Here is a 57,671-nt window from a genome sequence, read left to right on the forward strand (position 1 = left end):
TCACAAAGGTAGAAAAAATGAAAATGCACTCAAATATAATGATGAAACTATAAATAAAATTATGTGTGATTATTACGATTTTTCTGAAGAATTTTTTCCTAAAAAAGCAACTATTAACACCGCTCCTTTTTGACTTTATTATTATGAAAAAGTAAAACAAAGTTTTAATATTAGTTATTCACAAGCTTTTAGAAGAGTTAAAAAGCAAGGTTTCATTAACATCCAAATGACAAGAAAAGGTAAAAGAGAATCTAGAAAAATTAGAAGATTGCTTGAACAAGAAATTGGTGAAAAAACTTCACTTTTCACAAGAATTGGTTCTTTAGAAATAGATGAACGTGAGAAGAAAAGAAAAAGCGTTTATCAAGCTAAAAATATACATTTAAAATTTGGTGAAAATGTTGAATTAGATGCTTGTCAAGAAATATTTTTCGGGGATAAAAAAGTTTTCATTTACCACGCAATTGATTCAGCTACAGGTAAATTACTTGAACTTCAATGTGAAGAGCAAGAAACAAATGTGGGATACCAAAAGCTAATTGATAAACTCTTTAAAAAATATGGATTTCCTTCAAATATAACAACAGATCGTAGAAGAACTTTTTGAGGTTCGGAAAAAACATACACAATGTTTGAAGAGGCTTTAATCGATAGAGGAATTACTTTATTTGTGTCGTCTAACCCTAAAGATAAGCCAAATGTGGAAAGATCTTTTGCTAGTGCTCAAAATTATTACCCTTATTTATTTAAAAATAAAGGTATTGATTCTATTGAAAAGTTAAATAAAAGAAGCGAAGAAATTATTGATGAATATAATAGACATTTTCAAAAAACAGAAGGTAATAAAGAAAGCAAATTTATCAAAAACGATCCTAGTTCAAATATTTACGATTTTTCTTTAAGAATTAGAAGAAGAGTAAATAATGGAGTCGTTATGTATAAAAATAAAATGCTCGCCCCTTACGACGAACATAATAAAAGATTAATGTTTTTTTCACAAAGCGGAAAAGATATTAATTTATGTTTAGATGTAAACCAAAACTTATATTTCGAAATCAATAATAAGAAATATATTGCAAAAGTAGTTGAAGAATCTGAATTGAATGAAACCGAAATTTATGCTTTAGCTAAAGGGTTAGATATTTCTATCCCACAAGTACATGTGATTGCAAAGGCAATTGTAAATTCTAGAAAATTCACTTTAGCACAGTCACAATTAAGACATTTTCCCGACGAAATTCTCAAAAATGAAAATGCACAAAAGATAATCAAAATACTTGAAAGAAGTGAAGAAATTTTGTTAAAACTTTATAACTTACTTGAAAAAGATATAGAGTGAAAAGATAAAGTTGCATTTATTGACAACTAATATCACAAAACATATTTTATAATCAACAATTTCTTTATGAATTTTGAAGTTCTTTTGCTTCTTTTCTGCGAAAGAAAAGAAGGCCCGTGCGGCAGCACAAATATTGAATTTGTAAAACCAAAAACTAACATACACAATTAATTGATTTTGTTAATTCAATACTTGAATTTTATTTCAATAATTAATATCAAAACTGCTTGTGTTGAATTCTTAAGAATTCAATATAATTATATTAAAAGAAACAAACAAGAGTGACAATTCGTTTAATAATTTACACCCGTGTGTATCGCATTTTTTTAAATTTTTTTATAGGAAATTTTTTGATTAAATAAACTACTTTTTTACATATTGTTTTTTGCTTTATTAAAACTTTGAATATAAAAGGTTGATATCAAGTGAAAAAATTGTATTTAGAAGGATTTAAAAATTGAGAAAAAAAGTAAAAAGTGCATTTTTTGCTCTTTTTTAGGGTAAAATTGTAATTATTGCAAAAATAAAGGAGTTTTAATATGTACGATTTAATTGTTATTGGTTGAGGTAAAGCAGGTAAAACACTAGCTAATAAGTTAGGTTCTCAAGGTCAAAAAATTGCCCTAATTGAAAAAGATCCTAAAATGTATGGAGGAACCTGCATTAATGTAGGTTGCTTGCCAACTAAATCATTAGTTCATGATGCAAAATTAGTTTCTCAAATGCGCAGTCTTGGAATTGAAAATAATTATGAAGTTAATAATGCTTTTTTCAAAAAAGCAATGGAGCATAAACAAAACCTTGTTAAAAAATTAAACAAAGTTAATTTTGACATTTTAGAAAACAACCCTAATGTTGATTTATATCTTGGAGACGCTTCTTTTGAAAGTGAAAATAGCATAAAAGTTACAAAATATGATTATCAAGAAATTATTTTAGAAGCTAAAAAAATCTTAATTAACACCGGAGCTATTCCAAATAAATTATCAATTGAAGGTTCTGATTCTAAAAACATCTTAACTAGCGAGCAACTTTTAGAACTTCAAGAATTACCAAAAGACATTTTGGTAATTGGAGCTGGTTTTATTGGGCTTGAATTTGCTTCAATTTTTAATCACTTTGGATCAAATGTTCAAATTTTTCAAAAAGGAAATATCTTTCTTCCTTCAGAAGATCAAAGTGATGCAGACGCTATTAAAGATAGCTTAATCAAAAGGGGAATTAAGATTGATTTTGATATTGATTTAATTAAATTTGTTGATTTAAGAAATAATAAAACTAAGGTAGTTTATAGTCAAAATGATCAAATCAAAGAAGCTGTTTTTGACAAAATCTTGGTAGCTATTGGTCGCAGACCAAACACTGATGGACTTAATTTAGAAAAAGCTAATATTAAAGTAAATGAAAGAGGAATTATTATTAGTAACAAGTTACTCCAAACCACAAATGAAAATGTTTATGTGGCTGGCGATGTTAAAGGTGGCTACCAATTTACTTACATTTCACTTGATGATTCACGGATTATTTATCCGCAACTTGCTAATTTAGAAGCGTCTTACACTAAAGATGATCGTAAATATGTTCCTTTTGCTTCGTTTATTGATCCAACATACGCTAGAGCTGGATTAAATGAAAAGGAAGCAAAAGAAAAAGGAATTGAATTTACAGTTAAATACTTGCCATCACTTAAAATACCAAAAGCACACGTTATTAGAGAAACTGAGGGGTACTACAAAGTGCTTATTGACAAAGAAGGCTATATTATAGGTGCAATTGTCTTTAATTATGAAGCTCATGAAATTATCAACTTGCTTTCAGTAGCAATCAAATACAAAATTAAAGCTAGTGATTTAAAAGATTTCATTTATGTGCATCCAAACTTTACAGAAGCGCTTAATGATGTTTTAGCTTAATTGAATTTAAAAATTGTAGGAACTAAACCTACAATTTTTAAATTCTAATTTTGGACTTATAAGTGCAAATTACCTTGGAAATTGGTTCACAAAATCTTGATAAATATTCTCAAAATCTTTGTTATAAAGTTTTGTATCTTTTAGGTGAGAACCTCAAAAGAATAAATATGAGTACATTTTTGCTTTTTCTTGATCATCTCCAAAAAGTCTTTTTAGATTGGCGCTTGATATTCTAATTTTGCCTCCTCCGCCTTTTACTTTCTCAAAGTATGGAATTACCATTCATTGATATTTATTTGCCATGAGATAAAATTTTCCACGGTAAAATGAAAATCCTTTGTTACTTAAATCTTCATCATTTCCTATGTATTCTTTATCAAAAGATAATTCATATCTAGTAAATTTTAAGTTTTTAGTTCATGCTTCAATTCTTTTCATTTTAAATAAATTCTTAAATAATCAAATTGAAAAAACTGCAAAAGCTATAATTGAAATCAGGAGAAAAACATCAAAGAACTCATAGTATACAAAAACGACTTGAAGCTCTTCTTGAGGATATTTTTTTAAAATAGCAAAGTGAATAGTTGTTAAACAAATAATGTTTACAAATTGAATTATATTTAATATCAAGAGCATTTTATTTATAGAGCTAATCTCTTTTTTTAGATCATCAATTGCGTCTTTAAATAAATAATTAATTGCTCTGTTAAATTTTTGTTCATTAATTCACTTTATCCTTTTGTAAATAGGATTTAAAGTGAATTGGAAAAATGATTTTCTTTGAAATTTTCCCGAGTAAAGTCATGTTCATGAACAACAGAGTATACCTGTAATAACTAATAATGTCATCATTGCATAAAAGTTCATAAATCTTCTTTCTTGAGTAAAAATAAAATTTAATATTTTATATTTTGTCTTTCTAATTCACTTGCAAATGTATTTACAAATTGTTGATAAACGTGCTCATAATTATTATTTTTTACTCCATCTATATCTAAATGAATACCTCAAACTGCAAAATATGTTAGTCACAAATTAGTGAATTTATCGCCATAAAAACCTTCGGAAAAATCTTTTATATCAACTTTAATTGGTTTAAAGTAAAATCTTGACATATACGGCTTTCACTTAAATTCAATAAAGTCATCAGTGAAAAAATCGGTTGTTTCTTTATATTGCTTATCAAAAAATAAACCATCATTAGAAAATTCTAATGTGTTTAAAAATTTATCCACATTTTCAATTTTTCTTTTTCGAGTTCAAAATACAAGATAACATAAAGGAAAAAGAACAAAATGGAAAAACAAAATCATTCCAAATAATATCCCATTTAATAATAGTTGCTCACTAAAAAACTCTATTTTAGTAAAAGATAAAATAAAAATTATGGTAACAAATATGACCCAAAATCAACTTAATAAAAATGATGAGTAAATGATTTTGTTTTGCCTTAATAAGTTAAATCTAATTAAATTTCAAGCTTTCATAAATATAAAGTTTGCTTTGTAACTTGTATTGTTATTTGCTAATAAAATAATTTTTTTATAAATGACATTAAATATAGTCATGAAAGGTAATGTTTTGTCCATTCTCAATCTAAAGGAAAAGATGAGCAATTTATAAGAAATTATTGATAATAAAAAATATAAAAGTACAGTTATGTTCATGCTATGTTCTGCTTTTTGTTCCTTTCTTAATTTTGCTCATATTTGTTAATAAAGTCTTGATATATATCTTGATAATTTTCTCTAAAGAAACTTGTATCTGGTAAATGAATCCCTCACAAAATAAGGTATGAATACATTTTTGATCTTTCAAGATCATTATTTAAAAGTTTAATCATGTTAGGAATTGATATTTTAATTTTTTTCTTTTTAGAACTGTTTTCAACCAATAGTCAATTATGTGCTGCAAAAGGAAAATAAATTTTCTTATCAAATAAAACATAGTCTTTTGCATCTCTATCTAAAAGTTGTACTTTATATTCCTTATCAAAGCACAAGGATGCTCCTGAAAATCTTTGTTTTTGAATGAACCGATTAATTTTTTTAATTGTATGTAAATTTTTAAATAAAAAAAAGATTACAATAATTAATTCTAAAAAATAACCAATTAAAAAAATAGAAAGGATGAAGTAAAAAGCTCACTTGAGAGTTGTGCCATCTTTTAAATAAACTGAAAATAGCGCAATTGAAACAGATGTGCAAACTATTGAAATAATTGAATTTACAATAAATATAATTAAAAGTTTGTTGAGTTTATTTGCTTCTTTATTTAAGTCTTCTCACCCATTTTTAAATAAAGTATTTATTTCTACTTTAATTTTCTTTAAGTCTAGTTCTTGCAACTTTTTATTAAGTTGAAAAAGAATTCATTGAAAATGCACGTTTTTTACATATTTAAATCAGAAAAGATTTTCTGCTGGAAATATTGATAATATATATAACAAAACCAAAGTAATTTGTAATTCAATACTCATATATACTCCTTTATGTTTTTGATAAATTAATTATATTGATAATTAATATTTCTATGAAATAAATAAATAATTAAATTAAAGCAGAACATCGATAATAAATGTTCTGCTTTAAAAATACTTTTAATGATTAAAAATAGGCTTATTGGTTTAAGCAAAACTCTACTAAAGTAGCAACTAATTCACCTTGTGGTTCGCCAGCTTTATCAGCAGTTCCGGCAACATCACAGTGAATAAAATCGATTCCATTAGTAAATTCTTTTAAAAACATTGCAGCTTGTGAACTATCTTGTTTAACACTTGAACTTCAAGAAGCTAAATCTGCAACTTTTGAACCTTTATTTCCTTTGTTAAAATCTTCATGTATTGGCATTCTTCACACTTTTTCTTGAGCTAATTTTGAAGCTGCTTCAAATTTTGAGTATTTAGTATCATTTTCAGTAAAAATACCTGAATAAGTGTTTCCAAGTGAAACTAAAATTGAAGCTGTTAAAGTTGCAACATCAACAATTGTTGAGGGTTTTAAAATCGAAGCTGCATAGTAAAGTCCATCAGCAAGCACCAATCTACCTTCAGCATCTGTATCAACAACTTCAACTCATTTTCCTGACATTGATTTATACACGTTTTCAGGAAGTGAAGCGTCATTATTAATTCTATTATCTGTAATGCACATAATTGCGCTTGCATTTACTTTTGCTTTTAAAAGAGCAAGTGATTTAACTGCATAAGCTGCAATTACAGATCCAGACATATCATATTTCATCCCTTCCATATGATACCCTTTAGTATTAACTCCACCAGTATCAAAAGTAATTCCTTTACCTACAATACTTACACTTTCGGTATTTTCAGGGTTTCCTTTATATTCAACAATAACCACTCTAGGTTCATGTGTTGATCCTTGGTTTACTGATAATAGTAAATTCATTCCTAAATCTTGAATTTCTTTTTTAGTTAAAGTAGTTACTTTAAGATTTTCAATTCCACTAAAATCTTCAGCAATTTTAGCTGCAAGCATTTCTGAGTTTAAGAAATTTTCAGGCATAATTTGTAAATTTCTTGTTTTGTTTACTTGCTCTGCAATAATTACGTATTTATTAGCTTGCTCAATTAAAGCTTCATATGAATCTCCAAGCACTAAATTTAAAGATTTTTCTTTTTGCTCTTCATCTTTTTTATTATCAAGTTCAATTGATTTTTTAAAAAGATTTGCCTTAGCAAAGTAGATTTTAGAAATTAAAGCTCTTAAGATCTCTTCTTGTTTAAAATGTTTCACAAATGAAGCAAAATCAAGGTCAAAATCATAATTTGTTTCACCAAATGTATCTTTAATTAACTGGTGAAGTTCAAAAAGAGATTGCTTGTCTTTTTCAGCAAAAAGATAAGCAAGATTATTAGCAAAATCAATTGTGATTTTTCCATGTTTTTTACCCACAAATGCAGGTAAATTTTCACCTTCAAAAGCTAAAAGCATTTTGATATTTTCTTTGTTAAATTCCTTTGTAATTTTTAACATATATTATTCCTTTTCTGATTGTAAAAATAAATCAATTATTTGTCCAGCACTTTTACGATATGCTCTAACAAGGCCGCCAGCTCCAAGTTTTATTCCACCAAAATACCGAACCACAATTACTAAAACATTAGAAATATTTTTAAATTGGAAAAGATCATAAATTGCTTTTCCTGCAGTTCCTTTGGGCTCACCATCATCATCATAACCAGCTTGGAATACACCTTCTAAATTAAGCAAATAAGCACTGCAAACATGTCGAGCTTTCTTGTGGTTTTTTCTAACCTTTTCAATGATTTGAGCAATTTCTGTTTTATCTTTTATTTTGAAAATATTGCCATAAAACTTAGATTTTTTCTCTTCGTATAGTGTTTCTAAATTCACACATTTATTATATTATAATTTCTTGTTTTATCACAAATTGTGATATTATATTACTGTATGGTAATATAAAAAGATAACAAGGGGAATTATGAAAAAAATAATTTTTAGTTTAGGTGTCTTAACTTCATTTACTAGTGTTGCTAGTGTTATTTCGTGTAACGATACAAATAAGCCAGTAAATGATCAACCTTTCACATACGTAGACAAACACGATATCAAGATTTCAAATTATTCAAAACTTAGCTCACTTCCGGAAACTAAAAGAAATTTAGTCAACAAAGTCAAAGAAACTTTTGAATCATATGCAAATTTCTTGAATGTTAATTTAGATAAAAATCAAGCAGATGTTCGCTTTGTTTCTTACAAAAAATATAAAAAATTAATTTGAAGTAGCCAAAATTCAGTAAGAGCTACTTTACTAAAAATAATTAACAAATTAAATCCACAAAATCCAGAGCAAGGTAAAGAGCTTTTAAAAGCAAAAATTGAACATTTTTATCAACATTTAAATTTATATGATGACATATTTTACTTAATTGAAGATTTTGACTCTGTTTTTTATGAAGATCTAGAAAATAAATATCAAAATCTTAACAAGTTAAAAAAATATTTAGAAGACACACTTGATAACAAAAGTCAAATTGAAAATCAATCTTCAGAAGTTTATTTAACTGCTGTTTTAGAACAAATAGAAAAAGAATTAAATAACAAATTTTTTGATAATCAAAAATTTAACAATGCAAGCGAAGAAACTCATGAACATAATGAAAATAATCATGACCATAATCACGATCATGTTCATGATGATGGAGGAAATGGCCACGGACACTCTCATGCATTAGCAAACTTAATGAATTTAGTAAATAATTTATTAAAACAATTTAGCGAAGCCAATATAGATCAAGAAAATAGTGATGAAAGCATTAAAGCAAAACTTACTCAGTTAGCAACAGAGCAAAACGTTGATTTAACAAATGAAATTAATGCTTTTATAAATGCTTTAAAACAATTTAAAGCGGAATATAACCAAAATAACATCAAAAATAACTACATTAATGCTTTAAAAAATGAAGTAGAAAATCTTAAAGCTAAAATTGATAGTGTTAAACAATTAATAAATGCATAGCTAAAACAAATACTCTTAAAAATGATAAAATAAACTGGGACACGAAAAGTGGACAAAAAAGTTTAATTTGGTAAAACACCTCAGCACTCTTGAGGTGTTTTTCAATTTAATACTGATTGAATTCTTTCATTGTTGTATCAAAATACAAAATCATCAATCAGTGATTTTAATTCATTAAAAGTTATTTTTGTAATGTCGATTAATTTTAAACATTCTGATTTTAAAATTGAAAAGAAATATTCTGCTTCTCTATTATCTAAAGAATTTCCAACTCTACCCATTGATACAACACCATTGTTTTTCTGAATTAAATCTACATAAGTTTTTGAAGAATATTGGAAACCATGATCAGAATGAGCTATTCATTTTTTGTCCATTTTGATTTTAGACATATGTTCAATTACTAGTTCTAAATCATTTCTTTTTGAAAGATTATAATTAACAACAAATTTGCTTTTGTGATCAATCGCAACAGATAAAAATACAAAATTGTTTAAGCAATCTTTTGGTGCAGAAATATAAGTAACATCAGTAGCAATTATTTGGTTTGTCTCTCCATGATAATCACGATTAACAAGATCTATAAATTTTACGTTTGTTTTCTTTTGTTCTCTGTCTCTTTTCTTTCTTCTGGTTAAACAAAATAAGTTTAATCTTCTCATTGCTCTACCAATAGTCCTATAATTTAGAGCTATTTGGAATTTTGTTCTAATATAGCTTTCCAATCTTTTTCTGCCAAACAAACCCTTATTTTTCTTAAATGACTCAATTATTAATTCATCATATTTAGTATTTACAGATTTTTTTCTCGCTTGCTGATCTTTATTTTTTAGATTGTGAATTGTTGACTTAGATTTATTAAAGCATAGACCCAATTTTCTTGTAGAAAGTGAAGATTTCTTGATTTTAGAAATATCAACTTCAATATTATTTCTATCAAAAGAGTCTTTATAAATTTCTAAAATCTCAATCAATTGTTCCTTAGGCATTTTTTCTCACTCCTTTTTTACAATTTCGATAGGAGTAATTTTTTGCTTCCTTGGTCTACCTGAACCTTTACCTTTTTTAGGTGATTTACCTGTTTGCGATTCTATATTTATCATTCCTAAATTATATCTGTTATACTTCAATACAAAATATTTTTTAGCATCATTGAATTTTCTATCAAAGAAACTAAAACCTCTAATTGAGTAATATTTAAGTTCAAAATCATTTTTCGATATCAAATTATTTTTGTAATCTTCATAACTACCGAATAGTTCTAATCATTCATGTGCCTTTAATTGTCTCATAATATCTCCTAAATATATAAAAACACGAAATATGGTTGTGTCCATATTTCGTGTCCTAGTTTAAAACATATTTTAGGAGTATTTTTTATATCCTGGAGTATTCAAATTTGACACTGTGTGGAGCGTCATCTTTCATATATCTTAGATATACGAATGAGTGAAAATATTAATTGTTTTTTTCTATACACTATATGATGCAATAGATGCTTTATGAACTACAATTAATTAAAAAGAAACAAAATATAGATATAACCATATTTTGTTTCTTAGTTTATAAGTTATTTTTTAACTCTTTTTTTCATTGATTTAACAATAAAGAAAGTTGCCATACCAAAAGTTACAATTCCGGCTAAAGCACCTAAAATACTTCATAAAATAACATTTGTTTTGTTTGTTTTAGGTTTTTTAGAATTAATTGAAACATCTTCTAATTCTTTTTCATTATTAGAATTATCGCTTTCTGTCACTGAACTTTCATCAGTTGTTGTATTTGAATTGGTTTGATCCCCTGTTTCAACTGGATTATTTGGTTGTGATTCAGATGTTGAAGAATCATTAACTTGATCTATCTTTCCATCAGGACTGGAATCTGTTCTAGAATCAGCAGTTTTTGGTGAACCCGTTTCTTCTTCTCTTGAAATATCACTATCTGATGGCTCTGTCGGTTCTTCAACATTAGTTCCTATATTTGTTTCGATTTCGCCTTCAGAGCTTTCCGATTCACGTACACTATCGTCAATTGTTGGTGGATTATTATTACTTTCTGCTTCAGATGTATCAGATTCTTTTGAAATCGCATTATTTTCTTCAGGACTTGAATCTGTTCTAGAATCATCAGTTTTTGGTGAACCCGTTTCTTCTTCTTCTCTTGAAACATCACTATCTGATGGTTCTTCAACATTAGTTCCTATATTTGTTTCGATTTCGCCTTCAGAGCTTTCCGATTCACGTACACTATCGTCAATTGTTGGTGGATTATTATTACTTTCTGCTTCAGATGTATCAGATTCTTTTGAAATCGCATTATTTTCTTCAGGACTTGAATCTGTTCTAGAATCATCAGTTTTTGGTGAACCCGTTTCTTCTTCTTCTCTTGAAACATCACTATCTGATGGTTCTTCAACATTAGTTCCTGCATTTGTTTCAATTTCACTTTCAGAACTTTCTGATTCACTTACACTATCATCAATTCTTGGCGGATTATTTTCTGCATCTGATTCGCTAGGATTATTATTTGTATTAGTTCCAGAACTTTCTTCTAATTCTTTATTTTCTTCATTAACTGCTGTGCCTTTATTTAATTCATTAATTGGCACTTCAAGAGTATGAGCTTTAATCCCAAATACAACATTATCATTTTTACTATTTACTCATTGATTATTATTTTTATAAAAGCTCAAAGTGTCTCTAGTTTCATCACTTGCCATCAAATCAACATTTTTTTGGCCTTTATTAGTGACATCAACTATGATTGAAAAATATTGGCTTTTATTTAAAATAATTTCTTTATTTAAATCAATTGTATAAAATCCTTTATCGCCAGAATTTGGAATTTCCACTTTTTGAGTTAATTTTAATTCACCATCTTCAGGATTAGACATTGAAGAATTTTTAACATAAATTTTGATTTTAGCAGTAATATTTGAGCCTCTAAGTGCAAAATTAATTGACTTTAATTTTTCTATAATTTCGTCATTTGCTTTTTTAACAGGAAAAATATTTGCCATTGTTCTTTCATTAGTACCAGGGAGTTCAAATAAAGAAAATGAATTTTTTGTATCATAATAGTAAGTATTTTGATATGCATTATTATCTTCTACTTCAACTGCCATTACTTCATGAAGTAAATCTAATGAATCGTATGAAAGCATAAAGTAGCCCTGACCATGCATTCTAGTTCCTCAACTATTTTTAATAATAAAGCCACCTGTTTGTTTCGGTGTTTCAGGTCCAAAATTAGATTTATAATAATCATCGTTTCAGCCCACAATAACTGAGGCATGATTTCCGATATATCTCTCTTTAGGTGATTTAGTTACAATAATTGAATTTGGTTCGTTGTATCAAACGGTTTCAGGATGAAAATTCATTCGATTAAAAGCATAAGCAACTCCTACAGAACCGTATTTGGCAATCGCTAATTTAATATCATTGATAGTATGATTAATTTTTACAGCATTTTTAATTTTGGCAATTGTAGGGTTATTAAAATTAGGAAACTCAGTTTGATTAGTTTGAGCAATTGGGGATGTATTTCTCATCAAACCATTAAATGCGTAAGATAAATGATTTCCTTCGCCTAAAAGTCCTTTTCATTCTTTAGCATCGAGATTTAAATTTAACTTATCTGCATTGTGATTTCAACTATTACTTATGTAATCAATTGCGTGTTCATCAATATCTAAAGAATTTTTAGTGTAATTCCCTATATTATTTTTTAAAATATTAGTTTCTAACATTGAAGCAATTGTATATGCTCAACAAAGGCCTTCATGACCTTGATTCTTAACACTAGTAACTAAATTGTATTCTCTTGCATCAAAAAAAGGCATTCTTGCAATTTCTTCTGGGCTTTTAGTTTGAAAAAGCTCTAATTTTGGTGCGTCAGAATTAGCTGATGTGGTTGTGCTTATCGCACTAAAAGGTATCAATAAACTTGGGCTAACTAATAAACTAGTTAATATTTTTTTATTTTTTAATTTCATATACTTATTTTAAATAAATATTAATATTTTTATAAAGTATTTTAATGAAAGTCAAATTGTTGAAACAAATATTGTTATTTTATAAGCTTTTAATTGTTAATTTATGATATTTAATTAATTGTTAGTATATCTAGATCTTTAGGAATTCTATTTATTGCATTTTGTAAAAATAAACTAAAACTTCCTTGTATAGCACAATTATCAATAAAATTATCAATATTTTTTAATTTGTTGATTAATTTATTTATTGTGTTTAATTTCATTAGGATATTTTAAACAATTATATTTGTTCAATTTCTTTTTAATGTTTTCAATTAAAAAATAATAAGAGAAATCATTTATTAAATATAAAAATATGTATATTGGTAAATAAAAAACAAAATACATAAAATCTCTATAAAAATGTAAATCAAAATACTCTTCGTAAGTCATTGGGTTTTCTTCGTGGAACGCATAAATTTTATAATCAGTTGTATTTACTATAGTTCTGAAAAAATAAGCAACAAAACAAATTAAAATCAAAAATAAAATAAAAAACGATGAATTTATTATTTGAGAAATGTTTTTTAATTTATAGGTTTTATATTTGTTTTCTAATTTTAATGGAATAAATCAATTAACTATTTGAATTAATAACAATGTTATCAGTATATAAATAGTGTAATAGTTTAATCCTTCTGTTAGTTCAAAATCAAGTCATGCATTACTTAAAAAAGTATAAGCTCCAAAAAAAGAAATAAGATATTTTAAAAATATATTTAAATATTTCATTAGTATTCACTCCAATTCGAATTTTCTGCAAACCAATCTTTTCGTTTTTTAAATTAAAAAAATAATTTTTACTATACATTATAATTATATTATTTTTATTTTAATAGGTTAGATTTATCAATCTATGTAATACAAAAAACTATTGGTTTTTATTTAAATTAAAATAAAAAATATATTGCACTTTTTCAAATATTGAGATTACAAAAAAACAAATACACCTCGTTTATAGGTATATTTGTTTTTACAACTAATTATTATTTTGTATTGATGTCTCAAATTCAACTTTTGCTGTATTTAAATTGTTTTTAGTTGATTCTAAAGTGCTTAAGCTTACATAATTATTAGCATAATTGTTTTGTGCAACAGATAAAATTTCTTTCAATTTATCTAATTTTTGATTAGCTTCTCTATTGTTTGTAGTATCTGGATTTGAATCGATTATTTGTTGAACTTCAGCAATGAGTTGGTTTAAATGGATTTTATTAGCTTGAATTCTTTGTTTATTATTATTTAAAATTTGTAATTGTTCTTGATAAACATGATCTAAATTTACTAATACATCTTCAAGCTCTGATAAATCTTGTGAATTATATTTTTCTTTGGTTTCTTCATTAGCATTATTTAAATCGGCTAAAGAATTTGCAACAATTAAATCTTTATCTTCAATTTCTTCAGGGATTGAATATTGGTTAACTAAATTAGTCACTGCTAAAATTTTGTCCTTTAAATTAACTAAGGAATTATATTGATCTTCATAAGTTGAAAAATGGGTTTTAATTTTAGTAATTAATTCTTTTAAATCTAGATCACTAATATTTTTAGTATTATCTAAAATCATTTTTTCATTATTTAATCAATTCAAAAAACTTTGATTTAAAGCTTTAATGCGGCTATCGCTTAAATCTTTATTTGCTGTTGATTTAGTTTTAATGTTTTCAATGAATTGATTTGCTTTGACCAATTTTTCATTTTGTTTTGTATTATCAATTTTATTTTTATTATTAGCAAGTAAATAGGTTAAAGTTCCAATTGTACTAATTCCCACAATAGTAGTAATTGCTCCTAAAGAAATTCATATTTTTTTATTTTTAGCCATTGTTGCTCCTTATTTAAGATACTAAAGCAATTAAATTTTATATGATTATTTTTAAAAACTAGGATACAAATTCTAGCGAAACTGGGAACTTAGGATATTTTAGGAGTATTTTTTATATCTTGGTAAAATTTAAAATGTAAAAATATGGGGTTATTTTATGAATAAAAACAAAGTTATTGAAAAAATTATTAATGAATCACTTGAAAAAATTATGTCTGATCGTTTCGGAAAATACTCTAAATACGTTATTCAACAAAGAGCGCTTCCTGATGTTAGAGATGGCCTTAAACCAGTTCAAAGAAGAATTTTATACTCAATGTTTGGGCTTGGTTTAGACTTTGATAAACCATATAAAAAATCAGCTCGTGTAGTTGGTGATGTTATTGGTAAATATCACCCGCATGGTGATTCATCAGTTTATGAAGCCATGGTTAATATGGCTCAATGATGAAAAAGTAATGTGCCACTTTTAGATATGCACGGAAATATCGGATCAATTGATGATGACCCTGCAGCTGCTATGCGTTATACCGAAGTTAGAATGTCAAAAATTACAAAGTACATTCTTAATGATATTAAGAAAAACACAGTAACTTTTGCTCCTAACTTTGACGATTCTGAAATTGAACCAACTGTTTTACCTTCGATTTTCCCTAACATTTTAATTAACGGAACTAAAGGGATTGCTATTGGTATGGCTACTGAAATGCCACCACATAACTTAGCTGAAATTATTGATGCAAGTATTTTTAGAATTAAAAATCCTAAGTCTAATTTAGAACAAATTCTTTCAATTGTAAAAGGTCCTGACTTTCCAACTGGTGGGGTTATCAAAGGAATTAAAGGAATTGTTGAAGCCTTTGACAAAGGGAGAAACGAAAAAGAAAAAATTCGTTTATTTGCTAAATATAGAATTTTTGAAGATAAAAATAACAAATATATAGAAATTACTGAAATTCCTTTTGGTGTAATTAAATCTAAGTTAGTTTATGAAATCGATATGTTAATTAACAAAAAAGATATTGATGGAATTGAAGAAATTAAGGATCAATCTGACCGTAATGGAATTAACATTTTAATTACTCTTTCAAAAGATGCTAATGAACAAAGTATTTTAAGTTACTTAATGCAAAAAACTCAGCTCCAAGTTACTTATTCATACAACAATGTTGTTATTGATCAAAATTCACCTAAAAACTATGGAATTTTGGGGTTATTAGACTCATATTTAGTTCATGTAAAAGAAATTAAAACTAAAACTTTAATTTACGATTTAGAGAAAAATAAACTTCGTTTAGAAATTGTTGATGGATTTATTAAAGTTAGCGAAATCACTGATGAAGTTATTGAAGTAATTAGAAATGCTGAAGGCTCAAAAGCTGGTGTTATTGAAGCTCTTATTCAAAACTTTGCCTTCACTAAAAACCAAGCCACAGCTATTGCGGAATTAAGACTTTACCGTCTTAGCAAAACAGATAAGCAAGCTTATTTAAATGAAAGAGAAGAACTTTTAAGTGCTATTTCTAGAATCGAGCTTCTTTTAAACAATGAAAAAGAATTTAACAAATTCATCATTGCTCAACTTAAAGAAATTAAAGATCAATTTGCAACTGAAAGAAAAACAATTATTGAAGAAGATGAATTTGACTTTAGCTACGAACAAACTGACTTAGTTAAAGAAGAACAGGTGCAAATTGGAATTTCTCGTTTTGGATACTTAAAGAGAATTTCACAAAAAGTAGCTGAATCTAACGCAATGCTAACTTATGCTCTTAAAGAAGAAGATTATCTTATTAGATACAACACTTTTAATACATTAAATAATTTATTAATTTTCACTAACCTTGGAAATTACGCAATTGTCCCAATTTTTAAAATTAGCGAATCAAAATGAAAAGATTTAGGGGTTCATTTATCTGAATTTGTCAATGTGCGTCCAGATGAAGAAATTGTTGCTCTTTATGAAGTAGATTCATGAGATAAAAACCTTTTTGTGGCGCTTGGAAGCCAAAAAGGAATGTTCAAAAAAGTTGCTTTAAAAGAATTTGAAGTTTCTAGAATTAACAAAAAATACACAGCTATGCCACTTGCTGATAATGATAAAATTGTTAATGCAACAATTAGTGATAACACTAAAGATATTGTAATTATTACTAATAGTGGATATGTAACTCGTTATTCAGAAAATGACATTGCGCAATATAGTCCTAAAGCTAAAGGAAATAAAGGTTTATACCTTTCGTTAAATGATCAAGTTGCTAACTTTGAAACTTTAAACCCAGATCAAAGTCTTGCAATGTTAAATAGTGATAGAATCTTTAAATCAATTCCGCTCACTAAAATTCCATATATCCCTAAAAACATTAAGGGAAAACAAATTTTTAAAGACTTTAAACTTAATGAAAAAACACTTCTTTGAGATTTAACTATTTATAATGATGTTTTAGATATTTTAGCTAAAGATGATGATCAAAAAAGTTATTTAGATAACTTAGACAATATTTATCAAAAACAAGATGGACACATTAAAGCTAACATTGATAACCTAATTATGGTTAAATTCAACAAAAATGCTAAACTTAATTTTGATCCAAGTCAAAAAACCAAGGTTGTTCAAAACATCAAAGAAGAAAAACAATCATATTCAATTTTAGAAAAAGAGCTTTTTGATCGCGAAAATAGCTTAGATGAACTTTTAAGTAGATTGGACAAAAATTTAGGTAAAAAATAATCACATTCGCTTGCTAATGCAAGCGTTTTTTCTTACTTGTTTTTTCTCTATCAAAGAATTTTTAAGTATAAAAAATGCTAATGCTCACTATTTATAGACTTATTAGTTCACTCCAGTATAATCTTCACCCAAAGATAAAGACACAACAAAAGCGCGCCTTATGTCAAGGCTTTTCTTGTGTCTTTGAAACATCAATGCAACCGATAATTGAGAAAATTGTTCTAAATATGCAAAAAAAATGAAATATGATTATGTCCATATTTCGTATCCTTGTTTAAAATTCAGGGTTTTTAATTTAAAGGTAACTCAATTTGCTTATTGAAGGTGTATATTTTGTCAGGTTCTTTTACGCTTGAACGAGCTTGTAATTCAAAAAGAACTTTTCATGCATTACCATTCTCATTTAGTTCGGAAGTGACAATTTTATTAATTTGAATATCATTAAAGAAAAAACGCTCTTTTTCCGCATTGCTTATTTTATGAACTTCAAAATCAGAAATTTCAAGCTTGTTTCTTGGTTTATTTACTGATTGCTCTTTAATTGTGATTGAAAGAGATTTGGTTGCAATATAATCTGTAATTAACTTTTTGTTATATTCTTCATAAAGATTTGTTCCAATGTTTATTGGAGCAGCCTGATTTTCAAGGAAAATTTCAAGAACATCCCCAGGAGCATTAAAACCGTTATCAATACCGCTAATTGCACTAGTCCTAAATGTTAATAATACTCATTTTTCGAATCTTAAAGGATTTTCATCTAAAACGTGATCAGTCGTTAATTCTTCAGAAGCGATTTGAGTTTCTAAAGCTCTAACAATTTGACCTTCTTTGATTAATCACACATCGTTTTTACCATTTTCAGGATTGACGAAGTTTATTTCTTTTCCTATATTTTTAGGATCAAGGTGTTCATTAATATATGAAGCACTGTAATTGTGTCCAGGGTGCCCTTTGTAATAAATATTATAATCTTGAGCATATTTAGAAGCTATATATTTAACTCTATCAATATCTGAATCATAACTTGTTCCAATTATAATTATTGAAGGTTTCTGGTTTTGCTGATAATCACCTTTTACTATATCCCTTTCTTTTTCTCAATCTAAACCAATAATTTTTCCTCAGTGTGTAAAAAGTCTTTTATTATTTCTGTCTCTGGTGCTAAAAATAAAATCTTTAATTTCTTTTGGAGAAAGATTTTCACCCGTAGCACCTTTTTCTTGTTCAAAAAATGGCTTGATATTTCTAATTTTTTTATTTGTTAAACTTTTAACTGCGTCATATTCAGAAAGATAACTAACTATATTTGGGTAAAAATTAGTTATTAAATATTGACTAATTCTATCAATATACTTTGGAGCATTTTTTAGAGGAAGTCCTGTTTGAGCGTCTAAATAAAGATCATAAACTAATGGCACATATCTTTGAGAGACTCATTGTCCTGTTGCAAGTGAATCTTCAATACCTACAATTGCAACGTTGTGATATTTATTCACTAAATTTGAATATTCCATTTCATTTCGAAAATGGTCTGAATTCATGAAAAAGTTAATTTTTTTATCAGGGTTTGCAGCTATTATTTTTTCAAAATATTTTATAGCTTCTAAATCAGAAATGGAACCTAAATCTTCAACAGTAGATTTGTTATATGAATTTTGAGCGCTTGATGGGTCTTGCTCAGTTGGTAATTTACGAACATTTTTAAGAAAATCTTCAAAAAATTCTTTATTTAATGGTTTTTGAAAAAGTAATTTTGAAGTATAAAGAAAATGAACTTCACTTTTTGAAAGCATTGCTAATCTGACCAAATTAAAAAAGGGCATAATTCCGTAAGTAGAAAAATATAAATTTATATCAGCTTTATCTTGAAGTTCTAAAATACTTGAATTTGATTTTAATTCATTATTTAGATCATAAGTAATTGTATTTAAAACTGGTGATGTTTTTTGAACTTTTCTTTGGTTAGATAATATAGCTAAGGTTGTTGTAGGAATAGCAATTACAGCAGCACTAGCAGCAGCTGTTAAAATAGCTAATTTTGTTGTTCTTTTCATAACTTAAATTATATTTAAAATAATAAAAGATAAAAAGAATTATAATATCACCATGAAACAGTTATATAAAATTTTTGATTCTAATTTATATAAAAAAAACTTTTTATTTTTTAATGTTATGCAAATAATTGATGTATTAGGATTAATTTTAATTGTATGTGGTGCTTTTTGCTCATTGCCTCTCCATAATATCCTATTACAATTTGACTTAGATATGCTCGGAAATTATACATTTATTGGCCCTATCATTTGGTTAGGAGTATCTTTGATTTTAGTAAAGATAATATTGCTTATTATTTTATTTTTTATTAATAAATCTGATAAATTAAGAAGTGTTTTGGCTATTTTATATAGCTTAATTCTTCCTTTTTGATTTCAAACTTTGGTTAAAAAACAATTAATTGTTAATTCAAAAACTAAAGAAGAACAAAAAGAGATATTTTCTAAACAACTTATTAATAATTTCTTTATTTTTATCTTTCTATTTGTTGTATTTGCTGTTTTAATCGCAACATATACACAGTTTTTTAGAATTTACTTTTATTATTCATATTACAAATTTTTATGAATGGATCTAATTTGTCTTAGTTCTATATCTCTTGTTGTGCTTAATTCAATTCTTTTAAATAGCTATATTAAACTTAAAAAGCTGTAATTAAGTTATAAAACCACATACAAAAAATATAATTTATTTGAGCGTAACTTCAAATACAACAAAACAAAAATACAAAAAAGTATACATATAACCTTGCATTTTCTTCTGTTTTCGAGTTCCTAGCTACAATTCAACTTACAATAAAAAACCACTAATAGGTCTTATTTATAGACATATTAGTGGTTTTAAATATTTTAATTTTCTTTAAGGAAAGTGTTCATATCTATTCAATCCTCTTTACTTGGAAAATAATCAATATTTACAAAGTAATCATAAACATCTTCCATATTTTTAATGTTGGTTTTATATGCTTCTTGTGGGTCTGAGTAATATTTATCTCGATAAATTAAGTTGAAAGTGTTGGAAATTGGGAAATTTCTAAAACTTACAAAAGTTTTGATTTTCTCTTTATCTCAATTTAAATTCGTATTAAGTAAGCTCATTGTGGTAAGAATTGTTGTTGTGGTTGCTTGAATTCCATGTAAAGTAGTTTTTGAATCTCTATTTTGATCAAATAAAATTGACTGATTAATTTTAATATTATTTAAATCATTTGAAAGCATAAGTTCTCAAGCAATATTTGGATTTAAAATAATAGCAATTTGATCTGTATCTTCGCCTAAAAGGAAACTGACATATTCTTTAGCAATTTCTTTATCGTAGCTTGCATGTAATTTAAAAAATCAGTTATATTTTGAAGGCGGATAAAGTTTTTTCATTTTAGCAAAATAATCTTGAATTTCTTTATAAGTACGTTTATTTTGATCAATTCTTCACTTACCATTTTTGTCTTTTTTAAAAAGTGAGGATCCCATAAAAATTAAATTCTTTTTATTTAGATCGTAATGCTCTCTTCCTTGCATTATAAAATCTAAGAAAGTTCCATTTGGCACTTTATTTACCTTTAAAAAGTCACTTACAAAATCATTGCCATTTGTAAATTCAACCATATTAGTAATTTCGTATGGGTTTAATGGATATTGTTCTATTTTGATCTTTGCTCAGCTTTTATTAATAGAATCCATTTCCTTGTTAAATTTATCAATATAACCTCTTTCTAGATTAAATATTTTTACTTTTTCGTCTAATTGCAAGAAATGATGATAATCAATTAGTATTTTGCTTAGATTTTTGTCATTTTGGAACCGATTTCATTTTGTTATTAGCTCTTTCTTGGTATAAAATTTACTTTGTTTTAACACCCACTTTTTATAGTCATCTAGAAAATAGACTTGTTGAGCATTTCCATCGCTTAAAAGAACTATTTTATTAGCATGTTTAAAAATTCAATTTTTGAACTTTTCATTTTCTAATGATATCAGACTTAGTGCAGGTAAATAGAAATCAAATTTGTTGATTCCTGCATCAAGATAAGGTTTTAGATATGTTTCAATCTCATTTACAGATTTGAAAAATGTATGATAAGAGTTATCAATGTTATTAATATATTTAGTGTTATCAATTGTTAAAACTCTTCCATCATTTATATTTCACTGATGATTTTTAAAATCATAAACAGACTTAAATTTAGATGTTAAATGCTCTAAATCAAATCTTTGAGTCCCGGGGCGACTAAGTGCATCAGAAGTTTTTCAAACCTCTGAATTTATAAAAAATAAAACATCATTGTATGGTGTATTTGCGCTACTATTTGCACTAAGCTGCCCAATTGATAGAAGCATACTCGAAAGATAAACCTGTGCTGCATGTCTTGTAATAAAAACACTTGGATATTCATTAGAAGCTGAGTCAATTATTTCATTGATAAACGGACGGAAAAAACTATCTTTTTTGATTAATTTAACACCTGTTTTTAAACCTTTTAGCTCCATTTGCTTGTTACGAAACTCGGTACTTAATTGATCAATTTTATTTTGGTTTTCAATAAAAATAGATTTTTTTGCTTTTAGATCTATTTTGTCATCATATAACACTTTTATTAAATTTTGTAAATTAACTTGCATTTGAATTATTTTTCGATTATTTATTTCAAGATTGTTTTGTAAAATAGCTATTTTTTCCAAATTTTGATTAGATTCTTTTTCTATAATAAGCATATTATTTCAAGAATTAATAATACTAGTTAGCTTATCAGTTTCATATTCTTGATCGGTGTAGCTTTTAGCAAGCATCTCAGCTGTTAATTCTTCTTCGCTTGCACAAGAACTTATTGCAAAAGTAGTTGTTACTAAAGAAGTTGGGATTAATGCTAAATTTCAAATTTTCTTTCTCATAAAATATCCTTAAAAATATGTATATAAATATTATAAATTCATTTAAAAATTAACTTTAAAATATATTGAAAACATCTTATTTTTAATTCAAAAATGTATAATTAAACCTATGGGAATTTATAAATTACATTCAAATTATGAGCCAAAAGGTGATCAACCAAAAGCTATTAAAGAAATAGTTGAAAACATTAAAGACGGAATTGATCAACAAGTGCTTTTAGGGGTTACAGGTAGTGGTAAAACTTTCACTATTGCCAATGTTATTAAAGAATTTGATAAGCCTGTGCTTATTCTTTCGCATAACAAAACTTTAGCTAGCCAGCTTTATAGCGAGCTTAAATCATTCTTTCCTGAAAATGCAGTTGAATATTACATTAGTTATTTTGATTACTATCGTCCTGAAGCTTATATGCCTACAACCGACACTTACATTGAAAAAGATTCAAAAACTAATGAACAAATTGAAATTTTAAGAATGAGTGCAATTAACTCACTTTTAACAAGAAAAGATACTATTGTAATTGCTAGTGTTAGTGCTATTTACGGGGCTTTAAATCCTGAAATTTATAAAGATAGTTTCTTTAGATTCTATACCAGCATGAAAATTTCAGTGAAAGAATTTACCAAAAGATTAATCCAAATCAAATATGATCGAAATGATGTAGATCAAGCACCTGGAGAATTTACTGTGAAAGGTGATAACATCATCATTAGACCTGCAGATAGCGAAGATAAAGCAATTCGGATTAGCTTTTTTGGTGATGAAGTTGATGAAATTGCCGAAGTTGATCCAGTAACTAAAAATGTTATTAAAAAAGTTAATATTTACAATTTATCACCTGGGGATGCTTATGCAACTGATAATTCAATTTTTGATATTGTAATACCAAAAATTGAAAAAGAGCTTGAAGATAGACTTAAAGAATTTAAAAATGAAGGTAAGGTTTTAGAACTTACCCGGCTAAATCAAAGAATTAAAAATGATATCGATGATATGAAAGAATTTGGAATGTGTAAGGGGATTGAGAATTACTCAATGTACCTTGACCAAAGAACCTTTGGTGAAAGACCTTATACCATTATGGATTATTTTCCGAAAGATTCACTGATGTTTATTGATGAATCGCATATGTTTGTTCCACAATTAAATGCAATGTACAAAGGTGATCGTTCACGTAAAGAATCACTTGTTGAATATGGATTTAGATTACCTAGTGCACTTGAAAATAGACCCTTACAATTTAATGAATGAGAAACTGAATTTAACTTCAAAAAAATTTTTATTTCAGCTACTCCTGGGGATTATGAACTAGATCAAACAAACGGACTTGTAACTCGTTTATATGTGCGTCCAACAGGTTTACTTGATCCAGAAATCATTATAAAACCTACCAAAAACCAAATTGAAGATATTTATGATACCATTATTACTCAGCGACAAACAGGTGAAAAAACTATTATTTTAACAACTACTAAAAGAATGGCTGAAGAATTATCTACTTACTTAATTGAAAGAGATATTAAGGCAGCTTATATCCATTCAGAGCATAACACTTTTGTTAGAAATGAAATTCTAAGAAAGCTTAGATCAGGAATTTATGAAGTTGTTATTGGAATTAACTTACTTAGAGAAGGGATTGACCTACCGGAAGTATCTAAAGTTATTGTTCTAGATGCTGATAAAGAAAGCTTTATGCGTAATGCACGCAGTTTAATTCAGATTACGGGGCGTGCAGCTAGAAATGCAAATGGTCAAGCTATTTTCTATGCTGATAGTATTTCAAAAAGCATGAAAATTTGCATCGATGATAACAAAGAAAAACGTGAATTACAAATTGCATACAATAAAAAACACGGAATTGTTCCAAAAACCATTATTAAACCTATTGCAGAGCCAATTCATGGTCATGACATTATGAATGCAGTTGAATTAATTCTTGATAAGCAAAAAAAATCTGGAGATTCACAAAAAATGAACAAAAAATCAAAAGATATGCTTATCCAAGAAATTAAAGATCAAATGAATGAAGCAGCTAAAGCTCTAGATTATGAAAGAGCAATTGAACTTAGAGACATTCTTTTAGAATTGCAAAAATAGCGCAAAAAACTTAAAGTTTATAGCTTTAAGTTTTTTTCAAGTTTCCCACTTAGTAGTATAAATTTATCAATTATTTAGATTTTTTGTTTCTCAAATTATTTATTTTGATTTTCTTTATTGCTTCCTTTGACACTTCAAAACTAAAGGTTTCAGAGAAAATTTTAGTTTGGTCACCAATTTTGCTTAAATAATTAGCGATCTCTATTACCTTTATTTCTTCAGTTGTATCAAATATAAATTTAAAATATACTTTTCTATTGTCAAATTCTTTACTAAAAATACGTAAAGCATCATAAATTGAACTAGTGAAATTTCTCATTGATATGAGAAATTCTTTATTTAATTCTTCTTTTTTAAAATCAATAATTTTAATAGTAATTAAAATATGATGATTTTTCTCTTTTGAGATAGCATATAAAATTTCTTCAATTATTTCTTTAGATTTTATAACATCTTCGTGAAAATTTAATTTGTCCTTGTATTGTATTTCACCACCAATTCCATATGATTGAATATCTTTTTTATTTAACAATATGAAAACTACAAGAACAATAAAAGATACAGATAATAAACCTAAAAGTGAAAATCCTATATAGATGAACACATTTCTTGATAACTCTTCATTTCAAATCCCTAAACCTTGGAACACATCAAAAAAGATGCTAGTAGAAACAAATAATAAAGCAAAAATTAAAGTACAAATATAAATGTATTTTTTAGTTTTTCTTACTTTCTTTATTTCTTTGTTCTTTTTAGTGTTTTCTGATTTTAAAGCTGTATAAACTTCTCCTAAAAGATCATTGTTATTTAAACAATGAATTGTTAGATCTGAATTTAATTGTTTTGATTCTAAATATTCTTTTATTTTTTGTTCTCAGTTTTTATCTCTATGTGAATCCTCGACTATATTTTTCACATATACTAAAGCACTTTCTAAATTTTCTCTCTTTTTAATGTTGTTCAATAACATTTTAAATTCTTCACTTTTATCAGGTTTTGTTTTACTAATGAGTTCTAAAATAACATCTCTAAGTTCAATTTTATAAGACTCGTTTAAAGAAAGCAAAATATCATAACCTGCATTTTCTTTGTTTTTATCTTGGATTTCTTTTCATTTTTTTAAATCATCACAATTAATGTCTTTTAAACCCACTTTTTCGTAATATTGTTCTAATTCTTCTTTTTTGTAAGGCGATTTAATATAACCATTTTTTGATAAATTTTCTTTTATGATGTTTTCAACCACATCTTTATATAAAGATTTATCTGCTTTTTGATCTTTTTGCTCTAATTTACCTTTTTCATGTCCATTATCATTTGAATAAGTTGATTCAGAACCAAAGAATTTATACTCTGTTTTTTCACTTAACAACTTATCAATTTCATTATCTTTTAAATCAAAATTACTTTTGAATTTATCAATATCACCTTTTTTTGTCTTAATATAAAGAAGAAAAAGATTGATTAAAAAGAAAAGAGTTTGATCAGATACATCTTTTGAATAAATATCTTTGTAATATTTTCTAGTTTTATTTATTGTTTCTTTTAATGAATATTCTTTTTCAGTAATTTTTTTGTTTTCAACACTCATAATTACCCTTTCTTTAAAAAAATATAGTAAAAACTAAGTCTTAAGACTTAATTTTTACTATATATTTGGTTACCTTTTCTACAACGTCATTAATCCCAGGACAATGTGTTTCATTTGGGAAAAATAAGGCAAATGTACCCGGTGTAAGTTCAATTTCCACATCTTTATTTGGTTCATTAAAGAACACAACATCATTTTCTTTGTTATATTCTGAAATAATAGTTGTAGTTTCAAGTTGTGTATGTGGGTTATATACAATTTTTTCAGGCTGAGCTCCATAAAGGTGAATATCAAAGTGATTGTGGTGAATTTCACAAATTGGATTAGCATATCTTCGAGCATCAAATGTACCTTTTTTGATAAGTACATTTTCATTAATTGTAGTTACTCCTTCAGGAATTTGTGTGTAATCATTTTCCATCAATCACTCAATTGAAGCATCTAAATCTTTGCTCATTCCTTTGTATTTTTTTAAATTTGTTAATTTATCAAAAATCATAATTATTCCTTAAATAGTTTGTTTGTTTTTTTATATTCAAATTCTTTAGCAGTTTCTTCTAATTTTTCGATGTAAAAAGCATCATCAAAATATTTAGCTGGTTGAGCATTTACTCATAAAATGACTAAATAATACACAAGGATTTTTTGTTGAATTAAGTATTCTTCTCAATATGAATCATACTCATTTAAAAAGACTTCCTCTTGTTCTTTAGTTAAATGAGCAGAGCAAATAAAGTAAGCAAGATCAAAGTGCTTATCACCCATTGTTGCATATTCTCAATCAACAAAATACAATTTATCGTTTTTATCAATTAAGAAGTTAAATGGAAAAAGATCATTATGAAGTGGTCTATTTTTTAGACTTTTAGCAAGAATGTTATTAATTCTTCTGAAATATTTATCAATTACTGGAATTTTTAAACCTTTTTCACGAATGATTTTTTGATAGTGTTTTACCCTTGCGGCTAAGTTATTTTTCGGAAATTCAAGTTTTGAATCATGCAAGGTTTTAAGATTTTTAGCGACTTGAATTAATAATTTATCATCTAAGATAACTTCCTTACTATCAATTCACTCTCAAGAGATGGTATTTTGATTATTTTCGATAAGTTTAGGCACAAAATCTAATTTAGATAAAAGTTCATAATTGATTTTGTGATTAAATCCATTGTATTTCTTCTCTTGCATAAAGACTTTATCATCTACTTTATACGATTGATTTGTATATCCTACTTCAATTTTTGTTTTCATAGACCTCCTCATTGTGACAAATTCATTAAGTTTAATAATTATATTAAAAACTTTATTTATATTGCAATTTCGGTTGTGGAAATTATTTTGGTATAAATTATGGAAATTATTCCATTTTTAGCTAAAAATATCCTATTAGTGACCACAATTAAGAAAAAAATAAGCAAATACTATACAATTATTAGAGTAAAAAAATTTTTCAATAAATAGATAGAAAGGAATTATATGAAAATTTTAGTTGTTGGCGCAAACCATGCAGGTACATCATTTTTAAGAACACTTAAGACATTAAATCCTAATGCATAAGTAGTTGCTTATGATAGAAATACAAACACTTCATTCTTAGGATGCGGAATTGCTTTATGAGTTGGTGGAGAATTTGAAAGTTCAGAAGGTCTTTTTTACTCATCTCCAGAAATTTTAGTAAAAGAATATGGTGTTAAATTAAAAACAAGTCATGAAGTTATTAAAATTGACAAAGATAAAAAAGAAGTTGTTGTTAAAAACTTAGAAACTGGTGAAGAATTTGTTGATAATTATGATAAATTAGTTTTTGCTGGTGGAACATGACCAATTGAACCACAAATCAAAGGAAAAGAATATAAAAACATTATGCTTTCAAAACTTTTCCAACACGCAGAAGAAATTGTTGAAAAAGCAAATGATAATAAAATTAAAGATGTTGTGGTTGTAGGAGCTGGATACATTGGGGTTGAGCTTGTTGAAGCTTTCCACTTAAAAGGTAAAAATGTAACTCTTATTGACTTACAAAACAGAGTTGTTCCAAACTACTTTGATTCAGAATTTACTGATGTAATGGAACAAAATATGGCTAAAGAAGGTATTAAATTACAACTTGGCGAAAAAGTTCAAGAATTTAAATCTAAAGACGGAGAGCACGTATCAAGTGTTGTTACAGATAAAGGTGAATACAAAGCTGATTTAGTGATTTTATGTATCGGATTTAAACCTAGAACAGATGCTCTTGAAGGTGTTGAAAAATTACCTAATGGTGCAATTAAAGTTGATCAGTTCCAACGTTCAATTAGCGATGAAAACATCTATGCCATCGGTGATTCAGCAGCATTAAAAAATGTTGTAACAAATGATTATTCACACGTAGCTTTAGCAACAAATGCTGTAAAAAGTGGTCTTGTAGCTGCTCTTCACTTAATTGGTCTTAATGTACCATTCCCAGGTGTTGCTGGAACAAATGCAATTAATGTTTTTGATTGCCACTATGCTTCAACTGGACTTACAAAAGAAGCTGCTCTTAAAGCTGGAATTGAAGCTGCAGAATCAGAATACTGAATCGACAATGATAAACCAGAATTTATGAGAGATCATGAAAAAGTTGCATGTAAAATTACATATGAGAAAAACACATTTAGACTTTTAGGAGTGCAAATTGGTTCATGAGGTAAAACAATTCATACAGAAGTTATCTATATGTTCGCACTTGCAATTCAAAAAGGATTATCACTTCCTGAAATTGCTTTAACAGACGTTTACTTCCTTCCACACTTTAATAAACCATTTAACTTCTTCTTAATGCCAATGCTTAATGCACTAGGAATCAAATACAAAAAATAATAATTTGCAAATCAAAAACCAATTAGTAAAAACTAATTCCTGAGTTTCCAAGTTACAACCTGTAAAAAAACGAATACATCTACTATATAGACGTATTCGTTTTTTTGTCTTAAAAATTACTAGAACTATTTATCTAGTATGTTGTAAAAATCACTATATATTTTGTTTAACTCTTTGTGTGATGGATCTAAATTATTTGTAATTTCCGATACTACTTCATCATTTACTATTTTTTGAGTTATAGTTATAAGTTTTAAAGCATCTATAAATTTGTTAATTGTAATTTTCTGAATTTCTCCATTTGTTTCATAGAATTTTTTCAGTTTAAAGATTGAATATTTTAGAACAACAAGAGATAAGAAACATAAAAATACATGCGCTAGAATATGCTCTTCTTTATGAACAAAAATAGGTCTAATTTCAAGTGATGATTTTAAAATACGAAAACCTTCTTCTATTTTTCATTGTTGTCTATAAATTTCATTTGCTTTTTCTGCTGATAAATCAAGGATATTTGTTTCTATCATATAAAATCCATCTTGATCAGCTATTTTCTTTATTTTGTCATAGTTTAATCTTCCAACTGTGACACCATCTACATCCATATATTTTCTTTTGTATTCTGGAACCAAATCGCTTAAGCATATTGTTCCGCCAATTGATTTTTTATTAATTCTATCTATAAGGTTTTTTCTTTTTACTTTATCTAATGTTTCTTTTGAAGGACTAAAATAAACAATTTGTTTTCTGTAATTACCATTAAATCTTTTCTTATTTCAAGAAGATTCAATAATTCTTTCTTTAGAAAATATATTATTTATGCACATATAATCTTTATCTTGAACTATAAAGTTTCTTGATTCAGCATTTAAATTATCAATTCGTTTTTGAAATATAAATTTATAACCTTTTTGTTCTAAAAATCTAATGTTTGCACTTTGACTTAACCCTCTATCAGCAATTACAACAACATCTTTTATGTTATAAATTTTCTTCATTTCAACTAAAAATGTTATTAAAGTTTGCGAATCAGCTGTGTTTCCTGGAAAAACTTTGTAGTGAAAGGGAATTCCATTGTTATCTGTGGCCATTGCTATTACGATTTGATCTTCATTGTGTTTTCCATCTTTTGAAAAACCTTTATTTCTTATTCCGCTTCTTGAAAAGCTCTCAAAATAAACTGTTGTATTATCAAAATGTATAACTTTTTCATTTCTATCAGTTAACTTTTTCAATTTATCATAAAGATTTAATAGTATAGTGTTTTTGTTTTCTAAAAAAATATCTAAGTAATTATAAATAGATGACTTTTTAATGTTTAAACCTTGGATAAAGTCATTTTTATTTTTGTATTGACAAATATAACTTCTAGGGAAAATTATTCTTGTTCCTATTATAAATTCGAGCACTTCTTGAAGAGATTTGTGTTTTGAATTTGGTAAAAAACTAAACAATTCTAATTCTTTTATAACTTTATAAATTAAATCGATACCAATGTTTTTAACATTGGTTCGTACTGACATTGGTTCCAATAGTTCAAAAAATTTAGATTTTACAGCTTTTTTATCTGAACTCACTTCTATAAGTTTGGCTAGTGGTTTTATATCTTCCAAACTAGAAAGAGAATATTTTTCTTTAATTTCTTCTCAGTATCCTACACCAACCATTTGACTAATACCTTTACCATAACCATTAGAAACTGCTAAACCAAGATAAGTTCCTTTTGACTTTTTTGTTTTGCATAAAATGTAATTACTCATAATTAAATTATATCATATAGTTTGAGTAGTTTTAGTAAAAAAGATATTTTTTATTAAAAAATACTCATATACTTTAGTATATGAGTATAAATTTTTCCTGATTGCAAAGTTGCTCTTAACTTGGAAACTCAGGATATGTTCGCACTTGCAATTCAAAAAGGATTATCACTTCCTGAAATTGCTTTAACAGACGTTTACTTCCTTCCACACTTTAATAAACCATTTAACTTCTTCTTAATGCCAATGCTTAATGCACTAGGAATCAAATACAAAAAATAATAATTTGCAAATCAAAAACCAATTAGTAAAAACTAATTGGTTTTTTCATTCATTTTTTTATAAGCTTCTATGAGTTTATTTAAATCTATTACTCGAGTTGAGCCACCTGTATATTCATTTAGATCAACAGGTAATTCAAAACCTAATCTTTTAGTTGGGTAAAGAGTTTCTATTGTTTTATCAAAAGACTTAGCTTGGTTTAAATTATCTGCGTTATAGAAGATGTTATATCTATAATTAAACATTAAAAGTGAACCTGAATTGGCATATTTTCTTGAATAATACTTTTCAAAGTATTTAAATTCACTTGTTATTTTAGTAGGCAATCAAAAACCATTGTTTTCACTTGTTCCAATAAAAATATTTGGAGATGAATTGATTTTTTCAACACTTCCTTGAGCTGATTTTTCAAAATTAGTTCCAGATGGTATGATCATTGAAGATAAATCAATGTATTTTTTTCCGTTTAACTCAAAAACTTTTTTATCTTCGAAGAAATTAAATGAAATTTTGTTGATTAAAAAAGTTTTAAAAGAATCAAGTAATAAATGTTTATTGTTAGTTTGAATATGCTTAAATACACTTTGGTTGTTTTGAATATCATAATAACCTGAATCTTCATTAAATTTGTTCACATAATTTTCTGAGAAAATGTTATTTTCTTGGCTTATTGAAGTTCATTTTCTCGCTTCTTCTTCGCTTTCGAAATTAACTTCAATGATTGCATAATCTAGATAAGAATGAAGTTCAGAATTTTTATATTCTTCTGGTAAAAAATACTCAAAAGGTGTCATTTTAATACTTCATTGATCTCTTCCGTCTTGAATCACTTTTGCTTTTACTGTTTTGTCTTCTAAATTAGTATGGAAAAGTGTTAAGTCAAATTCTTCTTGATCCATTTGTTCAAAGAATAAGTGACCTGCGGATAATAAAAATCATTTTGTTGGATATTCGCCTTCATTATCTAGTGATAAATAATTGATGAATCTAGCATTACCGATTGTAGTTTCTTGGTTGCTATTAGTAATTTTTATTCCTACCGAATTATCAATTTTATGATTTTGAGATTCAAGCAATTTATAAGAGACGTCTCTTTTTAAAAATCCGCCAATAGATATTGTGTATATTTTTTTGTCAGAAAAATCAGAAATTTCTTGTCCATCTCAATTTTTTGATTCAATTAAATAAATTACTAAAATTCCTTGGTCTTCTAATTTTTCAAGCCCATAAACTTTATATTCATCATAGATTGAATTATCATAAAAATATATCAATGAATCTATATTTGTAAGAGTTTCTATTTGATCTACATATTTATTTTTTATAACATTTTCATATAATTCGAAACTTCTTTTAAAATTATCAATTTTTGTATATTCTAAATTATCAACTCTTGAAACGCTATAAATGGTGTTTTTAGGGTTTTTTAATCTAAAACCTGGTCTTTCTATTATTTCAAAATCTGTGACGTCTCAAATTGAGCAACTGGTTAATGAAACATAAGAAATAATCGGCAACGACAAAAAACCAATTTTTTTTATGAATTTTCAATATTTTTTAATCATTTTATGCCTTTTTAAATTCAATTTTGTTTCCAAAATTAAACTCATTGTTAGGTGATAATAAAGTATATGGCAATTCACTTATATGCACAAATTTATCTTGTTGATAATTGTATAGTGATCTTGAAATGTATAAGTCAGGATATGAGAATCATCCATCAGTAACTTTTCAAGTTACACCATATTTTAAATTGTTGCTGAATTCTAATGCGGTTGCGATCATTACGTCTCTGTTGTTTTTCATTTGGTATTTTCAATCATTCAATCCGTGATCATTGAAATTTTCATAAATTGTTTTACCGTTTCCTGTTACATGTGATTTTAAGAAAATTTCTAAACCAAAATATGCTAAAGCTACAAGAGCAACTGGTGTTCCAATTGTGCTTGAAACCATTAAGAAACTAGTGATTACTGCATTAACTGTTGAATTTACAAAATTTGCTAATGCTTTTACGTCGATATAATCGGATCTTATGGTAGAAAAAACATCTATTAGTGCAATTCCTGCTGATACAATATGATATGTTCTTATTAATTTACTAATCGCAGTACTTACACCAGGTCACAACTTGGTTAATGATGATACTTTGGATGTTCCACCACCAACATTGAATACTTGTTTTATGTATTGTAAAAGATCAACTACTTTAGGATGGCTTGCTATTTTTGAAAATGTTGTTCCTAATGAAGATTTTAAAGTTGAAAGAAAAGATGAATAGCTATCAAAATTTAAAACTGATATTTTATTTGCTGCTTTCAGAAATTTTATTAATCTTAACGAAGTTATAATTTCATTATTTTTTTCTTTTGCTTTTAAGTTTCTCATTTGTACGTAAGCTTTAGATAAATATGGATTATTGTTAAAAACTTTTTCTACGAATTCAGAATAATCTACATCATACATTTCATTTTCTTTACCAACTTCAGTAATTTTAATTGAATCTATGAATTCATCTTTGTTTGACATATTTTCCACTTTGTTCATAGCATTTGAGATGAAATTTTGCAAAATAGTCATATTAGATCAAGCTATATATGAAACGTCAGCTTCAAAAACATTATCAGTTATAGTAAATAAATCATATCCATTTTTAGTTATGTGCTCACCTTTGTATAAAACATCATAATCAGGGATGTTAGGATTATTTCGTGCTTCTATATATTTTGTTAGAGACCAAGTTCTTCCTGTTTTTGTTTCTTTTCCTTTATCTTTTTCTCTTATTAAAAATCTTTTATATTCAGAAACTAAAATCTTCTTTTGAAATAAAGAAACATTTAATAACATTATTTTATTTAATAGATTTTCGATATTTTCAAAATTGCTAATTGTTTGTATAAATCCAAGTATTTCTGGATTTTTTTTCATTAGTTTAAATTCTTTTTGGATTGATTCATAATTTTCTTTAATAAACTCTGAGTTATCTGAATTAAAAAACTCACTTAATAAAATCATTTCTTTTTTGTGTTGATCTATATTTGCTTTTTCTTTATTTATTGTCATACTTATAATTGGTGAAGATGATAATAAAACACCTCCAAATAAAATAAATTTACCTAATTTTTTCATAAAATCTCCTTAATTAGAATTCTTTTGTATTTTGAAACCTAATGTTTTATTAGGGTAAAGTGTCTCGAATATTTTGTCAAAAGATTTAGATTGGTTAAGTTTCTCATTATGATTAAAAATATCATATTTAAAGTTGGACATTAAATAAATTCCTGCATTTTCACTTATTTTTGATGAGAAAACATCTTTAAAAAATTCAAATTCTTCAACTATTTTTGTCGGCATTCAAAGACCTGATTTTTCATTAAAAGCAATTTTTATATTTGGTATAGAATTTATTTTTTCGACAACACCCGATGATCCTTGTTTAAATTTTGTGCCTGATGGCATTATGGAAGTTGATAAATCAACATAATAGGTTCCATTTGAATTAATAATTTGATCATTAGCAAAAAATTGAGTTGAATTATTAATTCTAAGACCAAAGTACACTGGGTCAAATAGATAAAGCCACTTATTTTCTGTATCTATATATTTAAAGACATTTTCTCCATTTTCTAGATCGAAATATCCTGAAAAAGTGGAAAAATTATTTCTATATGAATCAGAAAAAATATCGTTTTGTGGTTTAGTAGAAGTTCATTTTTTGGCATCTTCTTCAGTTTCAAAATTAATCTCTATAATTGCATAATCTAAATATGTGTGCAACTCTTTATCTCTATATTCTCAAGGTAAAAATTTTTTAAAAACCTCTGCACTAAAATTTCATTGGTCTCTACCATCTTGAATCACTTTAGCTTTTACTGTTTTATCTTCTAAATTTGTATGGAAAAGTGTTAAGTCAAATTCTTCTTGATCCATTTGATCAAAGAATAAGTGACCTGCAGATAATAAAAATCATTTTGTAGGATATTGGCTTTCATTATCTGGTGATAAATAGTTTACAAATCTAGCATTTCCTGTTGTCATTTCGTTATCTGAATTTAAAATTTTTAAACCAACGGAGTTATCAATTTCTTTTTCTCTTTTTATAGACACAGGAATATCTGGTGTTTTTTGTTGTTTAAAATCGTCAATTTGTATATTTTCAAAATTGATATGAGAAAAATCTGTTATTTCTTCACCATTTCAATCTTTTTTATCAATTAAATAAATAATTAAATGGCCTATTTCATCAAAAGCTTCCACTCCATACACATAATATTTTTGATACAAATCGTTTGACTTAAATTCAAGAATTTCATCAATATCATCTATATTTTTAATATCACTAGCTTTTTTATTAATGATGCCATCACGTTTATAATTATAAAATTTTAAATCCATTGATGTAGGAGGGACATATTTATAATCTAAATTGTGATGCATTGATAAGTTATAAAGTTTTTGTATTGGTGAAGATTCTTTAAATGTTAATTTCTTTTCTTCTTTTGAATTTGCAAGTACATAAGCTAATCCAGTGGCTGCAGCTACTGTAGTTACTAATGCACCCGAGAATAAAAACAATTTCCTTTTATTAAATTTCATAATCTTTCCTTTAACTTTTTGATTATACATACTTATGATTTTTATTTATTTTTAGTTTTTTAATCGAAAAATCTAAAATTACATAGCTTTCTAACGTTTTCTAATTTTGACTCTAAATACTTTTGTTCAAAAAAGACCTATTAATGGGGTTAAAACACTTCCGAATACAAAGATAACGATATTTAAAAGTACAATAACAAAAGTATTTGTTCCTTTATAGAAAAGTGGGTGTGTGAAGTTTAAAAATCCATAAATGGTCATATCTAATTCTTTAGTTAAAGTCACATTTTCTTTAAGTGGAACATTTTGTAATTCATTATGAATTGGCAATGCCATAAAGAATGTTATTAAAGCGAAGAAGTAATAGCAAACCATTGTGATAAGACTTAAATAGATTGTTTTTCTAGATACTTCAAGTTCTTTTCTATTCATAATTCAAACCACAAATCCTAAAATAGGATTTACTGCATGGATTATGAATGTATTAAAGAAATATAAAGGTGTGAATTTTTTAAGGTCTGGTCCAAAAATTAAGGTTCAATAAACCACGAAAGTAATTGTGATATAAACAATTGCTAAAAATAAAATTTGTTTAACAATGTAATTTTTAGGGTGAAATGCATAAATAAAAAGGGCAATAACTAAAAATGTGTTGCTTAATCAAGTAAAAGTAAGGTTTGTTCTTCAAAACATTCCAAGAGTTTTAATACCGTGTAATTCACTTTTTAATAAAAATTCTCTTTCACTTGCTTGAAGTAAATTAATTTTCTCTATTGTTTTATTAGAAATGATATGTCAATTAATTAAAGTGGATGCAATTAAGACAAAAAGTGTCATTAATGCAATTAAAAATACAATTTTTTGCATTTTTGTAAAAGAATTGTATTTTTCTTTTAAAAATAATGTTAATTTCATAGATTGAATTATAAGCAAATAAAAGCATATTAAAAGAAATTAAACAAATATAATTTTAAATATGGAAAATAAAGCATATAAATTATTAAAATCACTATATGAAAGTAAAATTCAAAAAAATTTAAGGTTTTCTTGAGAAACTATTCAAAAAGAAATCTTAGAAAATAAAGAAAAGCTAGATTCTTTGAAAGCATTTTTTCAAATCGGAGAAGAACTTGAGTTAATTGAGTATGAAGGTTCGTTATTTTTAATTGAAATGGGAGTAAATTCTCCAAGTAGAAGAAGTTTTTGCTATGATGAGCAAGCACGAATTACTCGTAAAAAGTTTGCTCCAGAAAATTCCGCTTTAGAATGATGCAAACAAAATAATGTCTCATTAGTTGATGAAAAAATGTACTTTTTCATCCAAGATTTAAAAGATATCGATCTTAAAACTTCTTCTTGGATTTTAACTGATATTTCATTAAGAAATTTAGGTGGTGCAATATTTGGTGATAAACGATATGGAAGAACTTTTATCTACCATAACGGGGCAGATTCATACTATTCTTCAAGGGGTTTTCGCACCTACATAAAATTATTGTAAAAATGTTTCTAGTGTATTTAAAACCAGGGAACAATCGTTAGTTATATTTGCTGCTGGTGTGTTATAATTTAGCAAATATAAATTTACTTTTATTTAAATTTTTAAGGAGAAAAATGTCAGCAATTAAAAAAATTCACGCACGTGAAGTTTTAGACTCACGTGGTAACCCAACAGTTCAAGTTGAAGTTTACACAGAATTAGGTGGATACGGATCAGCAATGGTTCCTTCAGGTGCTTCAACAGGAACAAGAGAAGCTCTTGAACTTAGAGATAAAGGTTCAAAATATGAATCAAACTGATTTGGTGGAAAAGGTGTTATGTTAGCTGTTGATCACGTTAACCAAGACATCGCTCTAGTAGTTGAAGGGATGGAAGTTACAGATCAACGTGGAATTGACCTTGCTATGATCAAGTTAGACGGAACAGAAAACAAAGCAAAACTTGGTGCTAACGCAATTTTAGGAGTTTCACTTGCAGTTGCTCGTGCAGCAGCAAACGAACTTGATTTACCACTTTACAAATATCTTGGTGGATTCAACGCTCACCAATTACCAGTTCCTATGTTAAACGTTATTAACGGTGGAGAACACGCATCAAACACAATCGACTTCCAAGAATTCATGATTATGCCAGTTGGTGCAAAAAGCCTTAGAGAATCATTACAAATGGCAAACTTTGTATTCCACAACTTAGCTAAATTACTTAAAAAAGCTGGACATGGTGTTCAAGTTGGAGACGAAGGAGGATTTGCTCCTAACTTCAAATCACATGAAGAAGCTCTTGATTTCTTAGTTGATGCTATTAAAGAAGCTGGATACGTTCCTGCTCGTTCAGGAGAAAAAGCTGTTGCTATTGCAATGGACTGTGCTTCAAGTGAACTTTACAACAATGGTGTATATACATTTGGTAAATTAAAAGCTGCTATCGAAAGCAAAAAACCAGGATTTGAACACTTAGAAGGTGTTAAATTAGAATATACAACAGATGAAATGATTGATTACTTAGGAAACTTAGTTGCTAAATACCCAATTATTTCTATCGAAGATGGTCTTGCTGAAAGTGACTGAGCTGGATTTAAAAAATTCACAGAAAAATACGGAAAACAACTTCAAATCGTTGGTGATGACCTTACAGTTACAAACACAGCTATTTTAAAACGTGCTATTGAAGAAAAATCAATGAACTCAATCTTAATCAAAGTTAACCAAATCGGTTCATTAACAGAAACATTTGACGCTATCCAAATGGCTCAAAAAGCTAACATGACAGCTGTAGTTTCTCACCGTTCAGGAGAAACAGAAGATTCAACAATCGCTGATATTGCTGTTGCTATGAACGCTGGACAAATCAAAACCGGATCATTATCACGTACAGACCGTATTGCTAAATACAACCGTTTATTAGCTATCGAAGAAGAACTTGGAAACTCATCAGAATTCCAAGGTGTTAAATCATTCTACAACATCGAAGTAAAATAATCCAAAATTAGTACATAGAGCGTAAGCTCTATGTTTTTTAACAGCTTTTACCACCATAATATAGGCAAATTAGGTTTGAACTCCCTTAACTTTTACATTCAAAAACTAATTATTTTAATCTCAAAACTAAGCAAAAATCAATATTTTTTATAATTTTCAGGCTCTTTTATTTAAATTCAATATAATTTATAAAATAGGAGAAATATAGTGAGTTACAAGGCTTTATATAGGAAATATCGACCATCAAATTTCGAAGAAGTTGTTGGTCAAGAACACATAGTGGAAACGCTTAAAAACATTATTAAAAATGACAAAGTAGGGCATGCCTATCTTTTTAATGGACCAAAGGGAACAGGTAAAACTTCAGTAGCTAAAATTTTTGCTAGCGTGCTAAATTGTGCCCACCGTAATGATTCATTAAATCGATGCAAGGAATGCAAGGATAATCTTGCTAATAATTTCGACATTATCGAGATGGATGCAGCTTCAAATAATGGGGTGGATGAAATTAGAGATTTAAAGGAAAAAATCGAGCAAGCCCCAATTAATTCAAAGTACAAAATTTACATCATCGATGAGGTGCATATGCTTTCTAAAAGTGCCTTCAATGCACTTTTAAAAACTTTAGAAGAACCTCCAAAGCATGCTATTTTTATTTTCGCTACAACTGATCCACAAAAAATTCCACTTACAATTCTTTCAAGACTTCAAAGATTTAATTTCTTAAGAATGACTAATCAAAATATTGTTAGCCACCTTCAGAAAATCTTTAATTTAGAAAATATCCAGTATGAAGAAAAAGCCTTAAATGCAATTGCTAACCTGTCTTCTGGAGGGATGAGAGATGCTCTTTCAGTATCTGATCAACTTGCAGCATTAGGTAATGGTAAAATCACTTACAAAGATGTTTTAAAAACCTTTGGGATTATTTCTTCAAGCACTATCATTGAATTATTACAAATAATAGCTGGCGGTGATTCATTTGAACTTATCAAAAAACTTAATCAACTTTATGTTGAAGGAATTGACCCACACCAACTTATCTTTTCTTTAATTAATGCGACTAAAGAATGAATTATTTTTAATAAAACTGGTGATGAAAAATACTTGGAGCATTTTTCAAAAGAAGATTTTGCTAACCTTGAATTTTCTATCGCTATTGCTTTAGATCTTTCTGAGCAATTTTATGATATCTTCACTAAAATTTTTAAATCAGAAAACCCTTTTCAAATTATTGAACTTGGACTTTTAAAAGTGCTTAATCGCAGTGATAAAAGTGGGAAAAAAGAAACACCTATTATATATCAAAAACCTGTGATTGAAGCTCCTAAAATGCAAAGCCAACCAGTTAGAGAACCTGAATTTGTTGATGATTTTTATCATTATCAAGAGTCTTCATATATTAAAAAACAAATAATTGAGCCAGCGGAGCTTCCTAAAGATAAACCGACAATTAAAATAGACATGAAAGCTATTGATAAAAGCTTGAAAAAAATTGATGCCGAACCAATTCAAAATATTTCTAAAGAGCAAAGTGTTTTAAGTTTAAATGGCGGAGATGATTTATTCACACCAAGACAAATTATGGAGCTTTCAATTTTTAAAAAAGCTCAGCCTGATTATGCTCAATTCGAAAAAATATACAAATCAATTTGTGAAAACACAAAAAACGAACTTAGTTTTTACCTTTCTCAATTACCTGATAAAAAGGCAAAGGAAGTCATTGAAAATATTGCTAAAACCACTGTAGCAGCTGGTTATAGTGATTTTGTGGTTTTAGAATGCCAAGATGAAAAAGTTCTGAAATTCTTTAAAGAAAACTTAGGTAAAGCTTTTTTCAAAAAAACAATCAAAGATTTTTTTCAAAAAAATCTTTATGTATATCCAATTTCTACAAATCTTAAAAAAGAAGCCATTGCTCTTAGAAAGAAAAATCGTGATTTAGAAGTAAAAAATGTTGAGCATATCAAAAACTTTGATAACATTTTAGAACACAGCTCAAATGAGTCTAATTCGATCGTTCAAAATCTTTTTGGAGATGATGTGGATTTTAAATTAGAAATTAGAAAATAAATAGGAGAATTTATTATGTTTAGCCCAAATATGTTAAAGCAAATGAAAAAAATGCAAAAAGAATTAGAAGAAAAACAAGCAGCTTTTGAAGAAAAAGAATTTTCTGCTGAAAAATACGGTGTAAAAGTTGTTGTTAGTGGTGCATTTGAAGTCAAATCAGTAACTATTGATCCTGAATTATTAGAAGATGGTGATGTTGAATCATTACAAGATGTTTTCTATGTAGTTCTTAATGAAGTGTTACAAAACATCAAAGATGAGCAAGCAGAATTAACACCACAAATGCCTAGCGGAATGCCATTTTAATGTTTAATTCACCAACAATTGAAGAGTTTATTGAAAAGCTCAAAAAAATACCTGGAATATCCAAAAAACAAGCTGAAAAAATTGTTTTTTGAGTTTTAAATTCCAACGAAGAAGATGTTAATTCTGTTTCTAATTATTTTAAAAAAGTTAAGGAAAGAATTAGCTTTTGTCAATTTTGTTTAAACGCAAAAGAAGATGATTTGTGCTACATTTGCAATGATCAAGACCGAAAAAATACATTAATGATTGTCGAAAGTCAATTAGTAATTCAAAAAATTGAAAATGCTCGTTTTTATAATGGGAAGTATTTTGTTTTTGAGAAATTATTAAAAGAAGAAAATGATACTCAAAAAGTAATGCAAATTATAAGTAAGTTAAAAACGTATTGCCAAAGCTTTGATGAAGTAATTTTGGCCATTTCTCCTACTTTACAAGGAGAAATTACCAATGCTCTTATCAAAAAAGAACTTGAACCTTTAAATATTAAAGTTTCACAACTTGCTATTGGAGTTCCAATTGGAGCTTCAGTTGATTATATGGACGAATTTACTTTAAAATTTGCACTTGAACATAGACAAAAATAACGAAAGGGGTGCCTATGTTTATAACTTTTGAAGGACTGGATGGATCTGGTAAAACTACAACAATTGGGAAACTCGCACAAGAGTTGCATAAAAAATTTCCAGAGTTAAATTTAGTATTAACAAGGGAACCCGGAGGGGATAAGGTTCCTGAAGCCGAAAGAATTAGAGAAATTATTTTAGATAAAGCTTCTGATTTATCAGATATGGCCGAAGCTCTTTTATACACCACAAGTAGAAGAATTCACTTAGAAAAAGTGGTGTGACCTTCTTTAAAAGAAAAGAAATTTGTAATTTGTGATCGTTATATCGATAGTTTTTATGCTTATCAAGGTTATGCACGGGGACTAGATCTAGATTTTATTAAACAAATCACTACTTTAGTAATTCAAGATGCTATTCCAGATCTTACTTTCTTTATGGAATTTACTCCTGAGGAAGCTCATAAACGTAGAGAAGAAACTCGTTTAGTTAAAGATCGAATGGAAAATGAAAAAATGGCTTTTCACGAAAAAGTGTATGCTGGATACAAAGAATTAATTAAGAAAGATCCAGAGCGTTTTATTTTAATTGATGCTTCTAAAACGATGCAAGAAGTTCTAGAAAAAGTTTTTGATAAACTAACAAATCACCCTAAATTTAAGGAATATTGTAATAAATATGTTAAGTCACAAAGTAATTAATGACTTAAAAAACGCGAAAGCTAATAATATGCTTTCGCATTTATACATTTTAGAAGCTTCTCCAAGTTTAGAAATTCAGAATGATTTATTGCTTTTTTTAAACGAACTTTTTGAACTTAATTTAACATCTTTAGAACCAGAAAACTTGGCTCAAAATTTATATTATATCGATGGTAAAAATCACAAAATTGAAAAAGAAATAGTTGAACAATTTTTCTATAATGCTTCTTTTAGAGAAAGCGGAAATCAAAAAGAAAAAATTATCTTGATTGAAAATATTGAAAATGCTTCTTTAAGTGTGCTTAATAGCATGCTTAAAAATATTGAAGAACCTACCGATAATCTTGTAATCATTTTAACTACTAATAATATCAATAAAGTTTTGCCAACTATAATTTCTAGAGCTCAAGTAATTAAAATAATTCCTGAAAATCCAGTAAATATTTATAACCAAATCAACTTTTTAGACGATAATATTCATAAAATATTATGTTCTTTAACATTTGATAATTTTGAAAAGCTTCAAAACTTCTCTTTCAATAATAAAATAGATAGTCTTTTAAGTGAATTTTTAGTAACTGTTCAAAATTCAACTAAAAATAAAGAATATTTATATCTTTATCTAACTAAAAAGCTTACTAAAGAAAATTGAGAGCTTAATAAGTTTCTCTTAAAAACAATCATTGTTTTAGTAAAACAAACTTGAAACTTCTATCCTTTCAACGTCAGAAAAAGTGACATTGAAAAACTTAATAAACTTAGCAACAAACTTAATGAAGCAATCAAAAACCCTTTCTTAATAATTGAAACAATTGAGAAATTCTTTACCAAAGCTAGAAAAGAATTAAATTTTAATATTAGTAAAGAAAACTTTTTAATCGAAATAACGGAGTGTTATGGCTAAATTATATATTGTAGGTACCCCAATTGGTAATTTTGATGACATTACCCTAAGAGCTTTGAAAACACTTGAAAAAGTCGAGTATATTGCTTGCGAAGATACTAGAGTTACCACTAAATTACTAAGACATTTTGAACTTCCTGAGAAAAAACTTTTTTCTTATAACAACTTTAATGAAAGAAGTTCAAGTAATGGAATTATCAAGTTACTTGAGCAAGGAATTGATGTAGCGCTTGTTTCTGATGCTGGTATGCCTGTTGTTTCAGATCCAGGTTTTGAAGCAATCAAGCAAGCAAGAAGTAATAATTTTGAAGTAGAAATCATCCCTGGAGTTAATGCTGCTATTACTGCTTTTGTAGGTTCTAATTTTAGTAGCACCTTTACCTTTTTAGGGTTTTTAAAAGATAAAAGCAACCAAAGAAAAAATGAACTTGCAAAGCTTGAAATTGGAACATACATTTTTTACGTTTCTCCCCATAAACTAGAGCATTCCTTATTAGATATTAAAGAAGTTTTTGGTGGAAAAGAGCAAATTTGTCTCTCAAGAGAACTTACTAAAATGTATGAAACTTGATACTACGGAAATGCTAAAGAAGTTTTGGAAAAACTTCTTGCTAATAATGAAATTAAGGGTGAATTTACTTTGGTACTTAATATCCCTAAAATCAAAAAAGAGAAAGTTTCTAAATATGCACATTTAAAAAATCAATAGCGATTTTGCTATTGATTTTTTATTTAATTAAATCTGTTCCCATGTATGGCACTAAAACTTTTGGCACTGAAATTGAGCCATCTTCGTTTTGATAAATTTCTAAAAGCGCTGCTACAACACGGTCGATTGCAAGCCCTGAACCATTCATTGTGTGTGCATATTGAGTTTTTCCATCTTTATCTTTGTATCTAATCATTGCTCTACGAGCCTGGAAATCACCCATATATGATACTGATGAAACTTCTCTGAATCTATTTTCAGAAGGTAATCAAAGTTCTAAATCAATTGTTTTTCTTGATGAAAATCCCATATCTTTAGTGCAAAGTTGTAATGAACGATAAGGAATTTCCAATTTTTCAAGCACATCTTTAGCATCATTAAGCATAGCTTCAAATTCTTTGATTCCATCTTCTTCAGTGGTTACTTTAACAAGTTCAACTTTTTTAAATTGGTGTTGTCTTAAGATTCCTTTTGTATCTTTTCCTGATGAACCAGCTTCTGATCTAAAGCATTCTGTGTATGCTGTAGCTCTAAATGGGGTTGAAAGATCAACAATTTCATCATTATAGTAATTTGTAAGTGTAACTTCAGCTGTAGGAATTAAATATTGATTCAAATTGTTAAGTTTGTATAAATCTTCAGCAAATTTAGGTAATTGACCTGTTCCATATAAAATGTTTTCATTAACAATAACTGGGGTTGTAAATTCTGTATAGCCCTTGCTTACATGTAAATCAAGCATAAATGAAATTAAGGCTCTAGTAAGTTTTGCTCCAAGCCCTTTGTAAATTACATATCTTGAACCAGATAATTTAACTGCTCTTTCAAAGTCAATAATGTCTAACTCACGAGCAATTTCATAGTGAGGTTTTACATTAGTTACAAGCCCTCTACCAAGGTTTTCGTGTCTTGAAATTTCAACATTATCTTCTTCACCTTCACCATAAGGAACTTCATCAAGAGGTAAATTAGGAATTGATAAAGCTAATTTTTCAATTTCATTATTAAGCTCGTCTGCTTGTTTTTTAAGTAATTGTTCTTGCTCTTTAATGTTTGCAATTTCTTCTTTTAAACCAGCTAATTTTTCAGGTTCATTTCTAAATTTCCCAAATTCTTTTGAAAGTGTTGAAAGTTGGCTCTTAAGTTGTTGAGACTCAAACATAAGCTTTCCTCTACGGCTTGCTAAGTCGTAATATTGTTCAAAAACAGCTAAATCAAAGCCTCTAGAATCAAGTTTTTTAGCCACTTCATCTTTATTATTTAAAACGTATTTTAAGTTTAACATTTGCACCTCTCTTGCTTTCCAAATTATAAACTTTTTTAATTTCTTTAATTTAAAAAATGATACAAAATAATGAATTTTGCAACTTAATCGCTCTATATAGGGGTAAAATTACTATACTTAGAAATAACTTTTTAAGGTATAATATAAGCACGCTTATATAATGAATATAAACAAGGAGGAAACATGAGTAAAAGAACTTACCAACCAAACAAGCGTAAACACGCTAAAGTACACGGTTTCAGAGCAAGAATGAAAACTGCTAATGGTAGAAAAGTATTAGCTAACAGAAGAGCTAAAGGTAGAAAAAGATTAACTGTTTCAGATAAATAATTTTTAGTTTAATTTATGAAAAAAATTTATCGGCTTAAGAAAAATTGAGAATTCAATGAAATTCTCAATTCTAAAAAGCAATTACTAAACAGATTTGTAATTATTTATTACAAGGAAAGTAATAACTTTAAAATAGGAATTACTGTTCCTAAAAAGTTTGCTAATTCTGTAGGTCGAAATTTATACAAAAGACAATTACGTGCAATTATTCATGATTTAAATATTTATGATTATAAGTATGAATTTGTAATAATTGCCCGCAAAGATTTTGTTGAAGAAGATTTTGCTACCAAGCAAAAAGAAATTAACAAACTCTTTGAGAAGTTTAGGAAACATGCAAACATCTCAAAATTTTAATTATTTTACTGACGATAAAGATCCTAAAAAACAACGTTCAGAACTTTTCAAGAAAATTTGAAAATGAACGAAAATTGTTTTTTATGTTTTTTTATTCGGTATAACTCTTACAGGGTGTGTTCAGTCATTCGTTATCAAATCATCTAACTATGTTGGTAATGGACTTGAGTTTTATTTAAACAAAAAAGAAATTGCACCTAAAGTTAATACATTTAAAAATACTACTAAAACCGAAACAACCAAAGCGGGAACTGAAAATGTCAAATACACATATGATCTTTTAAGTATCGAAAAAGAAAAAAACGTTTATGTTAATGACAAAAACGTTTTAGCTAAGCTTCAAGAGCAAACAACTCAAAATAATGGAACATATGGAGAATATGGTTCATATAGCTCAGCAATTCAAATTATTGATGCTAAAAATGTCCACGAAAATCAAAATAGCAAACCTATTTTTGAAAAAAATGGAAAGTACCTTTTTACTAACTCAACAGTAAAAAATTACTCATATGTAAATGATATTAATGCTGATACATTAATCAAAACATTTATCTTTGTCTCAGGAAAACAAGAAAATCTTGAGTTGAAAAAAGATGACAAAGGTGCTTTAATTGCTAATGAAAATGGAGAATATGTTGTTACAAAATTACCTACTTTAGGTACAATTGCTAACTACTTAAATTCAGAAGAAGCTCCTTCAACTTCATTAACTAATAAAAAATATGCACGTGATATTCTTCAAGCGTTTTATGATTATACCTTTGGTAAAGACAGTGCATTTGTAAAGTCATTTGACTTTGTCGTAGATGCACAAGGAAATAAAACCGACTTTTCTAAATGATTAGATGCAAAAGTTAACAAACTTAACACAGCTATTAATAGTGAAGATGAAGCGACAAAAAATACAGCTACTTTATCAGCAAAAGAAAAAGTAGCCATTGATAAGTATTTAAGCTTATTAAACCAAATGCTTCTTACTGTTGGTTGAATTCAGGCATCTCGTGATTCATACGCAGCTAACGTAGATCAAGAATCACACATCATTAATGCACACAATGATATTGGTCTTGCTTTAAAAGGTGATTATGAATCTAAACCTATAACCACTTGAGGTGAAGCTTGATGATATGGACCATTTTACGGGTTACTTGTTTACCCACTTGCAGTTCTTACACAAGCATTACGTCAAGGAATCACAGATCTTAATGGTTGAGGATCTATCTTAACAATTATTATTGTTGTTATTGTTACTAGATTATTAACAATTGGATTTACATGAAAACAATCTGTTAGTCAATCAATCCAAGAAGATATGAAGATTAAAAAAGCCGCTATCGAAGCTAAATACAAAGGTTTCGAAGATAACAAAGCAATGAAAATGCGCAAAAACCAAGAATTGCAACAATTGAACAAGAAATTTAACATTAATCCTTTAGATGTAATTGGTGCAACCTTTATTACAATGCCAATTTTCATTGCGATGTGACGTGTTATTCAAGCACTTCCTGAAATCAAATCAACTTGATGATTAGGAATTAACTTCGCAACTACTTCATATACAAAAGTCTTTGAAGGTGCATGACAATATATCTTATTAATAATTGTAGCTGTGGCTATCCAGTTATTATCTCAATTGCTTCCTCAATTACTTGTGAGAAAGAAAATGAAATTAAGAGCTTCAATTGCTGAAAGAGAAGCACTTAAAAAATCAGAAAGAACTCAAAGAATGATGATGATTGTTTTCACAATAATTACCGTTATCTTTACAGCTGGGGTTCAAGTTTACTGAACATTCACTGGTCTTTGAAGTTTATTCCAAACATTGCTTATCCACAGATTGAAAAAAACTCAATGATTCAAAGATAAGTATTCAAAAAAATCATTGCTTAATAAATAATAAAAGCAATTTATAAGCAAGTTTTGCTTAAAATAATTATTAATTAGCGTCCTGATTTCCAGGATGCTTTTTATTTAAAAATTTCTTTAATTGTAAATATCTTTGAACAATAAATTTATTATTCTTGGACTATATATCTCATTTGTTATAATGTATAAATTAGAAAAATCGCATACAAATTTTAAACACGCGATTTTTTGTAACCAGTTTAACGTAACATTTCATTTGCTATTTAGTAAATATTAAATATTATTTATATTGTTTATTTAGAGTCTTTTTGTTAAAATATAACAATATTTTAAATAAGGAGTTGTATGAAAAAAAAGAAAAAGAAAGTATTAATAGGTGCGCTTGCTGTTTTAGCTCCACTTACAATTGCAAGTGTTGTAACTGCAGCTTTAATTTTGAAGAAAAGAAATAAAAAAAATCCTATTGAACATGTGAATCCAAACCCAGTAGAACCTACTGAACCAACTGATCCGGCACAACCTACAGATCCTGTCAACCCAAACCCTGCTGAACCTACAGAACCAACTAACCCAGTAGAACCTACACAACCTACTGATCCGGCAGAGCCTACTGATCCTGTGAATCCAAATCCTGCTGAACCAACTAATCCAGTAGAGCCTACACAACCTACTGATCCGGCAGAGCCTACTGATCCTGTGAATCCAAATCCTGCTGAACCAACTAATCCAGTAGAGCCTACACAACCTACTGATCCGGCAGAACCTACTGATCCTGTGAATCCTACACCAGAAGAGTCAAAAGAGTTGACCCCTGAAGAAACTAATTTATTATTTCAAAACGCATCTGCTATAGTTGAAAATAATGGATATTTTACTTCAACAACTGGTGTTTTAAATATCAATATTGAAGGGCTTGATAATTCTCAGAATAACTTAGTAATTAATCAATATAGTTGAAGTTCTAATAATGAATTTTTGAAAAATACTACAGTTCCAAAATTGCAAATTCAATATAGTGATATTGAAATAGATACAACTTATTCAGTTACAATTAAAGGAACTTATAATAATAAGATTTTTGTTAAGACTTTTGACAACTTAATAGTTCATAAAGTTAATCCACTTAGTGAAGTTATTTTGCAAAATCGTGATAATGTAATCATAACCAATGGAAATCCAATAACTTTAATTTTAAATAAAACAACCAATTTGGATCTTTCTAGAACTCACTGATTTTATTTTAATAAAAAATTAGATCAAATAGGTTCTTCATCATATGAAACAAACAGACCAGGTACATACTATGCTATTGTATTTGATAATGAAGGTTCAAGTTGAAAAACTAATGAATTAGAATTGAATCTGACAATTTCCAAAACACAGACCCAAGTTTTGCAGCTAATTTAAGTGAAGCTTTTGATATTGTGACTTATCAACAAAAATTTTTAGGTTATGAATCACGTGAAAACAAAATAAATAATCAGGTCTACGAAACAGAATTATTAACTCGTTATTCTTCACAAGGCTTTAGATATCCGGGTTGAGATTATAATTATGAAGCTAATAATAAAGAAAATTCATTTATGGATTTGGACGGTGAAAGAGTTAATATTTCAAACTTAGTTTTTGCTGAAAGAGTGCCAGGAGAAACAGATGTTAAATATTCAGACCCTCAATGAATTAAATCTCAAATCGCAAGTGGTCAATTAAAAAAACACCCAGCAGCGGCTTTATGATATCAAAAGAATGTAACCGATGAAACTAAATCACTTACTAAAGAATTTAAAATTGATGGAAGTTTTTCAGGAAGTAATGCTTTAGGTTTATATATTCCAGCAGGTGAAATTGCAGAAATTGAATTTGATGCTGAGACATATAATATTTTTAAAAACGCATGAAAGAAAGATTTACCAATTAAAATTCATATAAATCAAAATTATTGAGACAACAGAGGTTTTAACAATACAGCTAGAATTTCTAACCGTTATCCTTTTGTACAAAGTAGCTTTACATTACAATTTAGTGAGATAGATCCAGAAACTAGAAGAATTAAAGTAGCTTCACCTTTTGGAGGTTCTTTATCATTTGAATTAAAACAAAACTTCAAATATAATGGAAATTTTGCTTCTTTAAAATTCAAAGTTTATGGTGCGGTAGAACAATTCCATTATGTTTATGATCAAACCACTGAAGAACAATGAAATGCACAAATTACAAAAATTAAAAATGGTGAAATTACCGCTCCTGTTGCTTCAATCCAAACTAATTATTCTTCAATTTTAGTTCCTTTCACCACTCCTACATCTGTTGCTGGAGTAGAATTAGATAATATGGTTTTCCCAGAAGAAGTCTTTAAGAAATGAAATAGTTTTTATGAAATGTCATATTATTGAGGAGATTACTGAAATCCTAAAATAGCTTTAAATTATTGTGATGATATTTGAGACGGAGCCGGAGCTTGAGGAGGTACAAATAATCTTTGAGCTGCTATTAGTTGAGCTAAAGGTTATTATGATGGTAAAAGTTTAGATTTTGGTTTTGCTAATTGAGGTAATTACCATGAAACTAATCATAACTTTGAACAACATCAAGATCCATTCCATATTAAAGATCACGGATGAACAAATATTCCTTCAACAGTTGATTTAACATTTATAAATGACAGAACAAGATTACGTAATTTTGCTAATTTTACAGGTGATTTAGATGAAGCTTGAGCAAGATTAGCTAATGGATACATTTTAAATGCTAAACAAGACAAGAATAAAGATTGATATTCATTATATGCAAATATGGTTTATCAATATGGACCAATGAATTTTGCAAACTGAATTAAAGCTTCTGGAAAAAGCCAAAATTCAGGGAAATTTTTCACTACTATGATTTATTTAGCAGATTACTTTAAATTAAATCCTTTATATGCACTTAAACAATATGCTTCATCTGTAACTACAGGGGAAACATTGCAAAAGAATTTCACAGTAATTAAAGAAATTAATGGTGAAAGCTCTCGAGAAATACCGGTTACTCCAGAAGAAGAAAACAAATTAAATAAATATCCTGCTTTTGATTTTGTTTCATCTATTTATGCTGTTGGAAACTATTTATATAACAGTGAAACAGGTAATTTTGAATATACTTCTGATACAATGCCTGCTTTCCAAATTCCAGCTGGCCAAGATTATGTTTTTGATTTTGAAAAAGGTATTGCTTCATTTAATCCTAATTTTAGAATTAAAAACATTCAAGTTCCAACTCAAACTAAATTAGGGAATTCTTTAACTATAGATTCAAATAATAAATTTAAAGTTACTTACCACGCTAATTCAGATACTTTTGCAGAAATTGATGAATTTGACTTAGATATTATTCCAGATGAATTCGAAACTAAACCAAGTAATTATGTACCAATGTACAAAATGAAAATTAAAATTAGAAATGTAGTTAATCGTCCAGTGATGAAACTATATCCAAGGTTAAATTCTAATGTAAATTCTTTTGATGAACTTTATGCTGCTTACGCTCAAATAGATCAAAATAATATTATTTCATTTGTGCAAGATTTTAATTTCGATGAACTTAATTATTTAAACAAGAAGCAAAATACTCTTTTAGAATCAACAATGAAATTTGTTGCTCCTACAACAGGAACTTTTGAATTTAAAGCACTAGCTGATGATTGATCTGCAGTTTGAGTTAATAATCAATTAATTGGAAGTAGTTTGAGAGCTTCTAATAGTGAACAAAATTTAGGTTCATTTGAATTTGTCAAAGGCCAAATTTACGAAATTAAATTAGCAGTTTATAACAAAGCAGGCGCTGGTAATATGAATTTCTGATTAGCTAATGGCACAGAAAAAATTAATTTAGTTACAAATTCTATAACTCCTACTTTAAACACTGATAATTTAAATCCAGATCAACTTCGCAATTTAATTGAAAATCCAGCTTATCAATATCAACGTAGATACAGAACTAATGAAAGTAAAAACAAAACTCAAATTTCAAGATATATCAAAAATCTAGAAATGGTGGAACCACAATTTAGTTTTACTAGAATGGTGCCGAATGTTCCGGAAGCTCCTAAAGTATTTGATAATGATATTAATACATATTATGAAAAATTTTATGCTAATGCTGCTCAAAATAGACCGGTTAGATTAATATATAGAACTAGTGAAAGTTTTAAAGCTAACTTTATTGACATATATCCAAGACAAGACTATTGACGTTGATATGTACCGAATGAATTGACAGTAACAATTAAAGAAAAAAATTCTGATGAATATCATATACAAAATTTATATTATGATTTTAGTTCAAGATACAGCAATTCTTCTTATCAAAGAGTTTTCTTCGATCGTGTTTATGACATAGAAGAAATTACTATTCAAGCCAAAAATACTCTTAATACAGATAGATATGGAATTACTTTAGCTGAAATTAAATTTGGAATTAACTTAAATACCGATAGCATCATTCCAATTAATAGCGAAAATAATAGATTTTATGGACATTGAGAAATAATAAGTAGTGAAAGAGATGGTGTAGAAACTCCAATTAATGGTTTTGTAGCTAAATCTGTAACTGCTAATGACTATATAGAAATTCCAATTAATTCGCCAGAAATGGTAATTATGGGACAAAAAGGTCAAGATATGTCTACTTTTGACGTTTATTTTGATGGTGAATTAGTAGGCAGAGACATTAGTGCTTCTAACCAATCAAACAACACATTATTATTTAATGAATTATTATTTTTAACCAAAATTACTGATACAAATATAAATTGAAATGATTCACACGCTCTTAAAATTGTAAATAAAGAAAACAAACCGTTAGTTTTAACATTTATTTCATATAAAGATATTCAGAATTAAAAAATGCCTATTTATAAGCATTTTTTATTCCTTTGTTTACAAATTGCGATCTTTTAAAAGATTACTGTAAATTTTGTTCAACTCTTTCCTGAGTTTCCAAGTTACAATCTTTCAAAAAACGAATACATCTACCATATAGTTGTATTCGTTTTTTTGTCTTAAAAATTACTAGAACTATTTATCTAGTATGTTGTAAAAATCACTATAAATTTTGTTCAAATATTTCTGTAAGGAACTAAATTATTTGTAATTTTAGATACTACTTCATTATGGTTATGAACTTCAAAGCATCTATAAAATCATTTTTCTCAATTGTGAAATTACTCTCAAATTGGACATTTAAGTTTCTATATAATATGTTAAATGTTAAATCAAAAGCACCTCTATTTAATTACAAAGGTGCTTTTGATTTAAAAATGTATTAAGTAGGTTAACGTTTTGATTTGTCATATGCAACACCGGCTGCAGCTGGACCAGCTGATTTTTTTGATGTTGCAAAAAGAACAATTAAGGTCACTACAAATGGAAGTGCTTTAAATAATTCTTCGAATTTTTTAATTGAATCAAAACTACTAATTCCAAAGTATGAGAATGAATAAAGAGCTGCGAAAATAAGTGAAATAATAGTTGAAATACTAATTTTTCATTGACCGGTAATCATAATAGCTAAAGCTAGGAAACCAATCCCTTGCACGTCAGCAGTAGTTGAGAATTCATTTAAACGTAAAGTAGCGAAAATAGAACCTCCAACACCAGCTATGCATCCACAGATAAATAATCCAATTCATTTCATTCTAAATACATTAATTCCGGCTACATCACTAGCTTGTGGATTTTCACCAATTGAACGGTATCTTAAACCTCATCTAGTTTTTCTAAGTACAAATCATGAAGCAATGATAATTGCAATTGTGATAAATAGTTTAAATGAAACAATGTTTTTGATAGTTGGGTATTGACCAAGCGCTAATTCTACAGTTCCTGAATTACTTACAACTTGACCTTCATCTTGGTATTTTCTTAAAATGTAAATTGTAATAGCTGCTAACCCAATAGCTAAAATATTAATAGCAAATCCTGAAACAACTTGGTTTGATTTTAATTTAATAGTTGTATAACCAAATAAAAATCCAAATAAACCAGTTAATAGTGCTGCAAGCGGAATAATTAATACTTGTCATCACATTGAAATGGCATGTCCAATTACTTTTTTATTTTCGTATGTGGCCGTAAAAACGTGTGTCCCTAAGAATTGTAATATCATATACATAATGGCACCAAAAATCATGAAACCATTAATAGCGATATTAACAATTCCGACTCTTTCAGAGAAAATTCCTGAAATTGTACCTAAAATAAGAATGCAGAAAATAAACACAAATGTAGAAACTAAAGGTCCTCAAGGCATCTTAATTTACTCCTATCATTTTTGTTCATTTTGCATTAATTAAAGCAATAAATGAATGGTAAGCTTCTTCTTTGTAAGCTTTATATATTTTCTTAGCTTCGTGCTTGTTGTTTAAATAAACATTTTTAGCATCCCTATAATTATTAATTCCTAATTGTTGTAGTTTTTCATAGAAATTAAATTTCTCAATTGACATTTGATTGTAAATATCTAATCTTTCTTCATTTGTGCTTGCTTGTTTTGCTTGTTGGTGCATTTTATCGACATACTTATCATATTCTTTGCGTATTTTACTTGCGCTAGATGATATTTTAAGGTGTTCTACTCTTAAAGTCATAAGTCTTCCTCAATTATCTTTTCTATTTTTTCAGATAATTTGATGAAACTCTTTAAATTTGTGTCAAAACTCTTTTCGAGTTATCAAGTATGAATATTTAATTAGTGTTTTTATAGGTCTAAATTTCAAGAACATCACTGACATTGCACCTAAGAATAAAATAAGACTTGGTACAAGTTGATAAAACTCGCTATCAACTGTTCTTATTCCACCTACAAGTGCTAATAAGTCTTTTGCAATGTAAATAAATGAGTATAAAAATGAAGTGAAGATAACTCCAATAGGACCATTTAAAGCAAGAAGAGAAATTGCAATTGAATCAAACGCAATTAAAATTGGTTGACTGACAATTTTGTCACTAATTCCATTTTCAATAAATAAGAAATAGAAAAATCCAGCTATTCCGTTAAGCGCTCCTGAAATACCAAACACTAAAACACACATTAATTTTTCATTAATTCCTACATATTGAGCATTTGAAGGATTAAGTCCAACAAGTTTGATTTTGTATCCAATGGTTGTTCTTGAATAAATAAAGAAAATTGATAGTGCCACTAAAATAAAAGCAACAATTCCAATAATCATAAAATTAAAACTAATTTCATTGCTTACTGAAACAACTAACCCTGAAGGTCCAATGCTTTCAACTTCACCAAACACTTTGTTTTTATGAAGAGTCATTCAACCAGCAATAAAAGAAATAATTCAGTTAAGGAAAATGGTTGAAATAACTTCGTGAACTCTAAAGAAAGCTTTTAGAACCCCTGAAATTGCTGCTGTCATAAATCCAATGAAAATTGATAAAAATAGCATACTAAGTAAAAAGCTCATTGAAAGTGGCTCACCATTTCTATTTATGCTTAAATAAATGGCGAACATCACCACAGCAGGAAGCGTCATTTGTCCAGGTCCACCAATATTAAAGTATCCACATTTAAAACCAAAACTTACTGCTAATCCTGAAAATCCGAAGATAATAAAGTACATCAAAATACCTTTATTTTCAGGGTAATTAAATAATTTGTCAAATGGTTCTTTTAAAATATGGATAAAAAGTCAAAATGGGTTTAATTTGTTAAAAGCAGTAGAAGGATTTTGAATAATTTTTGTTAAATAAAAGATTACTGAAACAATAATTAACCCAAAGATAATAGCTCAAATTTCAGAATAAGCTTTTCTTCTATTCTCTTTTTTGTCAGGGAAAATCATTTTTCTTCTAAAGGACTCAAATTGTTCAAGAATCTGTTTCATTTTCTTCCCCTCCTTGTTTCTTAACTGTTAAATTATCATTTGTATCATTGTCGTTTGGTTCATCTTTTATTTCTTCTTGTTGCCCATTTTTATGAGACATAAATAAACCAATTTGTGTTCTACTTAATTTATTAGCTTTTTCTGTTGCTATAATTTCACCTTCGTTAATTACAGCGATAGTATCAGCTAAAGCAAGAACTTCATCAAGTCCATAAGAAATAAGTAAAATAGGTTTTTTATTAGCTTTTTCTTGCAATATTCTATTGTGAATATTTTTAATTGCCCCAACATCTAAACCACGTGTTGGTTGATTAATTACAATAAGATCGTGAGGTGTGCTCATTTCACGTCCAACAATGAATTTTTGTTGATTCCCACCTGAAAGAGATCTAGCAACAGAATACCCTTCTCTTGCACCTCTAACATCAAAGTTTTCAAGAATTTTGTTAGTTTCTTTTTTAATTGTTTTGTTTTTTAATACACCAAAATAATTAAAAAATTTATCTCACAATCTTCTGAGAATTGTGTTTTCGTAAATTTTGTAATCAAGAGCTAAACCATGTTTATGTCTATCTGAAGGTATTAATGAAAGACCTAATTTTGATATGTCTAAGACGTTGTATTTTGCAATATCGATGCTGTTGTTTTCTTGTTCTTTTTTTAGCATTAAGTATTTTTTATTGTAGCTAAACCCAAAAAGACCTAGCGCAATTGAAAAAACAAAGAAAATTCCTGCATAAATTAAGAAAATTACATCTGATTCTTTAAAAAGTAATTTAGTTTCCAGTGAATTACTATATCCTCCAATAGAACCTAGGGTAATAGTTAAACAAAGAACTAAAGCCGTAAAGATTCAAAGAATAATTGATCTTTTTTTATAATTTTCTTTTAATAAGTTATGTTTTTCTTTAATAAATTCAGTTGGCTTAATTTTAATTGAACCTGAAGTTGGGTTTTTCATTCCTGAAACAACATACTCTAAATCTCTTTGACCATTTCCTTCAATTCCGGCAATAGCTAAAATTTCACCAGCATGAACTTTTAAACTTAAATTATTAAGATTTTTTTCTCCTGCAGTAGAAACATTTTTTAGTTCTAAAACGACATCTTCTTCTTCAAAGGTTTCTTGATTTGAGACGTTTTGAATAACTTCAACATCGCCACCAGTCATCATTTTAGCCATATCTTCTTTAGTCACATCAGAAACTTTGAAATTTTGGACAACTTCACCTTTTCTAATAACTGTTCCATAATCAGCAACTTTTTCGATTTCACGAAGTTTGTGAGAAATGAAAATAATTGTTTTTCCTTGGTTTTTGAAGATTTTAAAAGTTTCTAATAATCCCTCAATTTCTTGTTCAGTTAAAACTGCGGTAGGTTCATCAAAAATTAAGATATCTGAATCACGGTAAAGCATCTTCATAATTTCAACTTTTTGTTGAACAGAGACGCTTTCTTTTCCGCTAAGAGCTTTTAAATCAAAGTGTAAATTAAACTTTTCTTGAATAGTTTTAATTTTAACAATGCTAGGCTCATAATTAATTGTTCTTGTGTTTTTATTAACAATTTCTTCACCTAAGATGATGTTTTCTAAGTTAGTATAAACATCTACTAGCTTAAAGTGTTGGTGCACCATTCCAATCCTAAGTTTATTAGCATCATTAGGATCTTTAATAAAAACTGGATTACCATTTACTTTTATCGTTCCAACATCCGGTTCATACAGACCAAATAAAATAGACATTAACGTACTTTTTCCGGCACCATTTTCACCAATTAGTGCATGTATAGTACCTTTTTTTACTTCAAAAGAAATGTTTTTATTCGCATGTATGTTACCGAAACTTTTGGAAATGTTTATAAATTCAATAGCATTCATATAAGTTCCGTTCTATATATTGATATTGGAAAAATAGGGAAACCCTATTTTTCTTAAATTTATTAATTAATTATTTATTATGCAGCTTTAATTGCATTAATAAGATCTGTTAATCTATTTGATTGGCTAGCAATATCTGCCCCATCTTCAGTAGCTTTTGATGAGTTAATGTATGCAACTTTTGCATCGTCAAAAGATTTGAATTTAGCATCAGCTTCTTTTAATGCAGCATTCATTTTTTCTCTATCTGCTTCATTTTGAAGGTGTGATGGTGAATATCCTACTCATCCTTCTTTAAATCCTTCTTCTAAAGAAATTATTGAATTTGCTTGTTTATTTTGTAAGTAGCGAGTTCTTGCTTTATTACCAAAAATAATTTCTGT

The 57,671-nt window shown here is 27.5% G+C and carries 43 protein-coding genes and 2 pseudogenes (2 of these 45 running past the window's edge); 21 read left to right on the forward strand and 24 right to left on the reverse strand.

Features of this window, described 5'->3' with window-relative positions:
• On the forward strand, nucleotides 1–1,369 hold the 3' portion of the coding sequence (locus EXC51_RS01755; protein WP_129620239.1) for a hypothetical protein. It extends 263 nt beyond the left edge of the window; the window shows 1,369 of its 1,632 coding nt (coding positions 264–1,632); its start codon lies off the left edge, out of view; its stop codon occupies nucleotides 1,367–1,369.
• A 509-nt stretch (nucleotides 1,370–1,878) separates the two neighbouring features.
• Nucleotides 1,879–3,252, forward strand: a complete 1,374-nt coding sequence (locus EXC51_RS01760) for a dihydrolipoyl dehydrogenase family protein (protein WP_129620240.1) — start codon at nucleotides 1,879–1,881, stop codon at nucleotides 3,250–3,252.
• Between the two features lie 69 nt (nucleotides 3,253–3,321).
• Here the strand turns inward: EXC51_RS01760 and EXC51_RS01765 are convergent, their stop codons facing one another.
• The 5 genes from EXC51_RS01765 to EXC51_RS01785 form a co-directional block, all read right to left on the reverse strand.
• The gene (locus EXC51_RS01765) at nucleotides 3,322–4,119 is read right to left on the reverse strand and encodes a hypothetical protein (protein WP_129620241.1); all 798 of its coding nucleotides are present in this window, start codon (nucleotides 4,117–4,119) and stop codon (nucleotides 3,322–3,324) included.
• Between the two features lie 29 nt (nucleotides 4,120–4,148).
• Nucleotides 4,149–4,487 carry a hypothetical protein gene (locus EXC51_RS01770; RefSeq protein WP_129620242.1) on the reverse strand — a complete coding sequence of 113 codons (339 nt, stop codon included), beginning with the start codon at nucleotides 4,485–4,487 and terminating at the stop codon, nucleotides 4,149–4,151.
• 458 nt (nucleotides 4,488–4,945) lie between these two features.
• Nucleotides 4,946–5,731 (reverse strand): hypothetical protein, encoded by a 786-nt coding sequence (locus EXC51_RS01775; protein ID WP_129620243.1) that lies wholly within the window; start codon nucleotides 5,729–5,731, stop codon nucleotides 4,946–4,948.
• Nucleotides 5,732–5,870: 139 nt separating this feature from the next.
• The gene (locus EXC51_RS01780; RefSeq protein WP_129620244.1) at nucleotides 5,871–7,247 is read right to left on the reverse strand and encodes a M17 family metallopeptidase; all 1,377 of its coding nucleotides are present in this window, start codon (nucleotides 7,245–7,247) and stop codon (nucleotides 5,871–5,873) included.
• Between the two features lie 3 nt (nucleotides 7,248–7,250).
• A complete protein-coding gene (locus EXC51_RS01785; protein ID WP_268926462.1) occupies nucleotides 7,251–7,628 on the reverse strand; it encodes an IMPACT family protein in 378 nt (125 codons plus the stop codon).
• An 88-nt stretch (nucleotides 7,629–7,716) separates the two neighbouring features.
• Here EXC51_RS01785 and EXC51_RS01790 point away from each other — a divergent pair, with 88 nt between their 5' ends.
• Nucleotides 7,717–8,754, forward strand: a complete 1,038-nt coding sequence (locus EXC51_RS01790; protein WP_129620245.1) for a hypothetical protein — start codon at nucleotides 7,717–7,719, stop codon at nucleotides 8,752–8,754.
• A gap of 62 nt (nucleotides 8,755–8,816) precedes the next feature.
• On the opposite strand, the gene EXC51_RS01795 is transcribed toward EXC51_RS01790, so the two are convergent.
• From EXC51_RS01795 to EXC51_RS01815, 4 genes are all read right to left on the reverse strand, one after another.
• The gene (locus EXC51_RS01795; protein WP_165001813.1) at nucleotides 8,817–10,046 is read right to left on the reverse strand and encodes an IS3 family transposase; all 1,230 of its coding nucleotides are present in this window, start codon (nucleotides 10,044–10,046) and stop codon (nucleotides 8,817–8,819) included.
• 278 nt (nucleotides 10,047–10,324) lie between these two features.
• Nucleotides 10,325–12,751, reverse strand: a complete 2,427-nt coding sequence (locus EXC51_RS04215) for a C1 family peptidase (protein WP_223211649.1) — start codon at nucleotides 12,749–12,751, stop codon at nucleotides 10,325–10,327.
• Nucleotides 12,752–12,991: 240 nt separating this feature from the next.
• Entirely contained in the window at nucleotides 12,992–13,522 is a 531-nt protein-coding gene (locus EXC51_RS01810) for a hypothetical protein (protein ID WP_129620247.1), read from the reverse strand.
• A 247-nt stretch (nucleotides 13,523–13,769) separates the two neighbouring features.
• The gene (locus tag EXC51_RS01815; protein ID WP_129620248.1) at nucleotides 13,770–14,618 is read right to left on the reverse strand and encodes a hypothetical protein; all 849 of its coding nucleotides are present in this window, start codon (nucleotides 14,616–14,618) and stop codon (nucleotides 13,770–13,772) included.
• A 157-nt stretch (nucleotides 14,619–14,775) separates the two neighbouring features.
• Between EXC51_RS01815 and EXC51_RS01820 the strand changes: the two genes are divergently transcribed.
• Entirely contained in the window at nucleotides 14,776–17,349 is a 2,574-nt protein-coding gene (locus tag EXC51_RS01820; protein ID WP_129620249.1) for a DNA topoisomerase IV subunit A, read from the forward strand.
• 290 nt (nucleotides 17,350–17,639) lie between these two features.
• On the opposite strand, the gene EXC51_RS01825 is transcribed toward EXC51_RS01820, so the two are convergent.
• A complete protein-coding gene (locus EXC51_RS01825) occupies nucleotides 17,640–19,403 on the reverse strand; it encodes a hypothetical protein (protein ID WP_129620250.1) in 1,764 nt (587 codons plus the stop codon).
• Between the two features lie 52 nt (nucleotides 19,404–19,455).
• On the opposite strand from EXC51_RS01825, the gene EXC51_RS01830 reads away from it, so the two are divergent.
• Entirely contained in the window at nucleotides 19,456–20,058 is a 603-nt protein-coding gene (locus tag EXC51_RS01830; RefSeq protein ID WP_129620251.1) for a hypothetical protein, read from the forward strand.
• 194 nt (nucleotides 20,059–20,252) lie between these two features.
• Here the strand turns inward: EXC51_RS01830 and EXC51_RS01835 are convergent, their stop codons facing one another.
• On the reverse strand, nucleotides 20,253–22,292 hold the full coding sequence (locus tag EXC51_RS01835) for a hypothetical protein (RefSeq protein ID WP_129620252.1): 2,040 nt from the start codon (nucleotides 22,290–22,292) through the stop codon (nucleotides 20,253–20,255).
• A gap of 109 nt (nucleotides 22,293–22,401) precedes the next feature.
• On the opposite strand from EXC51_RS01835, the gene uvrB reads away from it, so the two are divergent.
• Complete coding sequence (gene uvrB, locus EXC51_RS01840; protein WP_129620253.1) at nucleotides 22,402–24,390, forward strand: excinuclease ABC subunit UvrB; 1,989 nt, start codon at nucleotides 22,402–22,404, stop codon at nucleotides 24,388–24,390.
• 70 nt (nucleotides 24,391–24,460) lie between these two features.
• Here uvrB and EXC51_RS01845 read toward each other — a convergent pair whose 3' ends face one another.
• From EXC51_RS01845 to EXC51_RS01855, 3 genes are read right to left on the reverse strand one after another with little or no spacing between them, the layout of a single operon-like run.
• Nucleotides 24,461–25,981, reverse strand: a complete 1,521-nt coding sequence (locus EXC51_RS01845; RefSeq protein WP_129620254.1) for a hypothetical protein — start codon at nucleotides 25,979–25,981, stop codon at nucleotides 24,461–24,463.
• Nucleotides 25,982–26,021: 40 nt separating this feature from the next.
• The gene (locus tag EXC51_RS01850; protein ID WP_129620255.1) at nucleotides 26,022–26,480 is read right to left on the reverse strand and encodes a YhcH/YjgK/YiaL family protein; all 459 of its coding nucleotides are present in this window, start codon (nucleotides 26,478–26,480) and stop codon (nucleotides 26,022–26,024) included.
• 2 nt (nucleotides 26,481–26,482) lie between these two features.
• Nucleotides 26,483–27,232: a phosphotransferase gene (locus tag EXC51_RS01855; protein ID WP_129620256.1), complete on the reverse strand. Its 750-nt coding sequence runs from the start codon at nucleotides 27,230–27,232 to the stop codon at nucleotides 26,483–26,485.
• A gap of 225 nt (nucleotides 27,233–27,457) precedes the next feature.
• On the opposite strand from EXC51_RS01855, the pseudogene EXC51_RS01860 reads away from it, so the two are divergent.
• Nucleotides 27,458–28,825: pseudogene (locus EXC51_RS01860) on the forward strand (FAD-dependent oxidoreductase).
• A 125-nt stretch (nucleotides 28,826–28,950) separates the two neighbouring features.
• On the opposite strand, the gene EXC51_RS01865 reads toward EXC51_RS01860, so the two are convergent.
• Complete coding sequence (locus EXC51_RS01865; RefSeq protein ID WP_129619974.1) at nucleotides 28,951–30,585, reverse strand: IS1634 family transposase; 1,635 nt, start codon at nucleotides 30,583–30,585, stop codon at nucleotides 28,951–28,953.
• Nucleotides 30,586–30,708: 123 nt separating this feature from the next.
• Here EXC51_RS01865 and EXC51_RS01870 point away from each other — a divergent pair.
• A pseudogene (locus EXC51_RS01870) lies at nucleotides 30,709–30,864 on the forward strand (FAD-dependent oxidoreductase); the annotation flags it as partial.
• Between the two features lie 32 nt (nucleotides 30,865–30,896).
• On the opposite strand, the gene EXC51_RS01875 reads toward EXC51_RS01870, so the two are convergent.
• The 4 genes from EXC51_RS01875 to EXC51_RS01890 form a co-directional block, all read right to left on the reverse strand.
• Complete coding sequence (locus EXC51_RS01875; RefSeq protein ID WP_129620257.1) at nucleotides 30,897–32,429, reverse strand: hypothetical protein; 1,533 nt, start codon at nucleotides 32,427–32,429, stop codon at nucleotides 30,897–30,899.
• Nucleotide 32,430: 1 nt separating this feature from the next.
• Nucleotides 32,431–33,993: a hypothetical protein gene (locus EXC51_RS01880; protein ID WP_129620258.1), complete on the reverse strand. Its 1,563-nt coding sequence runs from the start codon at nucleotides 33,991–33,993 to the stop codon at nucleotides 32,431–32,433.
• Between the two features lie 9 nt (nucleotides 33,994–34,002).
• Nucleotides 34,003–35,460 (reverse strand): hypothetical protein, encoded by a 1,458-nt coding sequence (locus tag EXC51_RS01885; protein WP_129620259.1) that lies wholly within the window; start codon nucleotides 35,458–35,460, stop codon nucleotides 34,003–34,005.
• A gap of 90 nt (nucleotides 35,461–35,550) precedes the next feature.
• The gene (locus EXC51_RS01890) at nucleotides 35,551–36,375 is read right to left on the reverse strand and encodes an MAGa3780 family membrane protein (RefSeq protein ID WP_129620260.1); all 825 of its coding nucleotides are present in this window, start codon (nucleotides 36,373–36,375) and stop codon (nucleotides 35,551–35,553) included.
• Nucleotides 36,376–36,436: 61 nt separating this feature from the next.
• Between EXC51_RS01890 and EXC51_RS01895 the strand changes: the two genes are divergently transcribed.
• From EXC51_RS01895 to rsmI, 8 genes are all read left to right on the forward strand, one after another.
• Entirely contained in the window at nucleotides 36,437–36,961 is a 525-nt protein-coding gene (locus EXC51_RS01895) for a DUF4256 domain-containing protein (RefSeq protein ID WP_129620261.1), read from the forward strand.
• A 113-nt stretch (nucleotides 36,962–37,074) separates the two neighbouring features.
• A complete protein-coding gene (eno, locus tag EXC51_RS01900) occupies nucleotides 37,075–38,439 on the forward strand; it encodes a phosphopyruvate hydratase (RefSeq protein ID WP_129620262.1) in 1,365 nt (454 codons plus the stop codon).
• Nucleotides 38,440–38,646: 207 nt separating this feature from the next.
• On the forward strand, nucleotides 38,647–40,512 hold the full coding sequence (gene dnaX / locus EXC51_RS01905; RefSeq protein WP_165001814.1) for a DNA polymerase III subunit gamma/tau: 1,866 nt from the start codon (nucleotides 38,647–38,649) through the stop codon (nucleotides 40,510–40,512).
• A 15-nt stretch (nucleotides 40,513–40,527) separates the two neighbouring features.
• Nucleotides 40,528–40,818: a YbaB/EbfC family nucleoid-associated protein gene (locus EXC51_RS01910; RefSeq protein WP_129620264.1), complete on the forward strand. Its 291-nt coding sequence runs from the start codon at nucleotides 40,528–40,530 to the stop codon at nucleotides 40,816–40,818.
• Entirely contained in the window at nucleotides 40,818–41,402 is a 585-nt protein-coding gene (locus tag EXC51_RS01915) for a toprim domain-containing protein (RefSeq protein WP_129620265.1), read from the forward strand. Before EXC51_RS01910 ends, EXC51_RS01915 begins: the two co-directional genes overlap by 1 nt.
• 14 nt (nucleotides 41,403–41,416) lie before the next feature.
• Nucleotides 41,417–42,082, forward strand: coding sequence for a dTMP kinase (gene tmk / locus EXC51_RS01920; RefSeq protein ID WP_129620266.1), 666 nt, complete (start codon nucleotides 41,417–41,419; stop codon nucleotides 42,080–42,082).
• Nucleotides 42,060–42,986 carry an AAA family ATPase gene (locus EXC51_RS01925; RefSeq protein WP_129620267.1) on the forward strand — a complete coding sequence of 309 codons (927 nt, stop codon included), beginning with the start codon at nucleotides 42,060–42,062 and terminating at the stop codon, nucleotides 42,984–42,986. The genes tmk and EXC51_RS01925 overlap by 23 nt, the downstream gene beginning before the upstream one ends.
• Complete coding sequence (gene rsmI, locus EXC51_RS01930) at nucleotides 42,979–43,695, forward strand: 16S rRNA (cytidine(1402)-2'-O)-methyltransferase (RefSeq protein WP_129620268.1); 717 nt, start codon at nucleotides 42,979–42,981, stop codon at nucleotides 43,693–43,695. The genes EXC51_RS01925 and rsmI overlap by 8 nt, the downstream gene beginning before the upstream one ends.
• 19 nt (nucleotides 43,696–43,714) lie before the next feature.
• Here rsmI and serS read toward each other — a convergent pair whose 3' ends face one another.
• A complete protein-coding gene (gene serS, locus EXC51_RS01935) occupies nucleotides 43,715–44,980 on the reverse strand; it encodes a serine--tRNA ligase (RefSeq protein ID WP_129620269.1) in 1,266 nt (421 codons plus the stop codon).
• A gap of 183 nt (nucleotides 44,981–45,163) precedes the next feature.
• Here serS and rpmH point away from each other — a divergent pair, with 183 nt between their 5' ends.
• From rpmH to EXC51_RS01965, 5 genes are all read left to right on the forward strand, one after another.
• Nucleotides 45,164–45,310: a 50S ribosomal protein L34 gene (rpmH, locus tag EXC51_RS01940; RefSeq protein WP_027333701.1), complete on the forward strand. Its 147-nt coding sequence runs from the start codon at nucleotides 45,164–45,166 to the stop codon at nucleotides 45,308–45,310.
• Nucleotides 45,311–45,325: 15 nt separating this feature from the next.
• Nucleotides 45,326–45,667 (forward strand): ribonuclease P protein component, encoded by a 342-nt coding sequence (gene rnpA, locus EXC51_RS01945; RefSeq protein WP_129620270.1) that lies wholly within the window; start codon nucleotides 45,326–45,328, stop codon nucleotides 45,665–45,667.
• Nucleotides 45,645–47,564, forward strand: a complete 1,920-nt coding sequence (gene yidC, locus EXC51_RS01950; protein WP_129620271.1) for a membrane protein insertase YidC — start codon at nucleotides 45,645–45,647, stop codon at nucleotides 47,562–47,564. Before rnpA ends, yidC begins: the two co-directional genes overlap by 23 nt.
• A 314-nt stretch (nucleotides 47,565–47,878) precedes the next feature.
• Entirely contained in the window at nucleotides 47,879–48,940 is a 1,062-nt protein-coding gene (locus tag EXC51_RS04165; protein ID WP_165001815.1) for a hypothetical protein, read from the forward strand.
• A gap of 17 nt (nucleotides 48,941–48,957) precedes the next feature.
• Nucleotides 48,958–52,413, forward strand: coding sequence for a M60 family metallopeptidase (locus tag EXC51_RS01965; RefSeq protein WP_129620273.1), 3,456 nt, complete (start codon nucleotides 48,958–48,960; stop codon nucleotides 52,411–52,413).
• Nucleotides 52,414–52,843: 430 nt separating this feature from the next.
• On the opposite strand, the gene EXC51_RS01970 is transcribed toward EXC51_RS01965, so the two are convergent.
• From EXC51_RS01970 to EXC51_RS01985, 4 genes are all read right to left on the reverse strand, one after another.
• Nucleotides 52,844–53,821 carry an ABC transporter permease gene (locus EXC51_RS01970; RefSeq protein WP_129620274.1) on the reverse strand — a complete coding sequence of 326 codons (978 nt, stop codon included), beginning with the start codon at nucleotides 53,819–53,821 and terminating at the stop codon, nucleotides 52,844–52,846.
• Between the two features lies 1 nt (nucleotide 53,822).
• A complete protein-coding gene (locus EXC51_RS01975; RefSeq protein ID WP_129620275.1) occupies nucleotides 53,823–55,409 on the reverse strand; it encodes an ABC transporter permease in 1,587 nt (528 codons plus the stop codon).
• The gene (locus EXC51_RS01980; protein ID WP_129620276.1) at nucleotides 55,375–57,288 is read right to left on the reverse strand and encodes an ABC transporter ATP-binding protein; all 1,914 of its coding nucleotides are present in this window, start codon (nucleotides 57,286–57,288) and stop codon (nucleotides 55,375–55,377) included. Before EXC51_RS01980 ends, EXC51_RS01975 begins: the two co-directional genes overlap by 35 nt.
• 77 nt (nucleotides 57,289–57,365) lie before the next feature.
• Nucleotides 57,366–57,671, reverse strand: the final stretch of a protein-coding gene (locus tag EXC51_RS01985; protein ID WP_129620277.1) for a BMP family ABC transporter substrate-binding protein. The gene runs 984 nt beyond the window's last position; the window shows 306 of its 1,290 coding nt (coding positions 985–1,290); the start codon falls outside the window, past its right edge — the gene reads right to left on this strand; it ends in the stop codon at nucleotides 57,366–57,368.

Source organism: Mycoplasmopsis gallinacea (genome assembly GCF_900660495.1).
Lineage (GTDB): Bacteria > Bacillota_I > Bacilli_A > Mycoplasmatales > Metamycoplasmataceae > Mycoplasmopsis > Mycoplasmopsis gallinacea.